We start from the raw sequence: 56,929 nt of genomic DNA on the forward strand, positions 1-56,929 counted from the left end.
CCCCGCCGCGCGGGGGGGGCCGCCCCCGGCCCCCCCCCCGCCCCCCCCCCCCCCCCCCCCCCCGCCCCCCCCCCGGGCCCCCCCGGGGGGGCCGCCCCACGGAGGATGGGGACCGTGATGACGGTGCTGGTGGTCGGTGTGCCGGAGGGCGAGGAACTGGAACGGCTGCGGTCGCGCATCCAGAGCAACCCGCACTTCCAGGTCATCTCCCACGCCCGGGACGCGGCCGTGGCCCTCGCCCACGCCCGGGTCCTGCTCCCCGACATCACGGTCCTCGCCGTGACCGGTGGCCTCGACTCCGACCCGGCGACACGGGAGGTCTTTCGCGGGGTACGCGCCCTCGACCCGCCGGGCGGGGTCATCCTGCGAGCCGGCGCCGACACCCTCGTCGCCGAACTGGACGCCGTCGCCACCGAAGGCGCCGTACACGTCGTCCGCGAGGGCGACGCCGACAGCCTGATGCGCGCCCTGCGCACCATCGGGCTGCGCCGGGCGAGCTGCGACCCGGACGAGATGCCCTGACCGGACGGCAGCCGGGCTGCCCGCCGCCGACCTGCCACCACGCCATCCGCGCGTGGGTGGACGCCCCACCGTCCCCGTGGACCATGTGGTGGGGCACCGAATAGCCGGTCAGCGCGTGATGGAACGCCGCCCCTGCCGGTAGGTGACCGGCAGGGGCGACAGACACGTGAGGGAAGCGGGTTTTGCATAGACATGCGTTTCGGTGCATACTCTTCCCATGTCTAAGGTTCTCACCTCCCTGCCCGCCGGCGAGCGCGTCGGCATCGCCTTCTCGGGCGGCCTCGACACCTCGGTCGCGGTCGCGTGGATGCGCGACAAGGGTGCCGTCCCGTGCACCTACACCGCCGACATCGGCCAGTACGACGAGCCCGACATCGGCTCGGTGCCCGGGCGGGCGCAGGCCTACGGGGCCGAGGTCGCGCGCCTGGTCGACTGCCGGGCGGCCCTGGTCGAGGAAGGTCTGGCCGCGCTCGCCTGCGGCGCGTTCCACATCCGCTCCGGCGGTCGTGCCTACTTCAACACCACCCCGCTCGGCCGCGCCGTCACCGGCACGCTGCTGGTCCGGGCGATGGTGGAGGACGACGTGCAGATCTGGGGTGACGGCTCGACGTTCAAGGGCAACGACATCGAGCGGTTCTACCGCTACGGCCTGCTCGCCAACCCCCACCTGCGCATCTACAAGCCGTGGCTCGACGCCGCCTTCGTGTCCGAGCTGGGCGGGCGCAAGGAGATGTCGGAGTGGCTGGTCGCCCACGGGCTCCCCTACCGGGACAGCACCGAGAAGGCGTACTCGACCGACGCCAACATCTGGGGCGCCACCCACGAGGCCAAGACGCTGGAGCACCTGGACACCGGTGTGGAGTCCGTCGAGCCGATCATGGGCGTGCGGTTCTGGGACCCCTCCGTCGAGATCGCCGCCGAGGACGTGACGATCGGCTTCGACCAGGGCCGCCCGGTGACGATCAACGGCAAGGAGTTCTCCTCGCCGGTCGACCTGGTCATGGAGGCGAACGCGATCGGCGGCCGGCACGGCATCGGCATGTCGGACCAGATCGAGAACCGGATCATCGAGGCGAAGAGCCGCGGCATCTACGAGGCCCCCGGCATGGCCCTGCTGCACGCCGCGTACGAGCGCCTCGTCAACGCCATCCACAACGAGGACACCGTCGCCCAGTACCACAACGAGGGGCGGCGCCTCGGCCGCCTCATGTACGAGGGCCGCTGGCTGGACCCGCAGGCCCTCATGGTCCGCGAGTCGCTCCAGCGCTGGGTCGGTTCGGCGGTCACCGGCGAGGTGACCCTGCGGCTGCGCCGCGGTGAGGACTACTCGCTGCTGAACACCACGGGCCCGGCCTTCAGCTACCACCCGGACAAGCTCTCGATGGAGCGCACCGAGGACTCGGCGTTCGGCCCCGTGGACCGGATCGGTCAGCTCACGATGCGCAACCTCGACATCGCCGACTCGCGCGCCAAGCTGGAGCAGTACGCCGTCCTCGGCATCGTCGGCACGACCCGCCCCGCGCTGGTCGGCGCCGCCCAGGCCGCCGCCACCGGCCTGATCGGCACCATGCCGGAGGGCGGCGCGGAGGCCATCGCCTCCCGCGGTGAGGTCTCCGGCGACGACGAGCTGCTGGACCGCGCCGCGATGGAGTTCGGCACCGACTGATCCGGTCGCCGAGCCAGGCCCCGGGAGACGCGCACGTCGGTGCGCGTCGCCCCCCGGACGTGGTGGAGAAGTACGAGCCGGGCCCGCACGGCGGGCCCGGCTCCTCCATGTCGTGGGGCGGGAGCGGCTGGTGGCCACGGTCCGTCACCGCGAGGTGAGTTGCGGGGGCGCCTTTTCGAATGGCGAACTTTTACAGAAAACAGTCGATATATGCCGTGTCTCGTACCGATATCCGGCGTCACGTGAAGAACACTTGTCGGCGGTCACGCGTCAACGGATTTCCACGAAAGGAGCAACTCGAAGAAACAGTTCGGCTGTCTCGCATCCGAATCCGGAGGTATCTCGATGCCCCACTCCACGACGGACGCCCGCAAAGCCCCATTTCGCCGAAAAACCGCTCGACTCGCCACTCCGATCCTGCTCCTCGTCACCCTCGCAACCCCCGCCGGCGCCGTGGTTCCGGCGCACGCGGCCCCCGTTGAGGTGGCCCCCGCCTACGGCAACAAGGCACTGGCCGTGGCGGCTTCCAAGAAGGGCGCACCGTACGCGCGCGGCGCGACGGGCCCCGAACGCTTCGACTGCTCCGGATTGATGCTCTACGCCTTCCGGAAGGCCGGCAAGAAACTCCCGCGCACCGCCGAGCAGCAGTACGAACACACCCGGCCCGTCCCTTCCGTGCAACGGGCCGCAGGAGACCTGGTGTTCTTTCCCAAGGGCTCGACCGTGGAACACGTCGGCATCTACGCCGGCAACGACAAACTCTGGCACGCACCCCGTCCGGGCACCTCGGTGCGCCTGGAACGCATTTGGACCGGCAACGTCCGCTACGGCCGCGCCACATGACACGTCGGACTCCTCCGCCGTCTCCGAGCGCCTCGTCGAGATCGGCGACAAGGGTCCCCGATCGCCCGCCACACAGCCGTGGTTGCCGCCGGCGCGTGCAGCGCCGGGCCGCTGTCCGGCCGCGGGGCCGGCCCTGCGTACGCGACGGAGCGCGGTCGGCGCCTACGCGGCGTCCGCCCCGACGGCCGCGCGCACCGCATCCAGGGCGCCCCTCGCCGATCGGCCCGTGGCGTCGAATTCCGGCGAGGGCAGGCCCGCCGCCGTGACGTCGAGGTTCCGGGCGGCCGCGCGCAGGTCGGCCGCGGAGAGGCCCGAGGCCGCGTACGGGCGCAGCGGCGTGATCGCGCCGCGCAGCCGGTCCGGCAACCGGCGCTCCTCGCGGGCGAGCCACACGAACAGGACGGTCCGCGGGCATGCGCCGGAGTCTGGGGCGGCCTTGTCGGCGCGCCCGTGATCGCGCAGGTGTCGAGGCCTGCGCCGGCGTCGGGGCCCGGGTCGGCCGGTGGGGCCGACCCGGGGGTCACGCTCAGACGAGGTCGAACCGGTCCAGGTTCATGACCTTGTTCCACGCGGCGACGAAGTCCTTGACGAACTTCTCCTTCGCGTCGTCGCTCGCGTAGACCTCCGCGACCGCGCGCAGCTCGGAGTTCGAGCCGAAGACGAGGTCCGCGCGGGTGCCGGTCCACTTGACCTCGCCCGTGGCGGAGTCGCGGCCCTCGAACGTGTTCGCGTCCTCGGACGTCGCCGTCCAGGTGGTGCCCAGGTCGAGCAGGTTGGAGAAGAAGTCGTTCGTCAGCGACTCGGGCGTCGTGGTGAGCACGCCCGCCGACGACCCCTGGTGGTTCGCGCCGAGCACGCGCAGCCCGCCGACGAGGACGGTCATCTCGGGGGCGCTCAGGGTCAACAGGTTCGCCCGGTCGATGAGCAGGTACTCGGCCGGCAGCCGGTTGCCCTTGCCGAGGTAGTTGCGGAAACCGTCGGCGGTCGGCTCCAGAGCCGCGAACGACTCCACGTCCGTCTGCTCCTGGGAGGCGTCCACCCGGCCCGGGGTGAAGGGGACCCGTACATCGAAGCCCGCGTTCTTGGCGGCCTGTTCGACGGCGGCGCCGCCGCCCAGCACGATCAGGTCGGCGAGCGAGACCTGCTTGCCGTCCGTGCGACCGGAGTTGAAGGACTCCCGGATGCCTTCCAGCGTGCGCAGCACCGTCGCCAGCTCGTCGGGGTTGTTGACCTCCCAGCCGCTCTGCGGTTCCAGGCGGACGCGCGCACCGTTGGCGCCGCCGCGCTTGTCGCTGCCGCGGAACGACGAGGCGGACGCCCACGCCGCGGACACGAGCGCGGACACCGACAGGTCCGAGGCGAGGATCCGGCGCCCCAGGTCGGCGACGTCCTGCGCGTCGACGAGCGCGTGCGACAGCGCGGGGAGCGGGTCCTGCCACAGCAGCGTCTCGGACGGGACCTCCGGGCCCAGGTAGCGCACGACCGGACCCATGTCTCGGTGCGTCAGCTTGAACCACGCGCGGGCGAAGGCGTCGGCGAACTCGGCCGGGTTCTCGTGGAAGCGCCGCGAGATCTGCTCGTACGCCGGGTCGACGCGCAGGGAGAGGTCGGTCGTCAGCATCGTCGGGGCGTGGGTCTTGGACGCGTCGTGCGCGTCGGGAACGGTGCCCGCCCCGCCGTTGTCCTTCGGCCGCCACTGGTGCGCGCCGGCCGGGCTCTCGAACAGTTCCCACTCGTATCCGAAGAGGATGTCGAAGAAGGTGTTGTCCCAGGTCACCGGGGTGTTCGTCCAGATGCCCTCAAGGCCGCTGGTGATCGTGTCCCCGCCCTTGCCGGTGCCGAAGGTGTTGCTCCAGCCCAGGCCCTGCTGCTCGATGGACGCGGCCTCGGGGTCGTTGCCGACGTGGTCCGCGGGGCCCGCGCCGTGGGTCTTGCCGAAGGTGTGGCCACCCGCGATGAGGGCGACCGTCTCCTCGTCGTTCATCGCCATGCGACGGAACGTCTCGCGGATGTCGCGCGCCGCGGCGAGCGGGTCGGGGGTGCCGTTCGGGCCCTCGGGGTTGACGTAGATCAGGCCCATCTGGACCGCGCCGAGCGGGTTCTCCAGCTCGCGGTCCCCGGTGTAGCGCTCGTCGTCGAGCCAGGTCGTCTCGGGGCCCCAGTAGACGTCCTCGTCGGGCTCCCACACGTCCGCACGGCCGCCGGCGAAGCCGAAGGTCTCGAAGCCCATCGACTCCAGGGCGACGTTGCCGGTGAGGATCATGAGGTCGGCCCAGGAGATGTTCTGGCCGTACTTCTTCTTCACCGGCCACAGCAGGCGGCGGGCCTTGTCGAGGTTGCCGTTGTCCGGCCAGCTGTTGAGGGGCGCGAAGCGCTGCTGCCCGGCGCCGGCGCCACCGCGGCCGTCGCTGATGCGGTAGGTGCCCGCGCTGTGCCACGCCATGCGGACCATGAACGGCCCGTAGTTGCCGAAGTCGGCCGGCCACCAGTCCTGCGAGTCCGTCAGGACCTCGGCGATGTCCCGCTTCACGGCCGCGAGGTCGAGGTTGTTGAACGCCTCGGCGTAGTCGAACTCCTCGCCGAGCGGGTTGGCCACGGCGGGGTTCTTGGCGAGGATCTTCAGGTTGAGCCGCTCGGGCCACCACTGGCGGTTTCCACCACCCTGGGTCGGGTGCGCGGCGCGCTCGTGCGCGACCGGGCAGCCACCTCCGCCCTCGTTCGTCTTCGCGTCTACGACGATTGCGTCATGGTTCTCAGACATGGGAATCCTTCCGGGCCAAGCGGATCACGATGCTTGGGAGCTGCGGGCGGCGGAACTGCGAAACATGGGCCTCGTCTCGCGCGGTGCTGAAATCTTCCTGTCCCTTGGCCATCGACGGAACCGATCCTACGATGGACGGAATCCAAGTCAAGAAGAAGACCAGACCCATATCCCATCGGGTCCCGGACAGGCCGATACACTCCGGGCTCCCACCGAACCTGAAAAGGTGAGCCGATATGAGTGACCTGCTGGAGCGACTGCGGGGGCGTGGCTGGCGGATGACCTCCCAGCGACGTGTCGTGGCGGAGGTACTCGACGGGGACCACGTGCACCTGACGGCCGACGAGGTGCACGCCCGCGCGGTGGAGCGGCTGCCCGAGATCTCGCGGGCGACCGTCTACAACGCGCTGGGTGAACTGGTCCTCCTGGGCGAGGTCAGGGAGTTGTCCACCGACGGGCGGGCGAAGCGCTACGACCCCAACGCGCACCACCCGCACCACCACCTGGTGTGCTCCGGCTGCGGGACCATCCGCGACGTCCATCCGACGGGCACCCCCCTGTCGGACCTTCCGGCGCAGGAGCGGTTCGGGTTCACCGTTTCCAAGGTGGAGGTCACCTACCGAGGTCTGTGTCCCTCCTGCGCGTAGTCGATCACGCGCGGTGACCCCGTCGCGATTGACGGCGGGGTCGAAACATATGACACTCGAAGTGCAACTTGTATCGCCTCACGTGGTCGAGGGGTCGACATGCCAGTCACCGTCGAGACTCACGGGTCCCCGGGCGTCCAGCCCGCCGACCCGGACGCCGCAGCGCGGCCGCGCCCGCCCGTACGAGCCGCCCCGACCCGGGCGGCCCGGCGCGCCGAAGCCGTCGCCTACGCGACGGCGGGCCTGGTCATGGGGGGGATCTGGGCCCTCGGCGGGGACACTCCGCCCGCCGAACACGCACTGCGCGTGCCGGCCGTCCTCGCGGTGGCCGCGGTGGCCATGACCGTCAACGGCCGCCGACGGGCCCGACCGGGGTCGCCCCGGGACAAGCGGCTGGTGCGCGCGCTCCTGGCGGCGAAGGTGCTGCTGGTCGCCGGCGCGCTCCTCCTCGACTGGATCCTGGGCACATGGCTCGCCGAGCCGAGCCTCGTCACCGCCGGCTGTCTGTTCGTCCTCGTGGCCGCGGGCGGGCCCGCCCTGCACACGAGACTCTCCGGCCACCGTCGTACCGCGCGCCCCGACCCGGGACTACCGACCCGGGCCCGCTGAACCCCCCACCGGATCCGCCGCCGCCAGCAGGGCGTGCACCGAGGCCTCCATGGCGCGGTGCGCCGCCTCGACGTCGAGTCCGCTGCTGCGCCAGTGGTACCAGGCGCCCCAGGTGGTCACGGCGTCCAGGCCGTTGAGCAGATCGGCGGCGCGGCCGGCCGGCGCCCGGTCGAGTTCCTCCGCGAAGACCGTCGCCAAGCGCTCGCGGGCCAGGTCCAGCACCTGCCGGATCACCTCGTCGATCCGCTCGGAACGTCGCTCCAGACGCATGGTCGTCAGTTGGGCCGGTGTGATCCATTCCAGGATCCTGGCGCGCTGCTCGGTGAGGGCCTCGACCCGGGCGGTGCGCGAGCCCCGCGTCGGCAGGGGCCGGATCTGTTCGATCAGCTGCTCCAGCCTCCGGGCGATGGCCGTTTCGATCAGCTGGGTCATGTCCGCGAAATGGTGGAACACGAGACGGCGGGACACGCCGGCCCGCTCGGCCACGCGGTCCGCGGCGAAGTGCGTCTCCCCTTCGTCGAGCAGGGCCAGTACGGCGTCCGCGATCTTCACCCGCGACTGCCGTCCGCGCTCCGTGCGGCCGTCCGGGGCGCGGTCCTGCGCCTGCTGAGCCACGTGTTCCACCCTGCTTCCTCACGGCCGTCGATCGACACGGGGATTGTCGCAAATCGTCGAGGCGCGACGCGGGAGCCGGTGAGCGGCCCGGCGGGCACCGGCCGGGTGTCCGGCAGGGCGGCGCGGACCGGGGGGCGCGGGTGAACTGGCCCCGGCGGCACGCTGGTTGAAGGCCCCGGCCGGCAGGCGGGGGGTGGCGCGGACCTACAGTGGACGCCATGACCACACCGGTGCGCGGCAGCCGTTCGTCGTTCGTGCGGGGGATGGCCGCCTCGGCCGCCGTCGTCACGGGTGTCCTCTACGTCCTCGCCCTGCTGCTGATCGGCCTCACCGTGAGCGAGGTGGGGGAGGGGGCGGACTCCACACCCATGCACCAGTGCCGCCACACGTCCCGGCGCCCGCAGGACGCGGTGGTGTCCACGCACGAGGTGCGGTTCGTGCCGCCGGGGATCATGTGCCGCACCACCGACGGGAAGCGCTTCGACAGCGGGGTCGTCTCCGCCGGGTTCCACCTGGCCCTCGGCCTCGCCTTCGCGACCACCGTCGGCTTCACGGCCGCCGCCTTCGTCCAGGCGGACCGGCGGGCGGCGGCGTCGCACCGCGCGTGAGCGGGCCCTCCCGGGACCGCGGCGAGACGGGCCGTCCCGGGTGAGTCACGTCTCACCGGAGCGCCGCGACTTGTCTATGCAACGAGTTGCATAGAAGGATTCGCGGTATGGCGCTCGAACACGCGATCCTCGTCTCGCTGCTGGAGAAGCCGGGCAGCGGCTATGAGCTGGCCCGGCGGTTCGAACGGTCCATCGGCTACTTCTGGACCGCCACCCACCAGCAGATCTACCGCGTGCTCAAGCGCATGGAGAGCGACGGTCTGCTCGCCGTCCGCGAGGTGCCGCAACAGGGCCGCCCGGACAAGAAGGAGTACTCCGTCGCCGCCCCCGGGCGCACCGCGCTGTCCCGGTGGCTGCACGAGCCGATCGAGCCCGAGAGCCTTCGGCACGACCTCGCCGTGAAGATCCGCGGCGCGGCCTTCGACGACCCGGCCGCACTCACGCGCGAGGTCGAACGGCACCGCCAGGTCCACGCCGACCGCCTCGCCCACTACCTCGCCGGGGAACTGCGCGACTTCACCGGCCCCGAGGTTCCCGCGCTCGACGCCGGCCAGGAACTGCAACACGTCGTGCTGCGTGGCGGCATCGCGTACGAACGCATGACCGTCGCCTGGCTCGACGACGTACTCGCCACCGTTCACCGGATCGGCGGGTCCTCCCACCCGGGTGCCTGACCGCGCCCACCCCACGCCCCGCATGCCCGACCCCGCCCCACTCCAGCCGCACCCCCGACCCCTCGGAAGGCGAACCTCCATGGCCGACCCGTTGCTGTTCAACCCGCGCACCTACGACCCGCAGCACTTCGACCCCGAGACCCGCAGGCTGCTGCGCGCCACCGTCGACTGGTTCGAGGAGCGCGGCAAGCGCCGGCTGATCGAGGACTACCGGTCCCGCGCCTGGCTGGGGGACTTCCTCGCGTTCTCCGCGAAGGAGGGCCTGTTCGCCACCTTCCTCACCCCGTCCTGCGCCGCCGCCGGGCAGGAGGACCGGCGCTGGGACACCGCCCGGATCGCCGCCCTCAACGAGATCTTCGGGTTCTACGGGCTCGACTACTGGTACGCGTGGCAGGTGACCATCCTCGGCCTCGGCCCGGTCTGGCAGAGCGACAACGCCGACGCCCGCGGCCGCGCGGCCGAACTCCTCGACCAGGGCGAGGTGTTCGCCTTCGGCCTGTCCGAGAAGACGCACGGCGCGGACATCTACTCCACCGACATGCTGCTGGAGCCCGACGGCGACGGCGGATTCCGGGCGAGCGGCTCCAAGTACTACATCGGCAACGGCAACGCCGCCGGCCTGGTCTCCGTCTTCGGCCGCCGGACCGACGTCGAGGGCCCGGACGGGTACGTCTTCTTCGCCGCCGACAGCCGCCACCCCTCCTACCACCTCGTGAAGAACGTCGTCGACTCCTCCAAGTACGTCAGCGAGTTCCGGCTGACGGACTACCCGGTCGCCCCGCAGGACGTCCTGCACACGGGCCGAGCCGCCTTCGACGCCGCCCTCAACACGGTCAACGTGGGCAAGTTCAACCTCTGCACCGCCTCGATCGGCATCTGCGAGCACGCGATGTACGAGGCCGTCACCCACGCGCACAACCGCGTGCTCTACGGCCGCCCCGTGACCGCCTTCCCGCACGTGCGGCGCGAGTTGAGCGACGCCTACGTCCGCCTCGTGGGAATGAAGCTCTTCAGCGACCGCGCCGTGGACTACTTCCGCTCCGCCGGCCCCGACGACCGCCGGTACCTGCTGTTCAACCCGATGACGAAGATGAAGGTGACCACCGAGGGCGAGAAGGTCATCGACCTCATGTGGGACGTCATCGCGGCCAAGGGCTTCGAGAAGGACACGTACTTCGCCCAGGCCGCCGTCGAGATCCGCGGACTGCCCAAGCTGGAGGGCACGGTCCACGTCAACCTCGCGCTGATCCTCAAGTTCATGCGCAACCACCTGCTCGACCCGGTGGACTACCCGCCCGTCCCGACCCGGCTCGACGCCGCCGACGACGCGTTCCTCTTCCGTCAGGGGCCGGCCCGGGGATTGGGCTCCGTACGCTTCCACGACTGGCGCACCGCCTACGACGCGTACGCCGAGGTCCCGAACGTCGCGCGCCTGCGCGAGCAGGCCGACGCGCTGTGCGAGTTCGTCGCCACCGCCGCCCCCGACGAGGAGCAGAGCCGTGACCTGGACCTGCTGCTCGCCGTGGGCCAGTTGTTCGCCCTCGTGGTCCACGGCCAGCTGATCCTGGAGCAGGCCCGCCTCACCGACCTGGACGAGGACGTGCTGGACGAACTGTTCTCCGTCCTCGTGCGCGACTTCTCCGCCCACGCCGTCGAACTGCACGGCAAGGACTCCGCCACCGAGCAGCAGCAGGGCTGGGCGCTCGGCGCGGTGCGGCGTCCCGTGGTGGACGAGGCACGCTCCGCGCGCGTGTGGGAGCGGGTCGAGGCGCTGTCCGGGACCTACGAGATGGCGCCGTAGGCAGCCCCGGCCCGGGCACCCCACCGGATTCGCCGCTCGGCGAGCCGGTGGGGAGCCGGTGGGGAGCCGTACCGAAGGAGGCCGCGCCTGGGAGGCGGGTGACCAACGGGGCCGCGTCTGCGTCACCATGGTGGCGTGCACCGCTTCCGCTTTCCGCGTTACCTGCTCATATGGGTCTCCTGTACGGCCGCCAGCGTGACCGCCGTCATGGCCACCGTCGACTTCGTGACGGGCTCCACCCGACCCAAGCCCCCGGTCGCCCGGTCCGCGCCGACCGTGTTCCCCTGGCCGACCCCGTCGACGTCGCTCACGGCCTCCGCCTCCGCCTCCGTTTCCGCGAGTGCCTCCCCCTCGCCCTCCGCGCCCGACCCGCAGCCCTCCTCGCCGTCGCCCTCCGCCGTGAGCACGCCGCGCCCACCCGCGCCGAGCGGCCGCGCGGGCGGCGCCTCCTCCACCCCGGGCGGCACACCACGCACCACCTCGGCCCAGAGCTGCGAACGGGGCGGGTCGGGTCCGCACACGGTCCCGTCGACGGGCGGCAAGGCGACGGTTCGGTACGGAAACGAGGGGGTGTGCCTGATCTCGGCGGTTCCGGCGCCCGGATTCAAGGTCGCCACCGCCCAGTCCGCCGACGACACCCTGACCGTCACCTTCAGCGGCAGCGGCCACCGTTCGCAGATCACCGCCACCGTCGTTCCGTCGGCGCGGGCCACCGTGCGAGAGACGTCCTTCTGAGACGGCCCCTTCCGCAGCGGATCAACCATCCGGTCGGAAAAGGCTGTGGAGAATGACACCCGGTTCCTCGATTCCGGCCAAATGGACCGCTGGATAAGGTGTCCCGCATGCCCCGTGTACTCGTCGTCGAGGACGACCCCCGCATTCGCGCGTTCCTGATCGAGATACTGACCGAGCAGGGGTACGCCGTCCACAACACAGGCGACGGTTTCGGCGCCTTGCGGGAAATCACCCGGATGTCCTTCGACGCGGTCGTGCTCGACCTCGGGCTGCCGGACCTGGACGGTGGCGACGCGCTCCGCATGATCAGGGGCATATCCCCGGTGCCCGTCGTGGTCGCCACCGCCCGCGACGACGAGGCGGAGATCATCCGGCTGCTCAACGCGGGCGCCGACGACTACCTGGTCAAACCGTTCTCCGGCGGTCAACTCGTCGCCCGCCTCTCGGCGGTGCTGCGCCGCACGACCGGGACGCACGCCGCGGACCCGAGCGGCGGTCCCCGGCCCGCCACCCCGGCGGACCTGATGCGCCCGGTGTCCGTCGGTCAATTGACGTTGGACCCGGCGGCCCGCACCGCCGTCCTCGCCGGACGGGAACTCCGCTTCACCCGCCGCGAGTTCGACCTCCTGGCCTTTCTCGCCCACCACGCCGGACAGGTCGTCTCCAAACGTCGACTCCTCAGTGAGGTGTGGCGCGAACCCTATGTGGACGACCAGACGGTCGACGTGCACCTCTCCGCCCTGCGGCGCAAACTCGGCGAGAGCGCGGCGGCGCCCCGCTACCTGAGGACCGTGCGGGGAGTCGGCATCAAAATGGTCGAGCCCCGATGAGACGCTCCCTGGCGGGAGTGGCCCTCGCCGTCACCTCCATGGTCGCCCTCTCGTTCCTGATCCCGCTCGCCGTACTGGTCATGTCGTTGGCGAGGGAACAGGGCATCACCGCAGCCGAACAACCGGCCGCCGCCATGGCCCCCATCCTCACCCTGACCACTGACCCCGACGACCTCCGGGAGTCCATGGCGGGCCTGGACCGGGCGGAGCACCTGGCCATCCACCTGCCCGACGCGCGCGAGCTCGGCACCAGCCACGCCCCCGCCGAGCTGCTCGAACGGGCCAAGCGGGGACGGGAGTCCATCTCCCAGGACGTGCCCGGCGGCGGCTGGATCTACCTCCAACCGGTCGTGCTCCCGCACGACCGGGTCGCCGTCGTCGAGAACTTCGTTCCCGAGGACGACCTGACCCGGGGCGTCGCCGCCTCGTGGACCGTGATGCTGGTGCTGGCGGTCGGCCTGCTCATCGGCTCGGTGCTCGTCGCGGATCGCCTCGGCGCGAAGGTCGTCCGGTCCTCGAAGGAACTCGCCCAGGCGTCCTACGTGTTGGGGGAGGGCAACCTCGACACCCGGGTCGTCCCCATGGGGCCGAGCGAACTGCGCGACGCCGGCGTGGCCTTCAACGCCATGGCCGACCGGATGACCGAACTGCTCGCCATCGAACGGGAACTCGTCGCGGACCTCTCCCACCGGCTGCGCACCCCGCTGACGGCCCTGCACCTCGCCACCGAACGGATGGGCTCGAGCCTGGAGTCGGGCAGGGTCGAGGCCGCGGTCGGCGCGCTGGAGGCGGAACTCCAGGCGATCATCACCACCGCCCGGACCCCGCTCGCCATGGGCCCGATGGGCCGCGCCCTGCGCGACACGGGCGACAATGGCGACGCGGGGGTCGCGGGCGGGAAGCGCGCCACGACGCTCACCGTCCCCGGCAAGCCGGCGGGGGAGCGGTGCGAGGCGGCCGAGGTGATCCGCCGCCGGGCCGGCTTCTGGGCCGTACTGGCCGAACAGCAGGGACGGCGCTGCTCGCTGCGCATCGCCGAGGAGGCCACCACCGTCGACCTCGCCCACGACGACGTGGCGGCCGTCGTGGACGCCCTCGTGGGGAACGTCTTCCGGTACACGACCGACGGCACGGAGTTCGCGATCGCCGTGGACCGCACCGCGCAAGCGGTGGAACTGCTGGTCGAGGACGCGGGCCCCGGGATTCCCGACCCCGACCAGGCGTTGACGCGCGGGAGCAGCACCGGTTCGACGGGCCTGGGGCTGGACATCGTCCGGCGGGCGGCCTCGGCGACCGGGGGCACCGTGCGGATCGGGCGGGCCGCCCTGGGAGGCGCGTCCGTACGCGTCACCTTCGGCCTCGCCACCGGCTCCGGATCCACCGGCACCACGCGGCGTTCCCTGCGCGGCCGGCGCCGACGCGGCGGCGCGCGACAGCAGACGGACTGACCCGGCCCGCACCGGCCCCGGGCGCCGGCACCGGCCGGAACGGGCCGGCCCCGACCGGCCCCGAAGCCCCGACGCCGGTCGGGCCACCGGAGTCTGAGCAGTTCCTTAAGGGCACCTGCGGGCTCCCTTCAGAAGCCCTCCGGCGGCCCGTGCGACTCGTACAGTCGTGCGGAGCCGCCCGACACCGGCGCGGTACCACGCTCGTGGCGCGACCCGGCGCGCGCGTCACCCGCCCGTACGGAGGCCCCCGCCATGCGAACCCCCGACCCCCGCATACCCGGCGGCCACCGCGCCGCGCGCCGGCCGCGAGCCCGGCGCGTGGTCCTGGCCGCCGTGGGGACCCTGGCCGCCGGCACGGTGGGGGTGCTCGCCGTGGACCTCACGGGCGACTCGGCGGGGAGCACGCGGACCGCAGACTCCGACGTCCGGGCGGGCTCCCTCCCGTCCGGCGCCCCCGCTACCGGTTCCGCGACGCCGCGGGGCGAACGGCCGACGCGGTCCGCTTCCCCCTCCGCGTCCGCCTCGCCGAGCCCGACCGCCTCCCCTTCCTCCTCGTCGTCCGCCTCGGCGAAAGTCTCCGCGCCCCCCACGGCCGCCGTCCCCCGCGACCCGACCGAGAAGAAGGCGGCTCCGGCTCCCGGCCCCGCCAAGCCGGCCGGCAGGCCCGGGAAGCCCGCACCGGCCGACCCCGTCGCGCCTCCCTCGGGGGCGGCCGCCCAGGTCGTCAACCTGGTGAACGTGGAACGCCGGCAGGCCGGCTGCGGCGACCTGGCGGCGAACACCAAACTGACCGCCGCGGCCCAGTCGTACACCGAGGTGATGGCCCGTTCCGGAGAGCTCTCCCACACCGGGCCCGACGGATCCACCATGTCGGGCCGGATCAGCGCGACGGGCTACACATGGTCCGCGACGGGCGAGAACATCGCCAGGGGACAGGCGAACGCGACCGAGGTCGTCGACTCCTGGATGAAGAGCCCAGGGCACCGCGCGAACATCCTGAACTGCAATTTCACCGAGATCGGCGTCGGCGTCGTGCAAGCCGGGGGCCCGTGGTGGACCCAGGACTTCGCCCGGCCCCGATAGCGGGCCCACGCTGGAGCCGAGCCACGGCCGCCCGCCCCGCTCCCCCGGGGCGGGCGGCCTTCCGCGCACGCCCCTTTACCGGATCCCGCCGGATGCCGGCGGGTCACCCGCACGTCATGACCTGAACGCTTCGCGAAATGCGTTCGAATCCGCGCGCTCCGATTGAATTGCCGCGACCGTGGTCGCTGTTCTCAACAGCGGCCTTTCCGAACGGGGGTCTTATCGAACATCTTTCCCCGCCGTCCGCGTCATGGCGCATTATCGTTCCTCCGTCTGATGAACAACAACGAAACTCCGGACCAGCCGAGTTGGCCCCGTTAAGCTCCCGCCCATCGGTCATAAGATCCCCTCTTTCGATGGCTCGAGGAACTTGATGGCGCAAGAACATTCCCCACCCGCAGCCTCCTCATTCGAGGCAGGGATAAGCTGGACACTTCCCGCGATCGTGGTCGTGGCCGCGACCTGCCTGGTCGGCGCGCTGGTTTCCGCTTCCGGGTCCGCCCCCGTCGTGTGGATCGCGATCGGCGGCGCGTGCACGGTCGCGGCGGTCGCCGAAGCGGTGTTCCGCGGCCGCGCCGCGGCCGCCCGCCGCGCACAGGTCGCCGAACTCCTCACCGCTCTGCGGCGCCAGGAAGCCGAGACGATCCACCTCGCCGACGTACTGCTGCCCGAGGTCATCGACCGGCTGCGTCGCGGCGAGTTCCCCGACGACGTGCTGAACTCGCTCGTCGGCAACCGCGGACACACCGCGCGCTGGAGCGCGGACACCTCAATGACGCCGCAGTTCAAGACCGCCCTGCGGACCGTGCTGGCCCGTGTGGTCGACGCCGTCGACGCCGAGGAGAACCTCCGCGAGTCGGCGCAGCGGGCCTTCGTGAACATCGCCCGCCGCGTGCAGGCCATCGTCCACCAACAGGCCCAGGAAATGCGCGAGATGGAGGACCGGCACGGCAGCAATCCCGACGTGTTCGGCGACCTGCTCCGGCTCGACCACGGTACCGCCCTGGTGGGCCGACTCGCCGACTCGATCTCCGTTCTCGGCGGGGCCCGGCCCGGCCGCCAGTGGAGCCGGGCCGTCCCGCTCTACAGCGTCCTGCGCGGCGCGATGTCCCGCATCATCGACTACCAGCGCGTCGAGCTCCACTCGGTCTCCGAGGTCGCTGTCGTCGGCCCCGCCGTCGAACCGCTGATCCACGCCCTGGCCGAGCTGCTCGACAACGCCACCCGGTACTCGCCGCCCCACACCCGGGTGCACCTGACCGCGGTCGAGGTGCAGTCGGGCATCGCCGTCGAGATCGAGGACGGCGGGGTGAACATGAGCGAGGAGGCCCGCAAGCGGGCCGAACGGATGCTCGCCCAGGCCCAGACCGGCATCGACCTCAACGACCTCGGCGAGACCCCGCGCCTGGGCCTCGCGGTCGTCGGCCGGCTCGCACAGGCCTACGGGTTCCAGATCTCCCTGAGGTCCTCGGCCTACGGCGGGGTGCGCGCCGTACTCATCGTTCCCCAGGACCTGATCACCACGACGTCGGCCGCGACCGGGCTCGCCCACGGCATCGGCGCCTCCTCCGGCCCGCGGGCCGCCGCCCCCAGCCCCCGGCAGCACCCCGTGGACCACCTCTCGGCGCAGGCCTCCGCGCCGCCCCCGCCGCCCGCGACCCGCCCCGTGCCCCCGGCGCGACCCGGCCGCGGCGACGACGCCGTTCCCGTCACCGAGCGCACCGTCACCGGACTGCCGCAGCGGCGGCGCAAGGACCGGGCGGTCGCGCCCGACGCGATGTACGGGTTCCCCTCCCGGACCCCGGCGGACGAGGCGGCGCCCGGCATGTGGCTGGAGGCATTCCACAACGGTCTGTCCGGCACGTCAGGCGGCGAGGACGATGGCCCGGGCTCAGCGAACAAAGGGACGTAAGCAGTGATGCAACAGCGAGTCAGCAGCCTGGACTGGATGCTCAAGGACCTGGCCTCCGGAGTCCCACAGACACGCCACGTGATCGTGCTGTCGGCGGACGGCCTGTGCGTGGCCCAGTACGGGGCCGAGACCGACACGGCGGACCGGCTGGCGGCCGCGTGCGCGGGCCTGCAGAGCCTGGCCGGCGCCGTCGCCTCGGAACTGCCCCGTTCCGAGGGCCGGATGAGGCTGGTCGTCATCGAGATGGACGGCGGCTTCTTCTACCTGATGGCCGCCGGTTCCGGCTCCTACCTGGCGGTACTGGCGGACGAGGGTGTCGACGCCGGCTTGATGGGCGCGCAGATGCGCGACCTGGTGAGCCGGATTGGAGAACACCTGAGCACCCCGCCTCGACACGACGGGCACACCGCGTGAGCGAGCCCCCCGCGGGCTGGGAGGAGGACAGTCCCGAGCGGCTCTACGTCATCACCGGTGGCCGCAGCGGATCGTCCACCTCCACCCGGCTCGACCTCGTCACGCTCGTGGTCGCCAAGGTGGGGGCGCGCCCGGAGATGCAGCCCGAGCACGCGTCGATCCTGCGGATGTGCCAGGCACCGCTGTCGGTGGCCGAGATCTCGGCCTACGTCGGCCTGCCCGTGAGCGTGGTCACCGTCCTGATCGGCGATCTCCTGGCGGGCAAACAGATCCTGGTGCGCCCGCCCGTGCCCGTCGCCAAACTTCCCGACATCGCTCTGATCGAGGCCGTGATCGATGGACTACAGAAGCTCTGACCCGCCGGCACCCGCCGGACCCCGGCACGAGGACATACTGCCGCAGTCGACGGCCACCGCCGTCAAGATCGTCGTCGTCGGCGGCTTCGGCGTGGGCAAGACGACCATGGTCGGCGCGGTCAGCGAGATCAGGCCGCTGACCACCGAGGAGACGATGACCAAGGCGGGCATCGGCGTGGACGACACGCGCGGGGTGGGCCGCAAGACCACCACGACCGTCGCCATGGACTTCGGCCGGATCAGCATCAACGACGAACTCGTGCTGTACCTGTTCGGCACCCCCGGACAGGAGCGCTTCTGGTTCCTGTGGCGGGGGCTGTTCGAGGGCGCCCTCGGCGCCGTCGTCCTCCTCGACACCCGCAGGCTGGAGATCAGCTTCGACGTGATCGGCCGGCTGGAGGAGCGCGGGGTGCCCTTCGTCGTCGCCGTGAACTCCTTCCCGGACGCGCCCGAGCACCCGCTCGAAGAACTCCGCCAGGCCCTGGACCTGCCCCCGGCGGTCCCCATCCTCGTCTGTGACGCCAGGCGCCGGGGCTCGGCCCGCGACGTCCTGCTGACCCTCATGCGCTACCTGCACTCCCAGGCAGCAACCACGGAGGCACTGTGAGTACCAACCCCATCCCGCCGCCCGGGTGCCCCGCGCACGCCGCGGCGGCCCCCGGCGGACTGCGCCGGCTCGACGGACCGGAGGCGGCGTCGGACCCGGCGGGTCTGTACGAGAAGCTCCGCGCGGAACACGGCCCGGTCGCCCCGGTCCTCGTCCAGGGCGAACTGCGGGCCTGGCTCGTCCTCGGCCACCGCGAGAACCTGGACGTGGCCCGCACCCCCTCGCGGTTCGCCCGCGACCCGCGGGGCTGGCGCGACATGCGGGAGGGCAGGGTGCCGGCCGACACCCCGCTGGGCCCCATGGTCGCGTGGGTACCGGTGTGCAACTTCACGGACGGCCCCGTCCACGAGCGTCTGCGCGGCGCCGTCGTGGAGTCCCTGCTGCGCTTCGACAGACGCGGCATCCGGCGCCACGTCACCCGCTTCGCCAACCAACTGATCGACCGGATCGCGGCCGACGGGCGCGCCGACCTGGTCGCCGCCTTCTCGGACCAACTCCCCATGCTCGTCATGACCCAGCTGATCGGCGCACCCGACGAGCACGGCCCCCGGCTGGTCAAGGCGGCCCGTGACATGCTCCAAGGGACCGAGACGGCCCTGGAGAGCGACCGGTACGTCACCGCGACCCTGGAACAACTGCTGCACGCCCGAAAGTCGGTACCCGCCCGCGACCTGGCCTCCTGGCTGCTGGAGCATCCGGCGGACCTCACCGACACGGAGGTGCTCATGCACCTGCGCGTCGTGCTGATCGCGGCGTACGAGACGACCGCGAACCTCATCGCGAACACCCTGCGGACGGTCCTGACCGACCGGCGTTTCCGTGCCAGCCTCTCCGGCGGTCACATGACCCTGCCCGACGCGCTCGAACAGGTCCTGTGGGACGACCCGCCGATCAACACCATCATCGGGCGGTGGGCCACCGGGGACACCCGACTCGGAGGCCGTGACATCAAGGCCGGCGACATGCTGCTGCTCGGCCTGTCGGCGGGCAACGCCGACCCGCAGATCCGGCCGGATCCCGACGCGTCCGTGCACGGCAACCGTTCGCACCTCGCCTTCAGCAGCGGCCCCCACGAATGTCCCGGCCAGGACATCGGCCGAGCCATCGCGGACACCGGCATCGAAGTGCTGCTCAGTCGACTGCCCGACCTGCAACTGGGCGTGCCGGAAAGTGAGTTGCGCTGGCGCGGCACACTCATGTCCCGGCACCTGCTGGCCCTGCCGGTGCGGTTCACCCCGCGCCCCCTGGACGACGGCGCACCCGAGAGCGGTCAACACCCCTTCCCGGAACAGGCCGTCGGGCACCCCCCGCACGCCCCGGCCGGGCCCGTCCCGCCGAGGCCGGCGGTGATGCCCACCGCAACCACCGCAACCCCCACCCACCGCAGGCCGAGCTGGTGGCGACGGCTGCTCGGACTCGGCTGAGCACCTCGCGGCCCGTCCGCCCGGGGCCCGCGCCGTCGCGGCGCGGGCCCCGGAGCGGCCGGTCTCCTCAAGCGTCCAGTTGGTCCCACCACCAGGCGAGCGCCGGCAACGCCGGTGCCCGCGTCCGATCGTCGCTCGGCACGTCGGTGTACCTGATGTCGAACCGGGCCCCCTCGACGGGCAGTTCGTTGCGGTTGCGCGGACTCGCGTAGCGCGGTGCCCGGTCCTGCCACGCCAGGCAGCCCGCGACGTAGTGGCCCATCGCCTCCAGATGGCGGGCGAGCGACTGGTCCGCGCCGCGGGCCAACTGCTCCCGCAACCGCAGGAACAGGCCCATCACCCGGTCCCGGAGCGCCACCGCCGACGGCAGCGCCTGCGCCGGCGTGAGGCCCTCCTGGTGGGCGAGCACGTTGACCAGGTTCACCTCCCGCGGATCCACGTGGTCGTCCTTGTCGTACGAGAACAGGTCGTTGTCGGCGCTGACCACGAACCCCGCGGCGTCGGTCAACGCCCGCACGGCCGGCGCGTACAACACGTCGGGCGCCAACCGGACCCGGTTCGCCACGTCGGACCAGGTGAGCGAGAAGCGGGTGCCGTTCGCCAGGGTGCCCATGGCCGCGAAGTCCGCCAGGCCGGGCATCAGGCCCCGCTCGGCGTTCGCCGCCTCCCAGGCGGCCCCGAGCAGCCAGTCACGCGTCCCCTCGGTGAACCGGCGGAGTTCGAAGGGGGTGAGGAGTGCGTGCGTGCGCGTCACGAGGTCTTCGAGGGCGCGGGTCATCGGCCCGTCGGGCAGTACGCCGGCCCCCGGTGTCTCGATGGCCCGCAGCAGCCGCACCCCGTGGTCGGCGACGGCCGCCGTACGGACCTCCTCCGCCCCCGAGTCCTGCCAGTCGTCGACGGCGTTGGCCCAGTAGTTCCACTCGATGAACAGCAACAGCGCCGTGTCGTCCCCGCGAGGCACGATGCGGCACGAGAAGTCGGCGCTGTGGGTGGCCAGGCTCCAGGCCCGTTCGACGGGATCGGCGTGGATCCCGTACGAGTCGAGCCAGTCGACGGCCAGGGCCTCCAGTTCCTTCGCCCGGGGGTGGACGAGCCCGGTGTCGAGGGGGCAGTAGAACGCCGGCAGCGGCCTGCCGATCCGGGAGGGGCGCTCGATGGACACCACGGCTCAGCCCCCGTTCCGGAACATCAGCAGTCGGGTCTCGACCGCGTGGTCGCGCCAGAGCCGGAAGAGTCTGCTGTGCACCACGGTCGACTCCTCCAGCCGCCGCAGGGTCCATGCCGCGGGGGCGCCGCCGGCCCGGACCCGGTCCAGCTCGCAGGTGTTCCAGGCCATCGACTGCACCCAGAACTCCGCCACCCGGTCGGTGACGTCCTCGTCCCGTTCGAGTGTGAACCCGGCCGCCGACCCGGCGGCCACGTACTCCTCGCGCGTTCCGAGCCGTGTCTTGTAGTAGTCGTCGAGGAACCCGCGCCACTCGGGCCGGCACACGAAGTGCTCCTGGATGCCGAACCAGCCGCCCGGCCGCAGGGCTCTCGCCACGACCTCGAAGAGCCGGGAGCGGTCCATGTAGCCGCTGCTCTCGTTGGCGTAGGCCGCGTCGTAGGCCCGCACGGCGTCATGGGAATGTATGTCGGCCACCTGGGCGCGGACCCGGTCGCCGACTCCGGCCTGCCGCGCGAAGTGCTCGATCAGCGGCACGTGTTGCGGCGCGATGGTGAGACCGGTGACGTTCGCGTGGTGGCGTTGCGCCCAGTACAGCGAGCCGCCTCCGAGACCGCAGCCGATGTCGAGGAGGGTGCGGGGCGGCCGCTCGTACGCGCCCCAGGAGCGGGCGGCGTGCTCGACTATCTCCTCCTGCGCGCCCACGATGCGCTGCTTGATCAGGTCCTGGGGGACGGTGGTGTGCGGATGCGTGTCGTGTCCGAACATCCCGACGTGGAAGTGGACGCGCGGGCCCGGGCCGTACTTGTGGATGATGTCCGCGGTCTTGCGGCCGTAGTAGAGCCGCACCTGTTCGTCGTCCAGGCCTTGCCCGCTGCCTAAGGGAGATGTGAATGGTGTGGTGCTCATGTCTGCCCGCCCCTTCGTGGCGTAGGGCTGCCGAGGGGCCGACAACTGCTTTCGGTCACCCCGACTCACGGTTGAAGCATGGATCATCGTGGCACTTACCGGCCGTCCCGTCTGCACACAAGAGCGCTTTGAATCACGGGAGTTGGTGAAGGAATGATTCTGCAGGCACTGGAACCGCCCCGACCTCGTACGTGACGGCACGGGGCGCGGGGGCGGACACGTCGTGGTGTGACGCGTGTCTGCCCGAACGTGAACACGAGGGGCCGGATCCTGACGGACGGCGCGGACTCCGAGCCGTGCCTCGTGGGGCTGTCGCTTGCCGGTGAGGTGACTGAGGGGGATGAGGCGGTGGACGGATCCGCCTCGGGCGCCGGGCCGGGGGAGCCCGGCGCGGAGCGCCGAACGGCGCGGCCGTGGCCGGGAACCGGTGGACAGTCGGGCCGTCCATGACCACGGCCCGCCGGGATCCGAAAGGGACGGTCCCGTCGCCCTGCGCGTCACAGCGCGCCGCGGGACGTGTGTTCCGGGGGTGATCAGGCGGTGGCGCGGGAGATCTCGGTGGACCTCACGAGCGCCTTGGCGCGGCCGGGACCCCCGTCCGGCCCCGTACGTACCGGGCCGGGGGGCCGGGCGCCACCGGTGCAGCGTTCGTCAGCCGGCGGGAGTGCGGCCATGATGGGAGGAGAGCCTGAGCGCTCTGACCATGGCGGTCGGTACGCGAGAGGGAGATGCGGCGCATGGACGGTGCGGGCGGTCGCACGCCGGGGGGCGGAGAGCAGCCGTACCGGCGAGTACGCCACTCCGGTCCTGGTCGAGGCTCGTCAACCCAGACGGGAAAGAACCATGGTCGATGAAACGAATGGCCAGGGCGACGACGTGTACCAGCCCCAGGACACCGACCAGACGTCCGAGGGACAGCCGGACATGGAGAACGCGCTCGACGAGCCCAATGGCGACCTGGGGGTCGACGAGGGCTACCAGAGTGCGGCGGACCGCCCCAGCGTGGTGACGCGCCACGGGACCACGGGGCGCGAACAGAGCGAGGGACAGTCGCTCGACGAACGGCTGGCCCAGGAGGTGCCCGAGATCGGCGAGGGGCCCCGCGCCCCGTTCCTCCTCGACGAGGACGGCGTCGGACGGCTGGTCTCGGTGAAGGAGGCGGGCTCGCGGCGCAACACCGACGTGCTGGGGTTCGACGCGGGCGACGACGCGGGGGAGGAGTCCGCCGAGGAGGCGGCCATGCACGTGGTCGGACGCAACACGGCCGGCGGGACCTCGGAGAGCCGGCACCACGTCCTGTCCGGGGAGGAGCCGCCGGAGTCGGAGTCGGAGTCGGACTCGGAACCGGAATCCGAGCCCACGGCCTGACCAGCACCCCGGCCCCCCGAGGACACCGACGCGCGAGGCACCGACCTGCCGCCACCGGCGGCACCCCGCGCGCGTTCTCAGGACCGGGCGCCCAGGTGCGCGGCGAGGGCGGCGGTCCGCTCGGGGGTCCACCCCGGCGGCCGGGTGATCTCGGCCCAGGCGGTCGTGGGCATCGCGGCGTAACGGTGGCCGTGACCGTCGGGCACCCCGTCCGCGCCGGCCAGGTCGCACGCCACCTGCCAGAACGTCAGCACCGGATACCAGCGCATCGCGGGCGACACGCCCCGCGCCCGCGGGCCGTCGAGCCAGTCGGGCTGCCGGTAGGCGAGCTCCGGCGACCACCACACCACCGGGTCCGAACCGTTCTGGAGGTACACCGACCGGGGGCCCGTCCACGGTGCGGGACCGGCCGGAATCGCGTAGTCCGACGGGACCTGCGCGAACCGCACCTGCGCGCCGTCACCGACGACCGGCCGCCACGACGGACTGTCGGGAGCGCGGCCGGCCGTGAGCGTCTTCCAGAGCGGGTTGGCGTACGTGGGACCGACGAACAGCGCGCCGTCGGTGCGGCTCGTCAGACCCTTCAGCGTGCCGCCGAGCGCGTTCTCCATGGCGTACGAACCCAGGCTCTCGCCGTACGCGAGCAGCTTCGGCCGGGTCTCGGCGGGCAGCGTCCGCCACTTGTCGTACACCGCGGTGAACAGCGCCCTGCTCGCGTCGGCCGCCTCGTCCTCGGCGAGGACCGACACCCAACCGGGCAGGTACGAGTACTGCATGGCCACCAGCGCGCTGTCGCCGAACCAGAGGTACTCCAGCGGCCGGCTGCCCTGCTCGCTGACCCAGCCGGTGCCCGTCGTGCCCATCACGGCGAGCACGTCCCGCTCGAAGCCCCCGGCGCGTTCCAGCTCGCTGACGGCCAGCCGGGCCCGTTCGTCGAGCGAGTGCGCGGAACGCAGTCCCACGTACACCCGCACCGGATCCTTGGCGTCCCGCCCGGTGAAGCGCGCGATGTCCGCGCGGGTGCTCACCCCGCCGACGAAGTCGCGGCCCCTCACCCCCAGGGTGTGCCAGGGCGTGTACGAGCCGTCGCCGCCCGAGAGGGTCGCCGCCGTGGGGCGCACGACGCCCTCGCTCGTCCCCCGGTCCGTCAGGGACGCGCCGTTCGCCACCACGTGCAGGACACCCTTGAGCAGGAAGCCCTGGACGAAACCGACGGCGAGGAAGGCGACCAGGGCGATCCCCGTGCCGTAGACGACCGGGCGCGGGACCAGCCAGGTGAGGGGCCGTGCCACCGTGCGCGCGGCCAGCCGGACACCGCGCGCCGCGAACAGCAGCAGCGCGGCGACGAAGCAGGCGAGGAACGGGACCAGCGCCCACTTCCACCACACCAGCTGAGGTCGCATGCCGACCGCTCGACGCACGTCGCCCTGCCAGGACACGCCGAACGCCGTCGTCACGACGACGGCGACCAGGCAGACCGCGGCCACCAAGGACCACGTGGCGCGCCGAGGGGACCGGGCGGGCAGGATCAGCCTGCGTCGGGCCAGCGCCCGCGTCACCGCGCCGAGGACCGCGCCGAGCGCGTACCCCGAGGCGGCGGCCACCCCCGCCTCCAGCCCCTGGAGCCACCACGGGCGGGGGAGGAGGGCCGGTGTCAGGGACAGGCAGTAGAAGACCGCCGCCGACACGGCGCCGGTCGGGGAGAGACCCCGACGCACCACCCGTCCGCTCCGCGGGCTCTCTCCGTACCGCCCGTCGCCGGGGAGCCCGCCACTGCCGGGGAGCGGGACGTGGGGAGGTATCACGCCCGGCACCGCGGGGGTGGGGACGTCGCGCGGGCCGGGTGCGCCCCGCCGGCGACGGACGCGGCGGCGCCGGACGACGGGCGGGGACGGGACCACGGCCGGGCACTGTCGTGGACTGCGGTAGCCCGGCTCAGGGGAGCGGGTTCGTCTGGTGTGCGAGTGCTCACTGCGCGAGTCCTTTCCGGCCGCGGCGTTCTCTCCCCGATCGTCACGTCGCGGGTGGGTGGGCGCGCGCTGGGTGCGGCCGGACGGGAAGCGGGCCGGGTGTGCACGGGCGCCCCGGATCCCACACGAGGGAGAAGGCGCGGGGCCGGCGGGCAGGGGCGCGGCCCACGCATGCACGCCCGCCCGCACGCACCGACGGGCGGCCGTGTCATGGCCGCCCGTCGGTACCGCCCGAACCGTCGCTCAGATCCCCAGGGCCCGCCGCAGGCCGAGGCGGTCGGTTCCCAGCTTGGTGAAGGAGGCCGACAGCAGCTCGGAGGCCGTCCGCGGGTCGGTACCCAACTCCCTCGCGATCGCCGCGTTGTCGAGCCCGAGTGCGGCGTGCCGCGCCGCCGCGTGCTCCGCGATCGTCAAGGTGTCCTGCTCGAAGGTGTGCAGCCGGCGTGGACGCAGCCCCGCCGACGCGAGTTGGGAACGCGCCCGGGCGGCGAGCGCGTCGGCCCCGCAGGCCGCGGCGGTCTCCATGCCCCGATAGAGCTGCTGGGCCGCCTGGTGCGGATCGCCCAGGGTGTGCAGCGCCGTACCGTGGTCGACGAGGGCGTGCGCGAGTTCACCGGCGGCCGGCGACTGTTCGAGATGGCCCACGGCCTCCTGCAACAGGACGGCCGCCCGGGACGCGTCCACGGTCGTCGCCAACACCCGCAGGGACTGCCCGATCACGCTCGCCGCCCCGAACGCGCGGGCCCGCGCCAACGCCTCGGTCGCCGTGGCGCGTGCCTGGTCGGGCTCGTGGGTGACCTGTGCCAGGGCCAGGTCCAACTGCCACGGACTCCACGAGGGATTGCGCGTGCCGCGCAAGTCGAGCCGCTTGCCCGCCGCGCCGAGTTGCTGCTCCGCCTCGTCGATCCGCCCCTGCGCCAGGAGGAGCTTGCCCCAGACGGCCTGCGGGTCGGGATAGACGACGGCCTTGGGCAGACCCTCCGCCAACTTGTAGGTCTTGGCGACCCGCTCCGCCTCGGCCGTGTTCCCTCGGGCGAGCAGCGTTTCGATGAGCGTGCCGATCGCGTACCACTGCGCCGGGATGCCGTGCCCGACCCGGTCGGCGATCTGCAGGCCGTTGCGCACGAAGTCCTCGGCCTCGGCGAGCCGTCCGCGCCGGTAGCGCACGTATCCCAGCAGGGTGTAGACGAACGACAGGTGCGCTCCGCGCCAGCCCTTCGCCTCGAACTCCACGATGCCGGTGTTGAACAGTTCCTCCGCGCGGCCCGGTTGGTCGCAGTACATGAGGGTGACGGCCACGACCGCCGGCACCTCGAAACCGAAGTCCTGGTCGGTCCAGCTCATGCCGCCGGTCAGCGCCTGCTCCGCGTAGTTCCAGAGCCGTGCCGACGGGCTCGCCGCGCATCGCCGCGTCCCAGGCGCGCAGCCCCAGGATGTGCCGCTCGGGCAGTCCGCGGCCGCTCAGCCGCTTGGCGAACTGGGCCAGGAGCCGGGACCGGGCCGGTGAGTTCTCCTCGTCCACCCGGACCGAGTTCCACTTGAACTGTTCGGCCTGCATGCGCAGCCGGGTGCGGGAACTCGTGGACACCCGTGCCTCGTCCGCGAGGAGTCCGGCCGCCTCCGCCATCTGGCCGGTGTGGGCGAGGGCCTGGGCGAGCCGGTAGGTGATCGCCTCCCGCAGTGCCTGTTCGGTCTTGGGTTCCTCCAGGGCGGCCCGGAGTTGGTTGATGGTCGTCGCGGGTTCGTGCAGCAGGTTGGCCGAGCCGAGCTCGAACAACACCTCCGCCCGGTCCTCCATGTCCGGAGGCTCGCGCAGCGCCCGGGCCAGGTAGCGGCGCGCGGCATCGGGGGCGCCCGCCGAGAAGCTCTCTCGCGCGGCCTGGCGCAGCTGCTGCACCACCCAGGGGTCGCCCTCGGGATGCATCTCCAGGAGGTGACGGGCGGCGGCCGCGGCGCCGAACCCGTCGTCGACCATGGCCTGCGCGGCCATCCCGTGCATGCCGACGCGCACGCCCGGCGGAATCGACCGGTACACGGCCGTCGCGATGAGCGGGTGGAAGAACTCCACGACCTCCTTGCGGCGCAGGCTGGTGAGCACGGTCAGGATGCGGGCGTTGCGCAGTTGGTCGATGGACTCCGCGGCCTGCGCCTCACCGAGCGCCGCCACGCTTCCCACGATGCTCATCGGGACGGCGGTACCCAGGACGGCGGCGGCCCAGGCGAGGCGGACCGTGGACGGTCCGAGCTGTTCGAGGCGGTCGATGAGTCCGCTGCCCTTGACGGCCGAGGCCAGGTCCCGCAGTTGGGGGATGTTGTCCTGGTGCGGTTTCAGCCCGCGATCGCGACCCTTCATCGCCAACTCGACGACCTCGAAGGGGTTTCCGCCCGTGATCGCCCAACACTCGCGGCAGAACACGTCGTCGGCGCTCTCGCCGAGGGCGTCGCGGACGATGCGGGCCACCGCGCTCGTGGTGAGCGAGGCCAGCTCGTGCGGACGGGTCCCCTGACGACTCATCAGGGCGCGCAGTGAGGCGGCCTCGGCCGGGATCTCGTTCGGTCGACAGGCCACGAGGATCAACATGGCCAGTTCCTCGGCCCGCGCCGCGAAGGCGGTCAGCCAGGCGAGGGACTCCGCGTCCGCCCAGTGCGCGTCGTCGACGACGAGGACCACGGGCGCGCTGCGCACGGTCAGATGCGTGACCACCCAGTCCAGGCCGTCGCGCACGCCCTGCGGGTCGGGCGCCGTCGGGCCCTTCGGGGCGGCGGTCAGTCCGAGCGCCGGCGCGACGATGCTGTACCAGTTGCCGAGGACGTCGCGCCGTTCGTCCTCGGACATGGCGGCGAACGTGGGTTGTATGAGTTGCCGCATCACGTGGAACGGCACCTGCTTCTCCTGCTCGCCGCCCCGTGCGAACAGCACGGTGCAGGACCGCTCGGCGGCGTGCCGGCGGGCCTCGGTGAGCAGGGTCGTCTTGCCGATGCCGCCCGCCCCGGCGAACGTCAGCACGCCACCGCGACGAGTGGTGGGGCCGGTGCGCGAGGTGCCGCACAGTTCGTCCACGGCGCGGTGGATCGCGAGAACTTCGGATTCCCGCTCGAGTAAGGGGTGGGAAGCCCACCCCTGCGGTTCCGTGACGTCTGACATTCTTGCCCCCTCCGGCGCGTGCGGCCGAGTGTACGGGCCGGTGAGCGGGTTGTTGCTGCTTAAGCACATTATTGCGGCATCTCGCCACTCGTACGAGGACAACGCTGTACCCTCGGCTGACGTTTGCCGGGGCCGCGTCAAGAGACTGGCGAGAAGCCGCCTTGAAGGGACGAGATCGATCAGATTTCGCTAATGCCGCGGGACGGGAATCATGGGCAGCTCGCTGGGTTGGGGTATTCCGGCGGGCACCTCACGGACCGTGACGCCCGGCGCGGGCACCAGGCGCCAGCGGGACGCCACGCTCGCCACCGCGGTGAGTATCTCCGTCACCGCGAACGAGTCGCCGATGCACTTGTGCTGTCCCGCCCCGAACGGGATGTACTTCTGGGCCCGCCCCCGCTCGTTGCCCTCCTGCTGCCAACGGTCCGGGTCGAAGACCGTGGGGTCGGGGAACAGTGCCGGATCCCGATGCAAGGCGTAGGGGCTGTAGGCCAGTTCGGCCCCCTCGGGGATCGAGACGCCCCCGAGGGTGAGGGGGGCCAGGGCCCGCCGGGTGAACAGGAGCGGTGAGTGCAGACGCAGCGCCTCCTGGAACACGCTGTTCGTGTAGGTGAGTCGGGGTATGTCGTCGGCCCGGACGGGGCGCGTTCCCACCACCGCGTCGACCTCCGCGTGGAGACGATCCTCCACCTCGGGGTGGCGGCCGAGTTCGTGGAAGACCCAGGCCAGGGTGGTCGCCGAGGTCTCCGTTCCGGCCAGCATGATGGCGATCACCTCGTCGCGCACCTGCTCGGCCGCCATCGTCGCGCCCGATTCGGCGTCCACGCTGGACAGCAACAGAGAGAGGAGGTCGTGACCCTCGGCGCCCTTCTCGGCGCTGTACTGGGCGATCACCTCGTCGATGGTCCGCCGCAGACGTGTGGCGGCGGCGTCGAACCGCTGGTTGTACGGGATCGGAAGCCGGTCCAGCGCCTTGGGCATGACCGCGCGGACCAGCATGCCCTCCAGGACGATGGGCAACGAACGGTGCACCTCCGTGACCGCCGGCCGGCTCAGCTCCCCGGAGAAGATCATCTCGGCCACCGAGGACATCGCGTACCCGCGCGCCTCGGTGACCATCGAGATCTCGCGGCCCGCCGTCCACGACGCGGACATGGCCTCCGCCTGCCTGCTCATCACCTCGGCGTAGTCGGTGATGTGGTTGCGGTGGAAGGCCGGTTGCATCATCCGGCGTTGCTTGCGGTGGAACTCGCCGTCGGTCGTCACGATGCCGTTGCCGAACACCGGGCGGAGCCGGTCGAAGATCCGCCCGCGTCCGAAGCGCTGCGCCTGCTGTACGAGCACGGCGTGCACGTGCTCGGGACTGGTGAGGACGTGCACCGGCCACGTGCCGATGTCGAGACGCACGATGTCGCCGTGTTCGCGCAACGACTCGAGGAACGCGATCGGTTGTCGCCACAGCTGTAGTGCGTGGCCCAGGAGGGGTAACCGCCCCGGTGCGACGGGGGCGTTGACCGCGGGGCCGGAATGTTCCACTTGCGTCGCCATGGGTCGACTCCCTGTCATGCCACGGAGACGAGATCCGGGCGGATGTACGCAGACTCCAGCCCGGCCGCGAACCGTTCGTCGCGGTACCGGGTGCACTCGTAACGCTGCCACAGATCCGCGCCGATCATCCAGTCCTCATAACTGCGCACGCAGCGGGAGACCACGGCCCGCACGGCGGGATCGACGTCGCCCCGGGCGTCCATGACCTGGAACAGGCGGTCCTTTCCGGACAGGTACTCCTCGATGCGGGCCTGGATGCGCCCCTCGACGGCCCGGACCGCGTCGGAGAGACTGCGCCCCTCCCACGCGGAGATGAGCGAGACGAGGTTGTTGTTGTCCCCGCAGGAGTACTCCTTCGGCAGGGAGAAGACGTCGTTGCCCCACGAGATGATGTCCACCGAACTCGCGATGAGGGCCTGGAACTCCGGGAGTTCGTGGATCTGCCGCGGCACGTCGATGCCCAGGCCCGCCTCCACCACGTCCATCATCGGCAGCATCTGCGAACTGTGACGCCGCATCAGGATGTAGTCGTCGACGGAGGGGTGCCCCTGCTCCCCGCGGTTGCCCGCCTCCTGGTCCAAGGAGTCCAACATCAGGGGGACATGGGCCCGGTAACGTGCGGCGGTCACCTCGGACATGCCGGCAAGGAGCCGGTCGCACAGGTCGATGAACCCGGTCACGAGCGGATTCGGACGCGCGGACGCCGCGCCCGTCCGGCCCGTGGCCAGGTAGGTGGTGATGGTGTCGGTGACGGGCCGCCAGGCCGTCAACTCACCTGTCCTGATGAGGTGGTCGTGTTGGTCGTCCAGGACGAAGGACCAGGCCATCCACTCGGCGAGCAGAACGACCTGCTCGTAGGGCACCTCACCGCTCACCCGGCCGGCGAGATGGCCGAAGCCGATCCCCGCGAACTGCTCCGAGGCATCGGTGACGAGCTCGTGGCGCAGGGCCCACGAGGTGGCCTCGGTGTTGGCCCGAGCGGCCTGCGGATGCTTGGAGTTCCCGAACGGAAGGTGAAAATCGGGAACGGAGAAAAAGTCGAGCTGGGCCATTGATCCCCCCACGGAAGAGTCGGATTCGCCAATACCCGCTCAATGTACGATCGTCAGTGCGCTCGCGTGCACACGAGTATCGGAACACCCCTCTGCTGCGACGTCGTCACGGGTGACACACCGCGATGCCGGAACGAACCGGTCGCGGACTGACCTGATCCCGCCACGCGCGACCACATCAGGCCACGCGTGAAGTAATTAACCCGCAGGGCGCAGCGCACTGTCAATGTAGGGCGAGGGGGGATGTGGAATTAATCCAGGCGTTGCCGAACGCGTATTCAAAACGAATATGCGAATGGCATGTTCCCCGCCGATGTGCCACCGGGGCTCCCACCGCGGGTCGGGCGTGGCCCGTGGGCCACGGCAGGGCGCGGAGTGGCCGAAGACCGCCGTCGACCCGGCGGCCGCTCCCTACACTGCGAAAGGACGCGGTCGTCCGGGCGGGGGTGGGGGCATGATCGAGCATCATCCGACGGAAACGGGTGACGACCACGAGGCCGATGTTCTGGGCTCCTACCTGGAGGTCCTGCGGGCCCGCCTGGACGGAGAGCGGTTCGAAAGGCTCATCACGGCGGTGCGAACCACCTGCGCCCTGCTGGAGGACGACCACCGGACCGCGTGGGACGTACCCGCGGAGCGGCACCTCCCGGCGGACCTCCAGCGCGAGTACCTGTCCCTGATGGCCGTGATGATCACGGGCCATCTGGACCACCGCCTGGTGGAGTTCGCCGCTCCCGACGGGTCCAGGGGCTGGGCGGTCGTGGACAACACCCACCCCGACACCGGACGGGCCCTGATCGACGCCGAACTCGACGGGATCGTCCGCGCCACCGAGTTCCCCACCCCCTGAGCACGTCGCCCGGCCGGGTTCCGCTCCCGTCCGCCGAGCAGGTCCGACCCGCCCCACCTGCGCCGCCTTCCGCCCCCATGCGGCAGGATGGCAGCCCGTTCCGGATCGCACACACGGCCGAACGGGCTTGCTCGCACGACGAACTGACAGGTGACAAGGTGACGACACACCCCATACGACGCCCGGCGGCGCCCGTCGCCCCCTCCCCGGACCGCCGCGCGACGGGAGGCGTCCGTTGAACCGGACCCTCGTGTTGCACGACTGGCTGGTGGCCGGCATCGCGTTGGCGGCGGGCGGCGCGGGAGGCCTGCTCCTGCGCGCCCTGCTGCGCTGGCTCGGCAAGCACGCGCTGAGGACGCGGTGGAGCGGCGACGACATCATCGTCCACGGCCTGCGCACCCTCGCGCCCGGTGCGGCGGTCATCGCGGGCACGGCGGTGGCGGCCTCGACCCTGCCCCTGACCACGCGGGTCTCCAGCTTCGTGAACCAGACGTTGACCGCCCTGCTCATCCTCATCGCCACCCTGGCCGCCGCCCGCGTCGTCGCGGGTCTCGTCCAGTCCCTGGCGCAGTCGCGCACCGGAGTGGCCGGGTCGGCGACCATCTTCGTGAACATCACGCGGGTCGTCGTTCTCGCGATGGGGTTCCTCGTCGCCCTCGAAACGGTGGGCGTCTCCATCGCGCCCCTGCTCACCGCGCTGGGCGTGGGCGGACTCGCGGTCGCCCTGGCCCTCCAGGACACCCTCGCCAACCTTTTCGCGGGCGTGCACATCCTCGCCTCGAAGACGGTGCAGCCCGGTGACTACATCCGTCTCACCAGCGGGGAGGAGGGCTACGTCGTCGACATCAACTGGCGCAACACCGTGGTGCGCAACCTGTCGAACAACCTGGTGATCATCCCGAACGGCCGGCTGGCCCGCACGAACATGACCAACTTCACGCAGCCCGAGCAGCAGTTGTCGATCCTGGTGCAGGTCGGAGTGGGCTACGAAAGCGACCTGGAGCACGTGGAGCGGGTGACGCTGGAGGTGATCGACAGCGTGATGGTGGACATCAACGGCGCGGTCCCCGACCACGAAGGGGCCGTTCGCTTCCACACGTTCGCCGACTCCAGGATCAACTTCACGGTGATCCTGGGCGTCGGCGAGTTCAGCGACCAGTACCGGATCAAGCACGAGTTCATCAAGCGGCTCCACCGGCGGTTCCGGACGGAGGGCATCTCGATCCCCGCGCCCACCCGCACGGTCGCGCTCCGCTCCGACGACGACTTCCGGCCGTCACCCACCGCGACGATCCCGCACCAGCGGGAGGTCCCGCCGTCGGTGCCCATGGACAGCGCGCGGTAGGCGGACGCCGGCCAGGTCGTGCTCAGTCCTCCGCGCGCTGGGTGACCGGGGCGCTGCTTTCGTCGCCCAGGAACTCGTACCAGCGGCGCTGGAGGCACAGGTACCGGGTGTCGGCCTCGGCGAGCGCGAGGAACGAATCGACCGTGTCGGCCAGCCGTTGGCGCAGGCCCGGGTCGGTCAGCTCGCCGTTCTCGCCGAAGGCCGAGTGCGCCGCGGCGAGGCTGAACATGTCGGGGTACACCCGGGCCCCGAGGTGCTCCAGCGGGACCCGCAGCGCCCAGAGGCCCCTGTTGCCCCCGACCAGCGAGGGCGAGGCGGACACGAGGAGGGTCTGCTTGTCCTTGAAGGGCTGGGGGCGGAAGCGGGAGACCCAGTCGACGGCGTTCTTCAGCACTCCGGGCATCGAGGCGTTGTACTCCGGTGAGGCGATGACGAGGGCCTGCGCCGCGAGCAGCCGCTCCCGCAGCGCGGCCGCCCCGGGCGGCGGGCCCTCGGCGGCCTCGGTGTCCCCGTCGAACGTGGGCATCTCGAACTCCCCGATGCCGACGAGGTCCGCGGTGGCGCCGGACCGTTCGACCTCACCGGCGACCAGGGCCGCCAGCCGGGCGTTCACGGAACCCCTGCGGGACGACCCCGCCAGGACGAGGACCCGCAGGGCGCCGGATCCCGTCGCACCGTCGGCGCCGTTCACGCCGTTCCCACCACTCGCGCCACCCGCGCCGTTCACGTCGCTCGCATCCGTCACGTGCGGGACCGTACGGCACCACCGCCGCGCGCGGGCCGTCCCGGCCGGTCGGGACACGCGCCGTCACCCGGGTGGCGCCTCAGGTGGTGTAGTCGGCGTTGATCCGGACGTAGCCGTCGCCCAGGTCGCAGCCCCAGACGCGGGCGGCCGCCGGGCCGGTGGCCAGGGAGACGTGGATGAGGACCTCGTCGGCGTTCATCACCTCGGTCAGCCCGGCCAGGTCCGGCTCGGCCTGCGGGTAGACGACCAGGTCGCCGAAGCGGATCACGACCCGGTCCGGGTCGATGTCGGTGTCGTCCTTGCACTTGCCCACGGCCATCGCGACCCGCCCCCAGTTGGGGTCGGATCCGTGGACGGCGGTCTTCACCAGCGGCGAGTTGACGATCGCCTTGGCGACCCGGCGGGCCTGTCCCTCGTCCCGGGCGCGGTCCACGACCACCTCGATGAGCTTGGTGGCGCCCTCCCCGTCCCGGGCGACCTGCTTGGTGAGGTTCTCCGCCACGGTGTACAGGGCCGCCTCGAACTCCGCGACGTCCACCTCTCCGGCCGCGCCGTTGGCGAGGATCACGGCGGTGTCGCTGGTGGAGGTGTCCGAGTCCACGCTCACGCAGTTGAAGGTCCGGTTCATCACCCGCCGGAAGACTGCGTCGAGTTCGGCTGCCGGCAGGGCCGCGTCGGTGAAGTAGTACGTCAGCAGCGTGGCCATGTCGGGCTCCAACATGCCGACGCCCTTGGCGACTCCGACCAGGGTCGCGGAGCCGATCCGGGCCCGCACCAGCTTCGGATGGGTGTCCGTGGTCATGATGGCCTCGGAGACGGCGTCGAAGTCGGGCTCCGCGCCCGCCCGTACCCCGGGGATCCCCGTCCGCAACGCCTCCATCGGATACGGCCGGCCGATGACCCCGGTCGATCCGATCAGCACCTCCTCGGGCGCGCACCCCACCAGGGCCGCGGTCAGCGCGACGACCTCCTCGGCGTCGCGCACCCCGCGTTCCCCGTTGGCGACGTTGGCGTTCTTGGACACCGTCACCACCGCGCGGGCCGATCCGTCGGCCACGTGCTCGCGGCTGAGCAGCACGCTCGGGCCGGCGAACCGCGACTGCGTGAACACGGCCGCCGCGGCGCAGGGGTGCTCGGACACCACCACCGTGAAGTCGCGGGTGGTGTCCTTGACACCGAGGTTCGCGACAAAGGTGTGGAATCCGATGGGGTTCAGCTCCGACACGCGAGATCTCCGGTTCGTTCCGTTGGTCGGCCAGTTCCTCTGATCGCCGTGATGGTAGCAACCGGCCGGCCGCCCACAGGCTCGCGTCCCGGCAGGTGCGCACCGCCCTGACCTGGGAGTCTCGGCCGGCGGGCGGACCCGTGTCGGGGCGGCGCGGCGGCGGGGGGCCGGGCGCTCACGCCCCGGTCGGGGGCGTTCGGGGCGCCCGGCCCACCCCGTCCGCTCAGACCTGGTAGCGGTCCGGGGCGAAGAGGGCGAGGTTGTCCGCGATCCAGTCCGAGGTTCGGCGCAGGCCCTCCGTGAGCGAGACCCGCGGCTCCCAGCCGGCCCACTCGCGGGCACGGGAGTTGTCCGACAGCAACCGCTGGACCTCGCTGCCCGAGGGGCGCAGGCGGGACGGGTCGACCACGACCCGGGCCTCCCGGCCGGAAGCCGTGATCAGGGCCTGCGCCAGGTCGCCGACGGAGATCTCCCGACCGGTCCCGAGGTTGACCACCTCACCCAGGGCACGATCGCACTCCGCGACCGCCAGGAAGCCCTCCGCCGTGTCGGTGACGTACGTGAAGTCCCGCGTGGGCGCAAGGGATCCCAGCCGTATCTCCCGCGCCCCGGCGTGCAGTTGGGCGAGGATCGTCGGGATGACGGCGCGCGCGGACTGTCGCGGACCGTACGTGTTGAACGGCCGCACCACCGTCACCGGGAGTTCGAAGGCGTGGTGGAAGGAGAGCGCCATCATGTCCGCGCCGATCTTCGAGGCGGAGTACGGGGACTGCGGCTGGAGCGGGTGGGTCTCCGCGATCGGGGCCGTCAGCGCGGTGCCGTACACCTCGCTGGTCGAGGTGTGCACCAGGCGGCGCACCCCGTGCCGCCGGCAGGCCTCGGCCATGTTCTCCGTGCCGGTGACGTTCGTCTGGACATACGCGCCGGGCGAGGCGTAGCTGTAGGGGATCCCGATCAGCGCCGCCAGGTGGAACACGGTGTCGCAGCCGGCCACCGCGTCGCTGACCCGGCCCGCGTCGCGGATGTCACCGGCCCACATCTCCACCGGCCCGTCCGGGTCGGCGAGGTGGCGTGCCAGGTGGCCCTTCTCGGCGTACGGCTTGTAGTGCACGAAGGCACGGACCCGGGCGCCCCGGGCCACCAGCAGGTCCACCAGCGTCGAGCCGATGAATCCCTCGGCGCCGGTGACCAGGACCGTACGGCCGGCCCAGTTGTCCGTGGTGCTCATGTCGTTCGTGATGCTCATGCTCGCTCCAGGAGGGGAAGGGTGACGCCGACGACGCGGAGGACCTCCGCGGCCAGCAGTTCGGCGGCCCGCGCGTGCGGGCCGGGATCGGCGGCGCCGGCCATCGCCGACAGCCGGGCCGGGTTCGCCAGCAGCGGGCCCACGAGGTCCGCGAGCCGTTCGGTCGTGGCGGCGCCGTCGGGCAACAGCAATCCGGCGCCGGCGTCGGACAGCACCCGGGCGTTGTGGGTCTGGTGGTCGCCCGGCGCGTGCGGGTACGGGACCAGTACGGACGGGACGCCGGTCGCGGCGAGTTCCGCGACCGTCGCCGAGCCCGCCCGGCACACCACCAGGTCCGCGGCCGCGTACACCAGGTCCATCCGGTCCAGGTACGGCACGGCCCGCGCGATCCGCTGCCCGCCGGACGCGGCGAGGTCCGCCGCCGCGTCCGGCATCGCCGCGGGGCCCGTCTTGATCAGCAGCTGAACGTCGTCCCGCCCCTGCCAGAGCGCGGCCAGCCCGACGGCCGCCCCGGTGAGCCGGACGGCGCCCAGGCTGCCGCCGTTGAACACCACCAGCCGCCGCCCGTCCGGTACGCCCAACGCCCGCCGGGCCTCGGCGCGCAGCACGGCCCGTTCGTGACCGGGCAACTCGGCGAGGCCGGCCAGGGCGGCGGAGATCGGCATGCCGGTGGTCAGCGCCCGCTCCCCGCCCGCGAGGTGCTCCCGGCTGCGGTCGAAGGCCACCGCGACGTGCGGGGTGAGCCGGGCCGCGAACTGGTTGGCGCGCCCCGGTACGGCGTTGGACTCGTGGATCAGGGCCGGCAGCCCGGCCAGCCGGGCCCCGAGCACGGCGGGCGCGCTCGGGTAGCCGCCCATGCCGACGACGGCGTGCGCCCCCTGGGCCCGGATCACGGCCCGGGCCTGCCCGGCCGACCGCAGGAGCGCGGCGGGCAGCAGGTAGCGCTTGGCACCCAACGCCGGATCGAAGGGGATCATGTCGACGGTGTGCAGCCGGTAGCCGGCGCGCGGTATCAGCTCGGTCTCCAGGCCGCGTTCGGTCCCGATGAACGACACCACGGCGCCGGGGACGGCCGCGCGCAGGGCCTCGGCGAGAGCGAGCCCCGGGTAGATGTGGCCGCCGGTGCCGCCGGCACCGATCACGACGGACAGGGGAGCCGGGGGAGTGCCTCGTGTGGTCATGGCGGCAGACTTCCGGTGCGCCCTAAGAAGGTTCTAAGAGGTTCCGCCGCGGCCTTTGGCAGGCTTTGCCCATGAGCTCCATGAGCAGACAGCGGATTCTGGTGGTCGACGACGAGCCCGAGGTGCGGGCGGCCGTGCAGGACGGCCTGGCCGTCGAGGGGTACGAGGTGCGGGGCGCCGCCGACGGGCTGGCCGCCCTGTCCGAGGTCGCGGCCTGGGAACCGGACGCCGTGGTCCTGGACGTGATGATGCCGGTGCTGGACGGCCTCGGCGTGTGCCGGCAACTGCGCGCCATGGGCGACCGGACGCCGGTGCTCGTCCTCACCGCGCTCGACTCGGTCAGCGAGCGGGTCGACGGGTTGGACGCGGGGGCGGACGACTACCTCGTCAAACCGTTCGCCCTGGACGAGCTGGTGGCCCGGGTTCGGGCGCTGCTGCGGCGCGCCGCGCCGGCCCAGGACGGCGCGGGCGACCCCCTCGCCTACGCGGACCTCGTCCTCGACCCGGGGACCCGGACCGGACGACGGGCCGGGCGCCCGCTGGAGTTCAGCCGTACCGAGGCCGCGCTGTTGGAGCTGCTGCTGCGCCACCCCGGGCAGGTGCTGCCGCGCGAACTCATCCTGGAGCTTGTGTGGGGTCGGGACTTCGGGCCGGACTCCAACTCCCTCGCCGTGTACGTCGGCTACCTGCGCCGGAAGCTGGAAGCCGGCGGCGAACCCCGACTCGTGCACACCGTCCACGGCGTCGGCTACCGGCTGGACACCGCGTGACGGGCGCCGGCCGGCGCCGGCTGGGCGCCCCCTGGCGCAGGCGGCGCCCGCTGCGGACCCGGTTGGCGCTGGCCGTCACCTCCGCTGTCGCGCTGGTCGCCCTCGGGGTGTGCACCGCGGCCTTCTTCGTCGTCCGCGGCGCGCTGTACGACCAGCTCGACCTCAGCCTCACCCAGGCCGCCCGGCTCGCCGCCCAACGCAATCCGGACTCGGGACCCGACACCCTGGCCGGGGAATGCCGCTTCCTGGCCGCGCCCGCCTGCGCGGAGGTGGTCCCGGCCGATCCCGCCTGGGACCCCGCCCGGCCGTACCTGCTGCCCGTGGACGCCGGGACCAGGGCCGTCGCCGACGGCCGGCGCGCCCCGTATTACACGAGCATCGTCCACGCCGGTCACCCGACACGGATGCTCACCACCGACTACACGAAAGGGCAGGCGCTCCAGGTCGCGCTGCGCGCCGACACCGTCGAGGCGGGCATCTCCGACGCCGCCCGGTGGCTGGCCGTGATCGGCGCGGCCGGCGTGCTGCTCGCCGCCGTGCTCGGGTACTGGGTGTCACGGACCGGCCTCGCACCGGTGACCCGGCTCACGGCCACCGCCGAACGGATCGCGGCCACCCGGGACCCGCGCCACCGCATCGAGCTGCCCCCGCCGGGCCGGGAGGACGAGATCACCCGGCTCGCCGGAAGCTTCAACACCATGCTGGGGGAGCTGGAACAGTCCGTCACCGCGCAACGGCGCCTCGTCGCGGACGCCTCGCACGAGCTGCGCACGCCCCTGACGGCGCTGCGCACCAACGCGGAACTGCTCGCGCGCGGCGAGCGACTGACGATGGAGCAGCGCGAGCGCGCCTCGCTCGCCCTGGGGCGGCAGCTGCGGGAGGTGACGGGCCTGGTCAACGACCTGATCGAGCTGGCCCGTGACGAGGAGCCGCAGCCGCTCGTCGAACAGGTCCGGTTGGGCAGGCTGGTGGAGCACTGCGCGCAGGCGGCGCGGGCGCACTGGCCCTCGGTACCGCTCGTCGTGCGCTCGACCGACGAGGTCGTCGTACCCGGGGTGCCCGCTCGGCTCAGCCGGTTGCTGGGGAACCTGCTGGACAACGCGGCGAAGTTCAGCCTGGCGGGCGTCCCGGTGGAGGTGGAGCTGACGGTGCGGGCCGGCCGGCCCGAGCTGACGGTACGGGACCACGGCCCGGGCATCGCGCCACAGGACCTGCCGTACGTCTTCGACCGGTTCTACCGGGCGGGGGCGGCGCGGGCCCTGCCGGGGTCCGGGCTGGGCCTGGCGATGGCGCGGCAGATCGCCCGGGCGCACAAGGCCGAGCTCACCGCCGAGGCCGCGCCGGGGGGAGGGGCCCTGTTCCGGCTGACCTTCGGCGCCTGACCGGGCGACCGCTCCGCCCGTCCGGTCGTCCGCCTGCCCGTCCGCCCGGCCCGCGGCCGGATCCGGACCCGGCTCAGTGGCCGTCGATCAGCCGCTGGAGGCCGGGGGCGTACAGGTCCGCCAGTCGGTCGGGGGGCGTACGACCGCCCGCGCCGTCCGGTCGGTGCAGGCTCAAGGTCGCGCCCAGACCCAGCAGTTGACCGGCGATCAGCTCGGCGCGCAACTGGGGGTCGGGGCCGGTCAGGAGCGCGGCAAGACGGTCGGTGACCTGTTCCCGGAAGCGTTCGCGCAGCAGGGTGCGTTCGTCCTCGTTGCCGAGCGAGAACACGACCCGCAGCAGCGGGTCCCCCCGCGACCGGTCGCGCAGCCGGACCATGGTGAGGACCAAGTGCCGCCCAAGCGCCGGCGGAGACGCCGCGAACAGGGCGTCGGCGGCCGGCCGGAAGTCGGCGACCGTGTTGAACAGGGCCTCCTTGCTGCCGAACCGCTTCACGATCAGCGACGGGCTGACCCCCGCGTCGGCGGCGATGCCGCGCATGGTCACCTCGGCGTACGGGCGCAGTGTGAACGCCCGGCGCGCGGCGCGCACGATCGCCTCGCGCCCGGTCTCGCGCCCGGTCCGGGGGTCGTTCTCGGCGTCGGTCTCGGGGCCGCTCTCGGAGGCGGGCCGGTCGGTGGTGCTCATGCGCTCTCCCGGGCGGCGGACGCGGACGCGGTCACCGCGACCGTACCGCCCGCCGGGCCGGCAGCCGATCCGGCCGAGGGCAGGAAGAGGGTGGCGACCAGGGCCGCGAGCGCGGCTCCGGCGGCGATCAGGAAGATCAGCAGGTAAGCGTGCAGGGTCGGGGCGGCGCGGCCGTCGACCAGGAACGTGACGTGCGCGAGGACGGCGGCGACCACGGCGCTGCAACAGGCCTGACCGACGGAGCGCATGAGGGTGTTCAGCCCGTTGGCCGCGCCGGTCTCGCTCACCGGCACGGCCCGCATCACCAGGGCGGGCAGCGCCGAGTACGCGATGGCGGTGCCGGAGGCGACCACGGTGGCCCCGGCCACGATCAGCCAGAGGCTGTGGCTGGTGAAGAACCGGACCACGTAGCCGACGGCCATGACCGCCGCCGCGAGCGCGAGCGCGGTGCGGGGCCCGTACGCGGCGGAGATGCGCGCGGAGACCGGGGACAGCGCCACCATGGCCAGGCCGCCGGGCAGCAGGCACAGGCCGCTCAGCACGATGGACGCGCCGAGGCCGTATCCCGTGCTCGTCGGCTCCTGCACCATCTGGCCGGTGACCAGCGAGTTCGCGTAGAAGGCGAAGCCGATCAGCAGGGCGGCGGCATGGGTGAGCAGCACGGCGGGGCGGGCCGACACGCGCAGGTCCACCATCGGGGAGGAGGTCCGCAGTTCGTACCGCCCCCAGAGCAGTCCGACGACCACGGAGACGGCCAGGAGGCCGAGGGTGCGCGCGGAGGTCCAACCCCAGTCCGCGCCCTGGGTGATGGCGAGGAGCAGCCCCACGAGGGCGGCGCTCAGGCCCAGGGTCCCGAGCGCGTCGAAGCGGCCGGGGGAGCGCAGGGGCGACTCGGGCACGATCCACAGCACGAGGACGAGGTCGAGCAGACCCAGGGCGGCCGAAGCCCAGAACATCGTGTGCCAGTCGAAGTTCTCGATGACCACCGCGGCCACCGGGAGGCCGATCGCCGCCCCGATGCCGAGGGTCGAACTCATGAGGGCGATCGAGGACAGCACCCGCCCGGCCGGCAGCTCGTCGCGGATGATGCTGATGCCCAGGGGGATGACGGCCAGCGCCGCGCCCTGCAAGGCCCGACCGGTGATCAGCACCGCGATGTCGGAGCTGACCGCGCACAGCACGGAACCGGCCGTGAGGACCCCGAGGGAGGCGAGCAGGACCCGCCGCTTCCCGTACATGTCACCGACCCGGCCGAGGACGGGGGTGAACACGGCCCCGGTCAGCAGGGTGATGGTGACGAGCCACCCCGCGGCGCCCGGGCTCGCGCCCGTCAGGTCCGGGACGTGCGGCAGCAGCGGGACGACCAGGGTCTGCATCACGGCGACGACCACGCCGCAGAAGGCGAGGACGGGGACGATCAGGCGGGAGTGCGGGGAGGGCGCGCGGGCGGGGCGGGCCGGCGTGGCGGACGCCGAACCGGGCTCGGGTGTCGCGGCGGGCATGCTGCTCCAGACACGGAACGGGGACGAGGCGCATCGCAGGGGTGCACAAGCGTTCACCTCTCAGGGTAAACGCTTGTGCACCCCCGTGTCTCCTTCCTTCGGACGGCCCGGTGGGGCGCCCGGAGACCACCGGCTGCGGCTGATCATCGGGATAGGCTGCGGCATGCCCTCCACGACCCTGGACCTGTCCGCACTCCACCGCCTTCCGCTGCTCACGCGCACGGAAGAGGGCCGGGCGTGGCCGATGCTCCTTTGGGTGCCGGGCGAGGGCCGACGCATGATCTCCAGCGCTCCGCTCGGCGGCGGCATCGGCGAGCGCCGCTGGGTGCTCAACGCCCAGGTCCCCCACGGGTACCGGCGCACGGACCCGGACACCCACCTCGCCGAACTCGCCGCGGGGGCCGGGGTGTCCGGGCCGGGAGTGGGCCTGATGACGGCCGCCGACGTGGCCGACCACGGCGGCGCCACGGACGAGGGCGTGCACGCCCTCGCCTCCGCCGGCCTCGGCGTACGGGGCTGGGCGGCCGTCCCCGCCCCGGGGCTGCCCGGGCCGAGGGAGGCCGGGACGATCAACATCGTGGTGTCCGTGCCCGTGGCCTTCTCCGACGCGGCCCTGGTCAACGCGGTCGCCACGGCCACTGAGGCCAAGGTGCAGGCCCTGCGCGACGCCGGTGTCGACGCCTCCGGTACCCCGACCGACGCGGTGTGCGTGGCCGCGCTCGAACCCTCGAGCACGCGTCCGGCCGAGCCGTTCGCCGGCCCCCGGTCGGTGTGGGGGGCACGGTTGGCCCGTGCGGTGCACCAGGCCACCCACCTCGCGTGCCTGCGGGCGGAGACCCGCCGCCGTGGCACCGGGCGACCCACCGACGGTTGACGAGGCCCTCGGAGCGGCTCATCCGGGCGCGCCGAAAAAAGTTCGGACGCGGATGTCGAGAACCCGTGCCCGGCTCCGTCCCTGCCGTGAACGCGGCCACAATGGTCGCGTCGGCACAGAGGAGAGACATCATGGCGAAGTACCTGCTGCTGAAGCACTACCGGGGCGCCCCGGCCGCGGTCAACGACGTTCCCATGGCCCAGTGGACGCCGGAGGAGATCACGGCCCACGTGCAGTACATGAACGAGTTCGCGGCCCGGCTGGAGGGGACCGGCGAGTTCGTCGACGGCCAGGCGCTCGCCCCCGAGGGCACCTTCGTCCGGTACGACGGCGAGGGGCGCCCGCCCGTCACCGACGGCCCGTTCGCCGAGACCAAGGACCTCATCGCCGGCTGGATGGTGATCGACGTGGACAGCTACGAGCGCGCCGTCGAACTGGCCGGGGAACTGTCCGCCGCCCCCGGGGCCGGCGGGAAGCCGATCCACGAGTGGCTGGAGCTGCGCCCGTTCCTGGCCGCGCCCCCCACCATCACGGCCTGCCCCCACCCGTGAACGAGGCCCTGCTCCGGAGCCTCACCCCGAGCGTGATCGGGATCCTCGTCCGCCGCGGAGCCGACTTCGCGGCGGCCGAGGACGCCGTCCAGGACGCGCTGGTCGAGGCGGTCCGCGTGTGGCCGGCCGACCCCCCGCGGGATGCGAAGGGCTGGCTGGTCACCGTGGCCTGGCGCCGGTTCCTCGACGCGACCCGGGCGGACACCGCCCGCCGCCGGCGTGAGGACCTCGTCGAGGAGGAACCGGCCGCGGGGCCCGCGTCCGCGGTGGACGACACGCTGCGGCTGTACTTCCTGTGCGCCCACCCGTCGCTGACGCCTTCGTCCGCGGTCGCGCTCACGCTTCGCGCCGTGGGCGGGCTGACCACCCGCCAGATCGCCCAGGCCTACCTGGTCCCCGAGGCGACCATGGCGCAGCGCATCAGCCGGGCCAAGCGCACCGTCTCCGACGTGAGGTTCGACCGGACCGGCGACGTCGCCACCGTGCTGCGCGTCCTCTACCTGGTCTTCAACGAGGGCTACTCCGGCGACGTCGACCTCGCCGCCGAGGCCATCCGACTCACCCGTCAGCTCGCCACCGTGATCGACCACCCCGAGGTGGCGGGGCTGCTCGCCCTCATGCTGCTCCACCACGCCCGGCGCGCCACCCGGACCACGTCCGACGGCAGTCTGGTGCCGCTCGCCGAGCAGGACCGCGGTCGCTGGGACACCGAGTCGATCGCCGAGGGCGTGCGGATCCTGCAAGCGGCCCTGGCCCGCGACCGGTTGGGCGAGTTCCAGGCCCAGGCCGCCATCGCCGCCCTCCACGCCGACGCGCCCACCGCGGAGGAGACCGACTGGGTGCAGATCGTCGAGTGGTACGACGAACTCGTGCGGCTGACCGACAGCCCGGTGGTCCGGCTCAACCGCGCGGTGGCCGTGGGGGAGGCCGACGGGCCGCGCGCCGGTCTGGCGGCCCTCGCGGAACTGGACGACTCCTCCCCGGGCTCTCAGGGCTCTCCGGGCTCTCCGGGCGGGAGGCGCCGGGGGCACCCGCTTCCCCGCCACACCGCGGTGGCGGCGTACCTCCACGAGCGCGACGGCGACCTCGGGACGGCCGCGCGGCTGTACGCGGAGGCGGCCGCCGAGGCACCCAACCTCGCCGAGCGCGAGCACCTGACGCGCCAGGCCGCCCGACTCAACGCCCTCCCGCGTCACTGACCGTCAAGACGGACCATGTGATTCCGGACAGGTTTTCGAAGGCGTGCGCCCGGGGTCGGCGCGCGGGCGCGGGCACGGTGGGGCGCGCGGGCGTGGGCCCGGCGGAATGTCCACCCGGGGGTAAATGGCCGATATTCGCCCCGTCGGTCCGCATTCGGGCGGCTGCGTCACAGGGTCGGCAAATCCGTACGCTACGGTAACTTCGCTGTCTGTCACCAGCGCAGTACAGCGAACAGCAAAACAGCGAAACACTGCGCCTTTTCGCCGGAGCGATGTGTGCTGCCCGCGTGCGCCCACCACGGAGTGAAAATTGAGCACGAATGACTTATACAGCCGTATGGAATCCATCGGATCCCATATACCGGCCACCACGCTGACCACCCGGGAACTGACCGGGCGAACCCCGAATCTGCGGGGCGTGGACGTCGAGAGGATCACCGGAGTCACCGAGAGGCGGGTCTACGACCCGCGGCCCGAGGCCGGCGAGGACTCGTTCGGAATGGCCCTGCGCGCCGCGCGCGACTGCCTCGCCGTGTCCCGGTACGAGGCCGCCGACCTGGACATCGTCATATCGGCGTCGATCACCCGCTTCAAGGACGCCGACCGCTTCTTCTTCGAACCGTCCTTCGCCGGCTCCCTCGCACGGGATCTGGGCGCCCGCACCGCCCTGCACTTCGACGTCTCCAACGCCTGCGCCGGAATGATGACCGGCGTCTACGTGCTCGACCGGATGATCCGTTCCGGCGCGGTCCGCAGCGGCATGGTCGTCAGCGGTGAGCAGGCGACCCGTGTCGCCGAGACGGCGGCCCGCGAGATCGGCGACTCCTACGACCCGCAGTTCGCCTCCCTCTCCGTGGGGGACTCCGCGGCCGCGGTCATCATGGACCGGTCGACGGACGAGTCCGATCGGATCCACTACGTGGACCTCATGACCTGTGCGGAGTACGCGCACCTGTGCATGGGAATGCCGAGCGAGCGCACCGAGGGAATCGCGCTCTACACGGACAACAAGAAGATGCACAACAAGGACCGGCTCGCCCTTTGGCCACGATTCCACGGCGATCTGCTGGCCAAGAAAGGTCGGGATTTCGCGGGCGAGGAATTCGACTACATCATTCAGCACCAGGTCGGCGCCCGATTCATCGACTACGTGAACCAGACGGGCGAGGCGGAGTTCGCCGCGCCCATGCCCACGTCGCTCGCCGTCGTGGAGAAGTACGGGAACACCGCCACCACCTCACACTTCCTGACGTTGCGCGAACACCTCGCCGCGGGCACCGCCCGGCGCGGTTCCACCTTCCTGCTGGTTCCCGCCGCCTCCGGCGTGGTCACCGGAGCCCTGTCGGCCACCGTCACCACCCTGGGGGTCTGAACCATGGGAATGATCATCACCGCCGCGGGCACCGCCACCGCCGCCGGCGACACCCACCCCACCGACTCCCACCCCGGCGACGCCCACCCCGCCGGCCCCCGCGCGACCTCCTCCGTGGTGCTCGCCGGCCGGGCCGCCCGCGACTGCCTCAGCCGGGCCGGTCTGTCCCCCTCCGCCGTCGGCGTCCTCGTCAACGTGGGTGTCTACAGGGAGTCCAACACCTTCGAACCGGCGCTCGCGGCCCTGGTGCAGAAGGAGGTCGGCATCAGCCTGGACTACCTCGTCGATCCGTCGGCCGGCTTCTCCTTCGACCTCATGAACGGCGCCTGCGGCGTGCTGAACGCGGTCCAGGTCGGTCAAGCGCTCCTCGACACGGGCAGTACCGAGCGCCTCCTGGTCACCGCCGCCGACGTGCACCCCGGCGGCGACGCCCGCCTCGACCCCGACTACCCGTACGCGGACCTCGCCGGCGCCCTCCTGCTGGAACGCAGCGCCGATCCCGATGCCGGATTCGGCCCCGTACGGCACTACACGGCCGACGGCCCCACCGACACGGAGGGCTACCTGGACACCGCCGGCATGGGTACCGAGGGTCGGACCCGGATCACCGTGCGGCGCTCCCCGGACCACGACCGCCGGCGCGCCGAACTCGCCGCCGGCGCCGTCGCGGACTACGCGGCCGCGTACGGGCTCGACCTCGAACGCACCCTGGTGATCGGCCCGGACACCGAAGCGGGCGCGTTGCCCCCCGGTGAGAGCGGCGAACCGCACACCGCCGCCCCCGTCCTCGGCTACCTGCACGCCCTGACGGCCGGGCTGCCCGAGCACTGTGACCAACTGCTGTTCGTCACCGCGGGCGCGGGTCCCAGCGCGGCCTGCGCGAGCTACCGACCCGAAGGCCGGTGATCCGGTGACCACCGCGAGTCAACGACGCGCGAACACCGCGCCGCCGGCCGCCGCCGCCGAGGGCCTCGCCGCCCGACTGGAACGCAACGCCCGCGACTTCCCGCACAAGCCGGCCGTCATCCACCCCGACGGTGGCCGCGAACCCGACGGCCGCCCCCGCTACCGCACCCTGAACTACGGCGAGTTACAGCACGAGGTCGAGCGACTCGCCCACGGACTGGCCCACGCGGGGATCGGCCGGGGCACCAAGGCGGTGCTGATGGCCCCGCCCGGACCCGAGCTGTTCGCCCTCGTCTTCGCCCTCTTCCGGATCGGCGCCGTCCCCGTCGTCGTCGACCCCGGCATGGGGCCGCGCCGCATGCTCCACTGCTACCGGGCCGTGGGAGCCGAGGCCTTCATCGGCCCGCCGCTCGCCCACCTGGTGCGCGTTCTGGGCCGTCGTACCTTCGAGGCCGTGCGGATCCCGGTCACGCTCGGCCGCCACCGCCTGTGGGGCGGCCACTCCCTGGCGCGCCTGCGGTCCGCCCCCGGCCCGCGCACCACACCCCCCGCCGTCGGCGGGGACGACCTGCTGATGATCGGCTTCACCACGGGAAGCACCGGCCCCGCCAAGGGAGTCGAGTACACCCACCGGATGGCCCTCTCGATCGCCCGCCGGATCGAGGACACGCACGGACGCACCCGGGACGACGTCTCCCTGGTCACCCTGCCCTTCTACGGCATGCTCGACCTGGTCTACGGTTCCACGACCGTCCTCGCCCCGCTGGCGCCGGCGAAGGTCGCGCACGCCGATCCCGGCCTCCTCGTCGACGCGCTGGAACGATTCGCCGTCAGCACGATGTTCGCCTCGCCGGCCCTGTTGCGCCGCCTCGCGGACCACCTCACGACCCGCCCCCACCCGCTGCCCGACCTGCGCTGCGTGGTGTCCGGCGGAGCGCCCGTACCGGCCTCGGTCGTCGCCGCGCTGCGGGACGTCCTGGACGAGAAGGCCCGCATCCACGTGACGTACGGGGCCACCGAGGTCCTCCCGATCACCTCGATCGAGTCCGAGGAGATCCTGGCCGAGACCGCCGACCGGGCCGCGCTGGGCGCCGGAACCTGCGTCGGCCGGCCCGTACCCGGCACCCTCCTGCGGATCGCCCCCGTCACCGACGGCCCCATGGCGGCCCTCGCCCCGGCGGGCACGGTCCCGGAGGCGAACCCACAGGCGGGCCGGGTCGGGGAGATCCTCGTGGCCGGGGAGTCCGTCAGCCCCCGCTATCACGCCGCACCGGAGGCAGACGCCCTCCACAAGGTGCCCGAGAAGGCGCCCGAGGACCGGACCCGCGCGGGCCTCGACCGGCCGGGCGGGACCGGATCCGCGCCCCGCGTCTGGCACCGCACCGGCGACCTCGGCTACCTCGACGGCAGCGGTCGACTGTGGTTCTGCGGACGGGCGGCGCAGCGCGTGCGCACCGCCGGGCCCGACCTGTACACCGTGCTCTGCGAAGGCGTCTTCAACGCACACCAGCTGGTCCGGCGCAGCGCACTCGTCGGAGTGGGCCCGGCCGGCGCGCAGGAACCCGTCGTCTGCGTGGAGACCGAGACCCCCCTCGGCGCGGACGCCTGGCGGCAACTCGTCGTCGAACTGCGCGCATCGGCCGCCGATCACGTCCCGGTGCTCGGCTCCGCGCCGTTCCTGCGCCACGCCGGGTTCCCCGTCGACATCCGGCACAACGCCAAGATCGGCCGCGAGGAGCTCGGACGCTGGGCCGAACGCCGCCTCGCGCCCCCGGCGCCCCCGTGGTCCCGCGCCGGCGCGCCGAAGCTGATCCCCCTCGCCGGATGGGCCTACCTCCTCGGCGGTGCGGTCACGGCCGCCACCGTCGGAGCACCCGACGCACCCGTCCTGCGGTGGCTGTGGTGGATCGACGCCTTCCTGAGCGTCGGCGTGCACGCCGCGCAGATCCCCCTCGCGCTGCCCCGGGCCCGAGCGGCCGGACACGGGCGGGCGGCCTGCGTCGCACTCACCATGCTCTACGGCGCGACCTGGTGGCGGGCCCTGTGAACATCCTGATCACCGGCGCCACCGGCTTCCTCGGCGGGCACCTCGTCGACGCCTGCCTGCGCGAGGGCCACCACGTCCGCGCCCTGGTGCGCGAGGGCAGTGACACCGCACGGCTCGCTTCCCTGCCCGGTGTCGAACTCGCCCACGGCGACCTGAAGGACGAGGACTCCCTGCGCGCGGCCGCCGCGGACCGCGACACCGTGCTCCACAGCGCCGCGCGAGTCGTCGACCACGGAAGCCGCGCCCGGTTCCACGAGACGAACGTCGCCGGCACGCGGCGGCTCATGGACGCCGCGCGGGCCGCCGGCGCGGGCCGGTTCGTCTTCGTGTCCAGCCCCAGCGCGCTGATGCGGATCCGCGAGGGCGACCGGCTCGACATCGACGAGTCCACGCCCTATCCGGACCGCTTCCTCAACCTGTACTGCGAGACCAAGGCGCACGCCGAACAGGACGTACTGGCGGCCCACACCGAGCGGTTCACCACCGTCGCCCTGCGCCCGCGCGGCATCTGGGGGCCGCGCGACCACGCGGGCTTCCTCCCCCGCATGATCGGCGCGATGCACACGGGCCGCCTTCCCGACCTGTCGGGCGGCAAGCGGGTCCTGGTCTCGCTGTGCCACAGCGACAACGCCGTCGCCGCCTGCCTGAAGGCGGCGACCGCACCGAGCGAACGCGTGGGCGGCCGGGCGTACTTCGTCGCCGACCGGGAGCGGACCGACCTGTGGGCCTTCCTCACCGAGGTCGGCGCTCTCCTCGGCTGCGCACCGCCCCGGCCGCGGATCCCGCTGCCGGTCGGCCGCGCCCTCGCCGTCGCCGTCGAGACGCTGTGGCGGCTGCGGCCCGGTACCGAGGGAACCGCACCGCCGATGAGCCGCTACATGATGGCCCTGCTGACCCGCTCCACGACGTACGACACCGGCGCGGCCCGACGCGACCTCGGCCACGAGGCGCCGCGCGCGCAGGCGGAGGGCGTGCGCGAACTGGTGCGGTGGGTGGAAGGCATCGGCGGGGTGGACGCCTGGACCCGCCCCACGCGGGCGACGGGGTCCGCGTCCGCACCGCCGGGCCCCGCCGCTGCCGCCCGCAGCGCACCTGCCGGTACTGCCCGCAGCGCACCTGCCGGTTCCGCCCGCAGCGCACCCGCCGCTGCCGCCCGCACCGCACCCGTCCGTTCCGAGCGAGGAGGCACCCCGCGATGATCCGTCCCCGACCCACCGTCGCCCACCGCCACCGTCGCCCGGTCTCGCCCACCGAGCGGCTCTACCTCGCCGCCGGGCACGCCCGCGGCGCCATGGCCCTGCGCATCCTCGTCGAGGGCGACGGCGTGCCCGCCCCCGACCGCCTCCGGGCGGCGGTGGCCCGGGCCGCCGAAGCCGTCCCCGGCTCGCGGTTGGCCCGGCGGGGTCCGCTGTGGCACGCCGACGGGCCGTTACCCCGCGTCCGGTACGCGGACGCCCGCTCCGCCGCCGCCTTCGAGGTCTCGACGGCGGAGACGACCGCCCTGCTGTACGGCCCCGCGCGGCGCACGGACCCACCCGGTTGCGAGGTGCTGGTGGTGCCCGGCCGGGCCACCGCGTCCGCCGCCGACGGCGCCGCGGCGCCGGGCACCCGCACCTCACTGGTGTTCAGCGTCTCGCACGCCCTCATGGACGGGCACGGCGCCCTGATCTGGGTACGCGAGGTCTTCCGCGCGTTGCGCGGGGACCCGGCACGACCCGCCCTGGCAGCCGACACCGACCGAGGGCTGCTGCGCCGGCTCGGCGCCGGCGACCGCCGTCCCACCCTGCCGCCCGACCTGCCCTCGCCCCTCGGCCGACCGGCGGCCGGCCCGTCGCGGACCCTGTGGCTGCGCAGGACCCTGCCCGGCCATCACCCGGCCCTCACGGCCCGCCTCGCCCAGGCCGTCACCGACACGTCGGGTCGGCCCGGCCGCGTCATGGTCCCGGTCGACCTGCGCCGGCACCGGCCCGGCGTCACCGCCACCGGAAACCTGACGCTGCCGCTCTTCCTCGACCTGAACCCCGGCGACGACTGGACCGGCCCGCACCTCACCCTGCTGCGGGCCCTCGCCGACGGGCGTGAACTCGCCTCCGGCTTCGAGTCGGCCCTCGCCCCGCTGCCGCTCGCCGCGTCCGCCCTGTTGCTGCGCGCCGGCCAGGCCGCCGCCGACCACGCCGACCGCCACCTCGCCTCGGCCGTCGTGTCCCACCTGGGCCGACTGGCCTTGGAGGACTACAGCGGAGGCGACTTCACGGCCACCACGGCCTACGCCCTGCCCGTTCACGCGCCGCTGGTGCCCGTCTCACTGGTCGCGGCGGAGACCCCGGCGGGAACCGAGCTGACGATGGGGGTACGGGGCGGGCCCGATCTGGCGGCCCGCGCCGAACGCTTCCTGGACCGGACCCTGGCCCGCCTCGCACCGACGCCCGAGCCCTCCCCGCCGCCGCGCTTCCCGCCGCCCATGGGGCCGATCCCGTCCGGCCCGACCCCGCCGCGCCTGCGCCCGTCCCGCCCGACCCCGCCCACCACCGGGACCACCGTGGTCGACCTGCTCCGCGCGCAGGCGGCCCGTACGCCCCACGCGGTCGCCCTCGACGGGCCCGAGGGGGAGGTCACGTACGCGGAACTCGACCGCCGCTCCGACGCCGTCGCCCGCGAACTGGCCGGCCGCGGCGTCGTCCGTGCGGACCTCGTCGGGTTGATCGTGGACCGGACACCCGCGGGCGTCGCCGCCCTGTGGGGCATCTTGAAGGCGGGCGCCGCCTACGTGCCCCTGGACCCGGCCCACCCCGGCGAGCGGATCAAGGAAGTCCTCCAGGAGTGCGGCGCCAGGCTGTGTCTGACCCAGCGTCGGCTCGCCGACGCCCTGACGGTGTCCGTACCGTGCCCACTGATCCTGATCGAGGACGTCCTGGACGCCCCCGGTACGACGGGAGGGGCGCTTCCCCCGGCCCCCGGACCGGGGGACCTGGCGTACGTCATGCACACATCGGGCTCCTCCGGGCGCCCCAAGGGGGTGCGGATCGAGCACGGCGGCCTGACGGGGTTCGTCCGGTGGATGGCGGAAGTCTGCCGGGTCGACGAGGACACCCGTTTCGGTTTCGTCTCCTCCTACGCCTTCGACATCTCCTGTTTCGCGCTGTTCCTGCCGCCGGCGGCAGGCGCGACCACCGTGCTGGCCCCGCAGACCCCCTCCCGGGCCACGCTGCGGCGACTCGTGCACGACCACCGCGCCGACACCCTCGCGCTCACCCCCTCGCACCTCGCGCTGTTCGGTGGCCAGGGGGCCGTACGCACCCTGCTGCTCGGGGGCGAACCGCTGACGCCCGCCGCCGTGCGCGCGGCCCGGGCCGCCTTCGGCCCGGACTGCCGGGTCGTCAACGGCTACGGGCCCACCGAAGCCACCGTGGCCTGCCTCGCGCACGTCGTGGACGGCGGCGAGAGCACGGCCACCATCCCCCTCGGAACCGCCGGTCCGGACACCCGGGTCGATCTGCTGACCGAGGACGGCCGGTTGATCGGCACGGGGGAGGAGGACCACGGCCGGACCGGTGAGATCGTCGTCAGCGGTCTCCAGGTGGCTCGCGGCTACCTCGGCCCGCCCGACGGGACGTCCTCACCCTTCGGCACCCGCCCCGACGGCGTACGGGTCTACCGCACGGGCGACCTCGGGCGCCGGCTGCCGGGCGGGGCGATCGAGTTCGCGGGGCGCGCCGACGGCCGGCTCAAGATCGCCGGGCATCGGGTGGAGCCCGCCGAGATCGTCGCCGCGCTGGAGGCGCACCCCGCGGTGAGCCGCGCCGTCGTGGCCGCGCGCAGCCGCCCCGGCACGACCACGCCGGTGCTGTGCGCGTACGTGGTGCCGGCGGCGTCCGGGGACCCGGCGGCGTCCGGGGCTGGGGTGGCGTCCGAGGCTGGCATGGCCCCCGGGGACCCAGCGGCCCCCGAGGCCCCGGCGGCGTCCGGGGCTGGGATGGCCCCCGGGGGCGCGGCGGCTGCCGAGGCTCGGGTGGCCCGGGAGGTTTCGGGGGCTTCCGAGGCTCGGGGGACCCGCGAGGTTCCGGCGGTTTCCGGGACTCGGGCGACCCCCGGGGCTTCGGCGGTTTCCGGGGCTGGGGTGGCCCGCGAGGACCCGGCGCCGTCCGGGGCTCGGGTGACCCCCGGGGGTCCGGCGGTTTCCGGGGCTGGGGTGGCCGGCGAGGTTCCGGCGGTTTCCGGGGCTGGGGTGGCCGGCGAGGTTCCGGCGGTGTCCGGGGCTCGGGTGGCCCGCGAGGCTCGGGTGGCTTTCGGAGCTGGGGAGGCTTCGGTGGCTTCCGGGGCTGGGGCGGCCCGCGTGGGCCCGGCGGCTTCCGAGGCTCGGGCGACCCCCGGGGCTCCGGCGGTTTCCGAGGCTCGGATGGCCCGTGAGGTTCCAGTGGCTGTCGGGGCTCGGGCGATCCCCGCGGTTCCGGCGGTGTCCGGGGCTCGGGTGACCCCCGGGGCTCCGGCGCCGTCCGGGGCTCGGGTGGCCCCCGGGGCTCCGGCGCCGTCCGGGGCTCGGGTGGCCCCCGGGGCTCCGGCGGCTTCCGGGGCTCGGGTGACCCCCGCGGTTCCGGCGGCTTCCGAAGCGCCCGGGGCTCCGGTGGTCGCGGAGGTTCCGGGTGGCACGGGGGCTCAGGGTGGCACGGAGGTGCCGGGCGTGGACGCGCCGGACCTGGCCGCGGTGTTGCGGGCGGAGCTGGTCCGCCGGTTGCCCGCACACCTGGTCCCGGCCCGGATCACGACCGTCACCGACATCCCGCGCACGGTCGGCGGGAAGGCGGACTTCGACGCGCTGCCCGACCCCTTCGGGGCGGGCGGGCCCCAGGCGGCTCCCGTGACGGAGGGGCCGAGCACGCTCCAGGACCGGGTGGCCCGCCACTGGGCGGGGATCCTCGGGGTGGACGCGGGGATCCTCACGGCGGACTCGGAGTACCAACTCCTGGGCGGTGACTCCCTGGCCCTCGTCGAGATGCTCGACGCGGTCTCCTCGGACCTGCTCACCGAGGCCCAGGGACGCCGGTTCATGAGCCGCCTCGAATCCCTCGTCCGCGACGTCACCCTCCACCACGTGTGCGCCCACGTGGAAGCCGCCCGGAAAGAGGTTCCCGCATGATCTTCATCGGTGACGGCGCCCTGCTGAGGCGGGCCGTCGCCCACGCGTCCGCGCGGGGGCACGCCGTCGACCTGGTCTGCTCCGAGGACCCGCGGGACGCCGCCGGCGCCCCGCACCTCGCCGCCGCCGACGTCAACACGCGGGCTGCGGACCTCGCCGGCGCCTCGACGGACGGCATCGTCTGGTCCCTGAACAACCGTCGGATCCTGCGCGCGCCGGTCCTCTCCCTGGGCCTGCGCATCCTCAACATCCACAACGGCCTCCTCCCGCGTCACAGGGGTCTGCCCGCGGTGGCGATCCTGTTCGCCTTGCTGCACGGCGACACCGAGTACGGCGCCACGCTGCACGAGGTCGACGCGGGCATAGACACGGGGCGGGTCCTGGCGGACCGGTGTTTCCCGCTCGGTCCCGAGGACCGCCACCACCAGGTCATGCTGCGGGGGATCCGGGCCTGCCAGGCCCTCTTCGAGGAGGTGCTCGCGGCCGTCGCCGACGGATCGGGTCCGCCCGCCGAGCCCGTGCGACCGTACGGACCGGAGGGCTACCACGGCCTGCGCGCCCTGGAGCGCCTGTCGGAGCACCGGGACCATCCGGCGTTCGCCCGGGCCGCGGACCTGGGGCCGTTCGCCGTGCACGCACCGGAGGTGGCCCGCGCCGTGGCCGCCGTACGGGGCGACGCCCGGGGGCCGGCGGCCCCGCCGGTGTAGAGGTACGCACCGTACGATCCACCACCCCCAAGGAGGGTCGTACGGTGCGCGAACGCGGGGGCACGTGGGTGAAAGCGGGCCGCCGGTGCGGGGCGGCGCGGTGCCGGGCGGTGCCGGGCGGGCGGTGCGGTGCCGGGCGGGCGCGGGGGCGGCGGCCGAGCCGGGCTCCGCGGGTCAGTCGTTGAGGCTCTCGGCGAGTTGTCCACCGAGTTCGTTGGCGGTCTGGCCCAGATCACCGCTGGTCAGAAGCGGTTCCAGGGCGGTGGGCGGAGTCAGCGGCGCGGGTGGGGCGTCGGCGTGGGCGGCGCCCAGGCCAAGGCCGAGCGCGGCGAGGGACAGGGCGGCGGTGGTGGCCATGCGGCCTGCGAAGGTCATACCGGGCCAAACGAGGGCCGGTCCGCCGAGACACGTTCCGCACCCCCGCCGCGTCGCCCACCCCGGGGGAAGCGGGCGCCGCCGGCGCGGCCCGACCCGCCGCTGAGCCCGACCCCGCCGACCCGCCGCCCCACCGACCCCGCCGACCCGCCCCGCAGGCGGAATGCGGACAAGGTTCCCCCTCCCCGTCGGGAGCGGCGGGTCGACGGCGGCCTCTCGCGTGCCCGTGACGGCGGTCGGCCGTCGGGGCCGGGGGCAAGGGGCCGGTGCACGGGGGAGTGGGTCGGCGCCCCCGGGTCCGCTCGGGCGTTGTCGTGTTCGGGTCGACCCGGGCACGGGTGACGGCCGAGGGGTGACGGCCCGAGGCCATGAGGCCGGGTGCCGGGGGACAAGGGTGGAGCGGTCCGGGGAAATACGGATACAACACCTCAAAGGTGATGGGGAACCCGTGGCTGAATCCGATATCCGGTGCCCATTGCGGTGTCTATCGGACTGATACCGTCCGCGAGTTGATCTTGCCAGTCGCCCCGTCAGGACGCGTCGGGACCTGTCGGGACCCGTCGGGGTCCGGCGCGGTGACGGCCACCCCTCTCGCAAGGAACCCACATTGCCCCGCCCCACGCCTTCGCGACCCACCCGCCTCGCCCCCCGGGCCGTCGTCGCGGCCGCGCTCCTCGCGCTCCTGCCCGCCGCGCCGGCCGTGGCCGCCACCACACCGCACCTCGACGGGATCGAACAGGAACTCCGTCGGGTCTCACCCGGCCTGGAAGGGCGCGTGTGGGAGCGCACCGACGGCAACGTCCTCGACGCCTCGACGCCCGGCGGGAGTGACTGGCTGCTCCAGACCCCCGGCTGCTGGGGCGACGCCGGCTGCGCGCGGCGGCCCGGTACGGAACGTCTGCTCGCGAAGATGACCGAGAACGTCTCCCAGGCGAAGCGGACCGTCGACATATCGACCTTGGCGCCGTTCCCCAACGGAGCCTTCCAGGACGCCCTCGTCTCCGGGCTGAAGGCGTCGGCCGCGCGGGGCAACAAGCTCAAGGTGCGCGTCCTCGTCGGCGCCGCCCCGATCTACCACCTCAACGTGGTGCCGTCGAAGTACCGGGACGAACTCGTCGCCCGACTCGGCGAGGACGCGCGCAACGTCGACCTGAACGTCGCTTCCATGACGACGTCCAAGACCGCGTTCTCCTGGAACCACTCCAAGATCCTCATGGTCGACGGCCAGTCGGTGGTCACGGGCGGGATCAACAGTTGGAAGGACGACTACCTGGAGACGACGCACCCGGTGGCCGACGTCGATCTCGCCCTGAAGGGCCCGGCGGCCGCCTCCGCGGGCCGCTACCTGGACGAGCTCTGGTCCTGGACCTGTCAGAACAAGGGCAACATCTCCAGCGTCTGGTTCGCCTCCTCCAACGGCGCCGCCTGCACGCCGTCGCTGCCGAAGCCCGACGCGGCGCCCGTACCCCGGGGCGACGTGCCGGCCCTCGCGGTCGGCGGGCTCGGCGTCGGCATCATGCGCAACGACCCCACCTCGACGTTCCGGCCCCAGCTGCCCACCGCCCCCGACACCAAGTGCGTCGTCGGACTCCACGACAACACCAACGCCGACCGCGACTACGACACGGTCAACCCCGAGGAGAGCGCGCTGCGGGCGCTGATCTCCGGCGCGAACCGGCACATCGAGATCTCCCAGCAGGACCTCAACGCCACCTGCCCGCCGCTGCCCCGCTACGACATCCGCGTCTACGACGCGCTCGCCGCCAAACTGGCCGCCGGGGCCAAGGTGCGCATCGTGGTCAGCGACCCCGCGAACCGGGGCGCCGTGGGCAGCGGCGGCTACTCGCAGATCAAGTCCCTCTCCGAGATCAGCGACACCCTCCGGGACCGGCTCGCGCTGGTCACCGGGGACCGGGCCGCCGCTCGTACGGCGATGTGCTCCAACCTCCAACTCGCCACGTTCCGTGCCGCCCCGGGCGCGAACTGGGCCGATGGTCGTCCGTACGCCCAGCACCACAAGCTGATCTCCGTGGACGACGCCGCCTTCTACATCGGCTCGAAGAACCTCTACCCGGCGTGGCTCCAGGACTTCGGGTACGTCATCGAGAGCCCCGCGGCCGC

At 72.9% G+C, this 56,929-nt stretch carries 50 protein-coding genes and 1 pseudogene (1 of these 51 running past the window's edge); 33 read left to right on the top strand and 18 right to left on the bottom strand.

The features are described 5' to 3' along the window. Nucleotides 1-117: 117 nt before the first annotated feature. From ACIRO3_RS24995 to ACIRO3_RS25005, 3 genes are all read left to right on the top strand, one after another. A complete protein-coding gene (locus ACIRO3_RS24995) occupies nt 118-522 on the top strand; it encodes a hypothetical protein (protein WP_404140452.1) in 405 nt (134 codons plus the stop codon). Nucleotides 523-739: 217 nt separating this feature from the next. Further along, on the top strand, nt 740-2,188 hold the full coding sequence (gene argG / locus ACIRO3_RS25000; RefSeq protein ID WP_361771919.1) for an argininosuccinate synthase: 1,449 nt from the start codon (nt 740-742) through the stop codon (nt 2,186-2,188). Between the two features lie 345 nt (nt 2,189-2,533). Next, on the top strand, nt 2,534-3,031 hold the full coding sequence (locus ACIRO3_RS25005) for a C40 family peptidase (protein WP_404140455.1): 498 nt from the start codon (nt 2,534-2,536) through the stop codon (nt 3,029-3,031). A gap of 162 nt (nt 3,032-3,193) precedes the next feature. Here the strand turns inward: ACIRO3_RS25005 and ACIRO3_RS25010 are convergent, their stop codons facing one another. Then, complete coding sequence (locus ACIRO3_RS25010; RefSeq protein WP_404140458.1) at nt 3,194-3,424, bottom strand: hypothetical protein; 231 nt, start codon at nt 3,422-3,424, stop codon at nt 3,194-3,196. A 133-nt stretch (nt 3,425-3,557) separates the two neighbouring features. Next, the gene (gene katG / locus ACIRO3_RS25015) at nt 3,558-5,792 is read right to left on the bottom strand and encodes a catalase/peroxidase HPI (protein ID WP_404140461.1); all 2,235 of its coding nucleotides are present in this window, start codon (nt 5,790-5,792) and stop codon (nt 3,558-3,560) included. A gap of 236 nt (nt 5,793-6,028) precedes the next feature. Between katG and ACIRO3_RS25020 the strand changes: the two genes are divergently transcribed. Next, nucleotides 6,029-6,439, top strand: coding sequence for a Fur family transcriptional regulator (locus ACIRO3_RS25020; RefSeq protein WP_361771916.1), 411 nt, complete (start codon nt 6,029-6,031; stop codon nt 6,437-6,439). A gap of 99 nt (nt 6,440-6,538) precedes the next feature. Continuing rightward, complete coding sequence (locus ACIRO3_RS25025) at nt 6,539-7,048, top strand: hypothetical protein (RefSeq protein WP_404140464.1); 510 nt, start codon at nt 6,539-6,541, stop codon at nt 7,046-7,048. Here the strand turns inward: ACIRO3_RS25025 and ACIRO3_RS25030 are convergent. Next, entirely contained in the window at nt 7,028-7,672 is a 645-nt protein-coding gene (locus ACIRO3_RS25030; protein ID WP_404140467.1) for a TetR/AcrR family transcriptional regulator, read from the bottom strand. The genes ACIRO3_RS25025 and ACIRO3_RS25030 overlap by 21 nt on opposite strands. Before the next feature lie 209 nt (nt 7,673-7,881). Between ACIRO3_RS25030 and ACIRO3_RS25035 the strand changes: the two genes are divergently transcribed. The 3 genes from ACIRO3_RS25035 to ACIRO3_RS25045 all read left to right on the top strand — a co-directional run bounded on the left by ACIRO3_RS25035 (nt 7,882) and on the right by ACIRO3_RS25045 (nt 10,746). Then, nucleotides 7,882-8,271, top strand: coding sequence for a hypothetical protein (locus ACIRO3_RS25035; protein WP_404140470.1), 390 nt, complete (start codon nt 7,882-7,884; stop codon nt 8,269-8,271). A gap of 107 nt (nt 8,272-8,378) precedes the next feature. After that, a complete protein-coding gene (locus ACIRO3_RS25040) occupies nt 8,379-8,945 on the top strand; it encodes a PadR family transcriptional regulator (RefSeq protein ID WP_404140473.1) in 567 nt (188 codons plus the stop codon). Nucleotides 8,946-9,024: 79 nt separating this feature from the next. Continuing rightward, nucleotides 9,025-10,746, top strand: coding sequence for an acyl-CoA dehydrogenase family protein (locus ACIRO3_RS25045; protein WP_404140476.1), 1,722 nt, complete (start codon nt 9,025-9,027; stop codon nt 10,744-10,746). 158 nt (nt 10,747-10,904) lie between these two features. Here the strand turns inward: ACIRO3_RS25045 and ACIRO3_RS25050 are convergent, their stop codons facing one another. Beyond that, nucleotides 10,905-11,153 (bottom strand): hypothetical protein, encoded by a 249-nt coding sequence (locus ACIRO3_RS25050; RefSeq protein WP_404140479.1) that lies wholly within the window; start codon nt 11,151-11,153, stop codon nt 10,905-10,907. Between ACIRO3_RS25050 and ACIRO3_RS25055 the strand changes: the two genes are divergently transcribed. The 9 genes from ACIRO3_RS25055 (at nt 11,146) to ACIRO3_RS25095 (ending at nt 19,555) form a co-directional block, all read left to right on the top strand. Next, a complete protein-coding gene (locus tag ACIRO3_RS25055; RefSeq protein WP_404140482.1) occupies nt 11,146-11,481 on the top strand; it encodes a hypothetical protein in 336 nt (111 codons plus the stop codon). The genes ACIRO3_RS25050 and ACIRO3_RS25055 overlap by 8 nt on opposite strands. Nucleotides 11,482-11,588: 107 nt before the next feature. Then, nucleotides 11,589-12,311, top strand: a complete 723-nt coding sequence (locus ACIRO3_RS25060) for a response regulator transcription factor (RefSeq protein WP_404140485.1) — start codon at nt 11,589-11,591, stop codon at nt 12,309-12,311. Then, a complete protein-coding gene (locus ACIRO3_RS25065; RefSeq protein WP_404140488.1) occupies nt 12,308-13,759 on the top strand; it encodes an ATP-binding protein in 1,452 nt (483 codons plus the stop codon). The genes ACIRO3_RS25060 and ACIRO3_RS25065 overlap by 4 nt, the downstream gene beginning before the upstream one ends. A 252-nt stretch (nt 13,760-14,011) precedes the next feature. After that, entirely contained in the window at nt 14,012-14,842 is an 831-nt protein-coding gene (locus ACIRO3_RS25070) for a CAP domain-containing protein (RefSeq protein ID WP_404140491.1), read from the top strand. 373 nt (nt 14,843-15,215) lie between these two features. Continuing rightward, the gene (locus ACIRO3_RS25075) at nt 15,216-16,754 is read left to right on the top strand and encodes an ATP-binding protein (protein ID WP_361771905.1); all 1,539 of its coding nucleotides are present in this window, start codon (nt 15,216-15,218) and stop codon (nt 16,752-16,754) included. Nucleotides 16,755-16,760: 6 nt separating this feature from the next. Continuing rightward, a complete protein-coding gene (locus ACIRO3_RS25080) occupies nt 16,761-17,168 on the top strand; it encodes a roadblock/LC7 domain-containing protein (protein WP_361771904.1) in 408 nt (135 codons plus the stop codon). Then, the gene (locus ACIRO3_RS25085; protein WP_361771903.1) at nt 17,165-17,524 is read left to right on the top strand and encodes a DUF742 domain-containing protein; all 360 of its coding nucleotides are present in this window, start codon (nt 17,165-17,167) and stop codon (nt 17,522-17,524) included. The genes ACIRO3_RS25080 and ACIRO3_RS25085 overlap by 4 nt, the downstream gene beginning before the upstream one ends. Then, nucleotides 17,505-18,131 carry an ATP/GTP-binding protein gene (locus tag ACIRO3_RS25090; RefSeq protein WP_361771902.1) on the top strand — a complete coding sequence of 209 codons (627 nt, stop codon included), beginning with the start codon at nt 17,505-17,507 and terminating at the stop codon, nt 18,129-18,131. The genes ACIRO3_RS25085 and ACIRO3_RS25090 overlap by 20 nt, the downstream gene beginning before the upstream one ends. Further along, the gene (locus ACIRO3_RS25095) at nt 18,128-19,555 is read left to right on the top strand and encodes a cytochrome P450 (RefSeq protein WP_404140496.1); all 1,428 of its coding nucleotides are present in this window, start codon (nt 18,128-18,130) and stop codon (nt 19,553-19,555) included. The genes ACIRO3_RS25090 and ACIRO3_RS25095 overlap by 4 nt, the downstream gene beginning before the upstream one ends. 67 nt (nt 19,556-19,622) lie before the next feature. Here the strand turns inward: ACIRO3_RS25095 and ACIRO3_RS25100 are convergent, their stop codons facing one another. Next, nucleotides 19,623-20,720, bottom strand: coding sequence for a hypothetical protein (locus tag ACIRO3_RS25100; protein ID WP_404140498.1), 1,098 nt, complete (start codon nt 20,718-20,720; stop codon nt 19,623-19,625). Nucleotides 20,721-20,723: 3 nt separating this feature from the next. Beyond that, entirely contained in the window at nt 20,724-21,629 is a 906-nt protein-coding gene (locus ACIRO3_RS25105; protein WP_361771899.1) for a methyltransferase domain-containing protein, read from the bottom strand. A gap of 843 nt (nt 21,630-22,472) precedes the next feature. Between ACIRO3_RS25105 and ACIRO3_RS25110 the strand changes: the two genes are divergently transcribed. Then, a complete protein-coding gene (locus ACIRO3_RS25110) occupies nt 22,473-22,997 on the top strand; it encodes a DUF5709 domain-containing protein (RefSeq protein ID WP_404140502.1) in 525 nt (174 codons plus the stop codon). A gap of 77 nt (nt 22,998-23,074) precedes the next feature. Here the strand turns inward: ACIRO3_RS25110 and ACIRO3_RS25115 are convergent, their stop codons facing one another. Together ACIRO3_RS25115 and ACIRO3_RS25120 are read right to left on the bottom strand one after the other, a co-directional pair. After that, nucleotides 23,075-24,718, bottom strand: coding sequence for an alpha/beta hydrolase (locus ACIRO3_RS25115; protein ID WP_404140505.1), 1,644 nt, complete (start codon nt 24,716-24,718; stop codon nt 23,075-23,077). Nucleotides 24,719-25,210: 492 nt separating this feature from the next. Beyond that, nucleotides 25,211-26,311, bottom strand: a complete 1,101-nt coding sequence (locus ACIRO3_RS25120) for a tetratricopeptide repeat protein (protein ID WP_404140810.1) — start codon at nt 26,309-26,311, stop codon at nt 25,211-25,213. 574 nt (nt 26,312-26,885) lie between these two features. On the opposite strand from ACIRO3_RS25120, the gene ACIRO3_RS25125 reads away from it, so the two are divergent. After that, entirely contained in the window at nt 26,886-27,497 is a 612-nt protein-coding gene (locus ACIRO3_RS25125) for a hypothetical protein (protein ID WP_404140812.1), read from the top strand. A 111-nt stretch (nt 27,498-27,608) separates the two neighbouring features. Here ACIRO3_RS25125 and ACIRO3_RS25130 read toward each other — a convergent pair. The 3 genes and pseudogenes from ACIRO3_RS25130 to ACIRO3_RS25140 form a co-directional block, all read right to left on the bottom strand. Beyond that, nucleotides 27,609-28,181, bottom strand: a pseudogene (locus ACIRO3_RS25130) (AAA family ATPase); the annotation flags it as partial. 120 nt (nt 28,182-28,301) lie between these two features. Continuing rightward, on the bottom strand, nt 28,302-29,660 hold the full coding sequence (locus ACIRO3_RS25135) for a cytochrome P450 (RefSeq protein ID WP_365998754.1): 1,359 nt from the start codon (nt 29,658-29,660) through the stop codon (nt 28,302-28,304). A gap of 14 nt (nt 29,661-29,674) precedes the next feature. After that, nucleotides 29,675-30,712, bottom strand: coding sequence for a terpene synthase family protein (locus ACIRO3_RS25140; RefSeq protein WP_404140508.1), 1,038 nt, complete (start codon nt 30,710-30,712; stop codon nt 29,675-29,677). A gap of 454 nt (nt 30,713-31,166) precedes the next feature. Between ACIRO3_RS25140 and ACIRO3_RS25145 the strand changes: the two genes are divergently transcribed. Both ACIRO3_RS25145 and ACIRO3_RS25150 read left to right on the top strand, forming a co-directional pair. Next, nucleotides 31,167-31,562: a hypothetical protein gene (locus ACIRO3_RS25145; RefSeq protein ID WP_404140510.1), complete on the top strand. Its 396-nt coding sequence runs from the start codon at nt 31,167-31,169 to the stop codon at nt 31,560-31,562. Between the two features lie 235 nt (nt 31,563-31,797). After that, entirely contained in the window at nt 31,798-32,907 is a 1,110-nt protein-coding gene (locus ACIRO3_RS25150) for a mechanosensitive ion channel family protein (protein ID WP_404140513.1), read from the top strand. Between the two features lie 22 nt (nt 32,908-32,929). Here the strand turns inward: ACIRO3_RS25150 and ACIRO3_RS25155 are convergent, their stop codons facing one another. The 4 genes from ACIRO3_RS25155 to ACIRO3_RS25170 form a co-directional block, all read right to left on the bottom strand. Continuing rightward, a complete protein-coding gene (locus ACIRO3_RS25155; protein WP_404140515.1) occupies nt 32,930-33,652 on the bottom strand; it encodes an NADPH-dependent FMN reductase in 723 nt (240 codons plus the stop codon). Nucleotides 33,653-33,731: 79 nt separating this feature from the next. After that, complete coding sequence (gene argJ / locus ACIRO3_RS25160; protein WP_404140518.1) at nt 33,732-34,877, bottom strand: bifunctional glutamate N-acetyltransferase/amino-acid acetyltransferase ArgJ; 1,146 nt, start codon at nt 34,875-34,877, stop codon at nt 33,732-33,734. A gap of 223 nt (nt 34,878-35,100) precedes the next feature. Next, nucleotides 35,101-36,123, bottom strand: a complete 1,023-nt coding sequence (locus ACIRO3_RS25165) for an SDR family NAD(P)-dependent oxidoreductase (protein WP_404140521.1) — start codon at nt 36,121-36,123, stop codon at nt 35,101-35,103. Then, nucleotides 36,120-37,304, bottom strand: coding sequence for a UDP-N-acetylglucosamine--N-acetylmuramyl-(pentapeptide) pyrophosphoryl-undecaprenol N-acetylglucosamine transferase (locus ACIRO3_RS25170; protein WP_404140524.1), 1,185 nt, complete (start codon nt 37,302-37,304; stop codon nt 36,120-36,122). The genes ACIRO3_RS25165 and ACIRO3_RS25170 overlap by 4 nt, the downstream gene beginning before the upstream one ends. Before the next feature lie 80 nt (nt 37,305-37,384). On the opposite strand from ACIRO3_RS25170, the gene ACIRO3_RS25175 reads away from it, so the two are divergent. Together ACIRO3_RS25175 and ACIRO3_RS25180 are read left to right on the top strand one after the other, a co-directional pair. Further along, nucleotides 37,385-38,074: a response regulator transcription factor gene (locus ACIRO3_RS25175; protein ID WP_361771936.1), complete on the top strand. Its 690-nt coding sequence runs from the start codon at nt 37,385-37,387 to the stop codon at nt 38,072-38,074. Continuing rightward, nucleotides 38,071-39,456, top strand: a complete 1,386-nt coding sequence (locus ACIRO3_RS25180; RefSeq protein WP_404140527.1) for a sensor histidine kinase — start codon at nt 38,071-38,073, stop codon at nt 39,454-39,456. The genes ACIRO3_RS25175 and ACIRO3_RS25180 overlap by 4 nt, the downstream gene beginning before the upstream one ends. A 73-nt stretch (nt 39,457-39,529) precedes the next feature. Here ACIRO3_RS25180 and ACIRO3_RS25185 read toward each other — a convergent pair whose 3' ends face one another. Together ACIRO3_RS25185 and ACIRO3_RS25190 are read right to left on the bottom strand one after the other, a co-directional pair. Next, nucleotides 39,530-40,141, bottom strand: coding sequence for a TetR family transcriptional regulator (locus ACIRO3_RS25185; protein ID WP_404140530.1), 612 nt, complete (start codon nt 40,139-40,141; stop codon nt 39,530-39,532). Beyond that, nucleotides 40,138-41,643 (bottom strand): MFS transporter, encoded by a 1,506-nt coding sequence (locus ACIRO3_RS25190; protein ID WP_404140534.1) that lies wholly within the window; start codon nt 41,641-41,643, stop codon nt 40,138-40,140. Before ACIRO3_RS25190 ends, ACIRO3_RS25185 begins: the two co-directional genes overlap by 4 nt. A 163-nt stretch (nt 41,644-41,806) precedes the next feature. Here ACIRO3_RS25190 and ACIRO3_RS25195 point away from each other — a divergent pair, with 163 nt between their 5' ends. The 9 genes from ACIRO3_RS25195 to ACIRO3_RS25235 all read left to right on the top strand — a co-directional run bounded on the left by ACIRO3_RS25195 (nt 41,807) and on the right by ACIRO3_RS25235 (nt 54,433). Continuing rightward, the gene (locus ACIRO3_RS25195) at nt 41,807-42,517 is read left to right on the top strand and encodes an adenosylcobinamide amidohydrolase (RefSeq protein WP_404140537.1); all 711 of its coding nucleotides are present in this window, start codon (nt 41,807-41,809) and stop codon (nt 42,515-42,517) included. A 131-nt stretch (nt 42,518-42,648) separates the two neighbouring features. Then, complete coding sequence (locus tag ACIRO3_RS25200) at nt 42,649-43,068, top strand: YciI family protein (RefSeq protein WP_361771884.1); 420 nt, start codon at nt 42,649-42,651, stop codon at nt 43,066-43,068. Then, nucleotides 43,065-44,267: an RNA polymerase sigma factor gene (locus ACIRO3_RS25205; RefSeq protein WP_404140541.1), complete on the top strand. Its 1,203-nt coding sequence runs from the start codon at nt 43,065-43,067 to the stop codon at nt 44,265-44,267. Before ACIRO3_RS25200 ends, ACIRO3_RS25205 begins: the two co-directional genes overlap by 4 nt. 337 nt (nt 44,268-44,604) lie before the next feature. Beyond that, nucleotides 44,605-45,639 (top strand): 3-oxoacyl-ACP synthase III family protein, encoded by a 1,035-nt coding sequence (locus tag ACIRO3_RS25210; RefSeq protein ID WP_404140544.1) that lies wholly within the window; start codon nt 44,605-44,607, stop codon nt 45,637-45,639. A gap of 3 nt (nt 45,640-45,642) precedes the next feature. Then, nucleotides 45,643-46,545, top strand: a complete 903-nt coding sequence (locus ACIRO3_RS25215; RefSeq protein ID WP_404140547.1) for a hypothetical protein — start codon at nt 45,643-45,645, stop codon at nt 46,543-46,545. Nucleotides 46,546-46,549: 4 nt separating this feature from the next. After that, complete coding sequence (locus tag ACIRO3_RS25220) at nt 46,550-48,592, top strand: fatty acid CoA ligase family protein (RefSeq protein WP_404140550.1); 2,043 nt, start codon at nt 46,550-46,552, stop codon at nt 48,590-48,592. Beyond that, nucleotides 48,589-49,791, top strand: a complete 1,203-nt coding sequence (locus ACIRO3_RS25225; RefSeq protein ID WP_404140553.1) for an NAD-dependent epimerase/dehydratase family protein — start codon at nt 48,589-48,591, stop codon at nt 49,789-49,791. Before ACIRO3_RS25220 ends, ACIRO3_RS25225 begins: the two co-directional genes overlap by 4 nt. Continuing rightward, the gene (locus tag ACIRO3_RS25230; protein WP_404140555.1) at nt 49,788-53,726 is read left to right on the top strand and encodes an amino acid adenylation domain-containing protein; all 3,939 of its coding nucleotides are present in this window, start codon (nt 49,788-49,790) and stop codon (nt 53,724-53,726) included. The genes ACIRO3_RS25225 and ACIRO3_RS25230 overlap by 4 nt, the downstream gene beginning before the upstream one ends. Next, entirely contained in the window at nt 53,723-54,433 is a 711-nt protein-coding gene (locus tag ACIRO3_RS25235; protein ID WP_404140558.1) for a formyltransferase family protein, read from the top strand. The genes ACIRO3_RS25230 and ACIRO3_RS25235 overlap by 4 nt, the downstream gene beginning before the upstream one ends. A gap of 174 nt (nt 54,434-54,607) precedes the next feature. On the opposite strand, the gene ACIRO3_RS25240 is transcribed toward ACIRO3_RS25235, so the two are convergent. Further along, complete coding sequence (locus tag ACIRO3_RS25240) at nt 54,608-54,790, bottom strand: hypothetical protein (RefSeq protein WP_361771876.1); 183 nt, start codon at nt 54,788-54,790, stop codon at nt 54,608-54,610. A 625-nt stretch (nt 54,791-55,415) separates the two neighbouring features. On the opposite strand from ACIRO3_RS25240, the gene ACIRO3_RS25245 reads away from it, so the two are divergent. Beyond that, nucleotides 55,416-56,929: the 5' portion of a phospholipase gene (locus ACIRO3_RS25245; protein WP_404140561.1), read on the top strand. The gene runs 94 nt beyond the window's last position; 1,514 of the gene's 1,608 nt are visible here — the first part of the coding sequence; the start codon lies at nt 55,416-55,418; its stop codon lies beyond the right edge, outside the window.

This window comes from Streptomyces sp. NPDC102278 (assembly GCF_044766345.1).
In the GTDB taxonomy this organism is placed as follows: domain Bacteria; phylum Actinomycetota; class Actinomycetes; order Streptomycetales; family Streptomycetaceae; genus Streptomyces.

Bases quoted from the DNA above. Each gene is read 5' to 3' on its own strand.
- ACIRO3_RS24995 (WP_404140452.1), top strand. From the start codon at position 118: ATGACGGTGCTGGTGGTCGGTGTGCCGGAGGGCGAGGAACTGGAACGG.
- argG (WP_361771919.1), top strand. From the start codon at position 740: ATGTCTAAGGTTCTCACCTCCCTGCCCGCCGGCGAGCGCGTCGGCATC.
- ACIRO3_RS25005 (WP_404140455.1), top strand. From the start codon at position 2,534: ATGCCCCACTCCACGACGGACGCCCGCAAAGCCCCATTTCGCCGAAAA.
- katG (WP_404140461.1), bottom strand. From the start codon at position 5,792: ATGTCTGAGAACCATGACGCAATCGTCGTAGACGCGAAGACGAACGAG.
- ACIRO3_RS25020 (WP_361771916.1), top strand. From the start codon at position 6,029: ATGAGTGACCTGCTGGAGCGACTGCGGGGGCGTGGCTGGCGGATGACC.
- ACIRO3_RS25025 (WP_404140464.1), top strand. From the start codon at position 6,539: ATGCCAGTCACCGTCGAGACTCACGGGTCCCCGGGCGTCCAGCCCGCC.
- ACIRO3_RS25035 (WP_404140470.1), top strand. From the start codon at position 7,882: ATGACCACACCGGTGCGCGGCAGCCGTTCGTCGTTCGTGCGGGGGATG.
- ACIRO3_RS25040 (WP_404140473.1), top strand. From the start codon at position 8,379: ATGGCGCTCGAACACGCGATCCTCGTCTCGCTGCTGGAGAAGCCGGGC.
- ACIRO3_RS25045 (WP_404140476.1), top strand. From the start codon at position 9,025: ATGGCCGACCCGTTGCTGTTCAACCCGCGCACCTACGACCCGCAGCAC.
- ACIRO3_RS25060 (WP_404140485.1), top strand. From the start codon at position 11,589: ATGCCCCGTGTACTCGTCGTCGAGGACGACCCCCGCATTCGCGCGTTC.
- ACIRO3_RS25065 (WP_404140488.1), top strand. From the start codon at position 12,308: ATGAGACGCTCCCTGGCGGGAGTGGCCCTCGCCGTCACCTCCATGGTC.
- ACIRO3_RS25070 (WP_404140491.1), top strand. From the start codon at position 14,012: ATGCGAACCCCCGACCCCCGCATACCCGGCGGCCACCGCGCCGCGCGC.
- ACIRO3_RS25075 (WP_361771905.1), top strand. From the start codon at position 15,216: ATGGCGCAAGAACATTCCCCACCCGCAGCCTCCTCATTCGAGGCAGGG.
- ACIRO3_RS25080 (WP_361771904.1), top strand. From the start codon at position 16,761: ATGCAACAGCGAGTCAGCAGCCTGGACTGGATGCTCAAGGACCTGGCC.
- ACIRO3_RS25090 (WP_361771902.1), top strand. From the start codon at position 17,505: ATGGACTACAGAAGCTCTGACCCGCCGGCACCCGCCGGACCCCGGCAC.
- ACIRO3_RS25105 (WP_361771899.1), bottom strand. From the start codon at position 21,629: ATGAGCACCACACCATTCACATCTCCCTTAGGCAGCGGGCAAGGCCTG.
- ACIRO3_RS25110 (WP_404140502.1), top strand. From the start codon at position 22,473: ATGGTCGATGAAACGAATGGCCAGGGCGACGACGTGTACCAGCCCCAG.
- ACIRO3_RS25120 (WP_404140810.1), bottom strand. From the start codon at position 26,311: ATGAGCTGGACCGACCAGGACTTCGGTTTCGAGGTGCCGGCGGTCGTG.
- ACIRO3_RS25125 (WP_404140812.1), top strand. From the start codon at position 26,886: ATGCATCTCCAGGAGGTGACGGGCGGCGGCCGCGGCGCCGAACCCGTC.
- ACIRO3_RS25135 (WP_365998754.1), bottom strand. From the start codon at position 29,660: ATGGCGACGCAAGTGGAACATTCCGGCCCCGCGGTCAACGCCCCCGTC.
- ACIRO3_RS25140 (WP_404140508.1), bottom strand. From the start codon at position 30,712: ATGGCCCAGCTCGACTTTTTCTCCGTTCCCGATTTTCACCTTCCGTTC.
- ACIRO3_RS25145 (WP_404140510.1), top strand. From the start codon at position 31,167: ATGATCGAGCATCATCCGACGGAAACGGGTGACGACCACGAGGCCGAT.
- ACIRO3_RS25165 (WP_404140521.1), bottom strand. From the start codon at position 36,123: ATGAGCATCACGAACGACATGAGCACCACGGACAACTGGGCCGGCCGT.
- ACIRO3_RS25170 (WP_404140524.1), bottom strand. From the start codon at position 37,304: ATGACCACACGAGGCACTCCCCCGGCTCCCCTGTCCGTCGTGATCGGT.
- ACIRO3_RS25175 (WP_361771936.1), top strand. From the start codon at position 37,385: ATGAGCAGACAGCGGATTCTGGTGGTCGACGACGAGCCCGAGGTGCGG.
- ACIRO3_RS25185 (WP_404140530.1), bottom strand. From the start codon at position 40,141: ATGAGCACCACCGACCGGCCCGCCTCCGAGAGCGGCCCCGAGACCGAC.
- ACIRO3_RS25190 (WP_404140534.1), bottom strand. From the start codon at position 41,643: ATGCCCGCCGCGACACCCGAGCCCGGTTCGGCGTCCGCCACGCCGGCC.
- ACIRO3_RS25195 (WP_404140537.1), top strand. From the start codon at position 41,807: ATGCCCTCCACGACCCTGGACCTGTCCGCACTCCACCGCCTTCCGCTG.
- ACIRO3_RS25200 (WP_361771884.1), top strand. From the start codon at position 42,649: ATGGCGAAGTACCTGCTGCTGAAGCACTACCGGGGCGCCCCGGCCGCG.
- ACIRO3_RS25210 (WP_404140544.1), top strand. From the start codon at position 44,605: ATGGAATCCATCGGATCCCATATACCGGCCACCACGCTGACCACCCGG.
- ACIRO3_RS25215 (WP_404140547.1), top strand. From the start codon at position 45,643: ATGGGAATGATCATCACCGCCGCGGGCACCGCCACCGCCGCCGGCGAC.
- ACIRO3_RS25230 (WP_404140555.1), top strand. From the start codon at position 49,788: ATGATCCGTCCCCGACCCACCGTCGCCCACCGCCACCGTCGCCCGGTC.
- ACIRO3_RS25235 (WP_404140558.1), top strand. From the start codon at position 53,723: ATGATCTTCATCGGTGACGGCGCCCTGCTGAGGCGGGCCGTCGCCCAC.
- ACIRO3_RS25240 (WP_361771876.1), bottom strand. From the start codon at position 54,790: ATGGCCACCACCGCCGCCCTGTCCCTCGCCGCGCTCGGCCTTGGCCTG.